A 57671-nucleotide genomic window follows, 5' to 3' on the forward strand; every position below is an offset into this window, starting at 1 on the left:
CTTATAAAAAAGACAATCTAGTTGTATATTATATAAAAGATGGTGGTGCTGGGTTTGATATGCAATATTATGATAAGCTTTTCGGGGTTTTTCAGAGATTACATTCCCAGGAAGAATTTGAGGGCACGGGCATAGGTCTGGCCATCGTACAAAAAATAGTGCATCGGCACAATGGAACAGTTTGGGCCGAATCGGAATTGAACGAAGGGTCCTGCTTTTATTTTAGCTTGCTCAGCGTAAACCATTAAAATCAAAAAAGAAATGAACTACCATAACGTTGAAATTTTATTTGTCGAAGACAGTACTGACGATGCTGCACTCACCATCCGGGCGCTTAAAAAAAGCGGTTTTACCAACAAACTCCATCATGTTATTAATGGGGCGGAAGCACTGGATTTTATTTATTGCAAAGGGACTTATGCTTCAAGGAGCGATAAGGAGTTTCCAAAATTAATTTTGCTGGACTTAAAGATGCCAAAAGTATCGGGCGTACAGGTATTGGAAAAAATAAAATCTGATCCGAATCTTAAGTCCATACCTGTAGTTATGCTCACTTCATCAAATGAGGGGCCGGATATTGAAAAATGCTTCGAGCTTGGTGCAAACAGCTATATCGTAAAACCTGTCGACAGCGATAAATTTTTCAATGCAGTAAAAGAGATTGGATTGTATTGGATGATATTAAGTCAGTCGCCCCATTAACATGCTAAATCTTAAAATACTTATTCTTGAAGACAACGAGAGTGATGCTGATCTGCTTAACCGTGAATTGAAGAAATCCGGGTTAAGTTTTACTACTGAAATTGTTCAGACCCGTACAGAATTTGAGAACGCTCTCGACAGCTTTGATCCTGATCTGATTTTATCAGATTATTCTCTTCCCTCTTTTGATGCAGTTACAGCTTTCCGTATCAAACAAAATAAGCATCCTCACACGCCATTTATTATTGTTTCAGGTATAATTGGAGAGGAGAATGCTGTTGAATTAATTAAGGCAGGGGTGACCGATTACGTCTCTAAGAGTAAGTTGTTTACCTTATCCACAAAAATTAACAGGGCATTAAATGACACGCAGGTTAGGAAAGAAAAGATAGAAATCGATGAAAAACTAAAAGTCATTAACCAGGAGCTTTCAGAATTGAATCAGGAGCTGGAAGTCCGGGTGGTTAACCGCACAAAAGCGCTTGCAGAAAGTGAAAGTCGGTTCCGGAGTATGATGGAAACAATTCCCCAGATCGCCTGGACAAACACAGTTAAAGGTGAAGTAGACTTTTACAACCAGCGATGGTATAATTATACAGGATTGCATGGAAAGCAGACTAAGTTGCTGGAGTTTAGAGAAATCATTCATCCTGATGATGTTAAGATTAGTTTCGATCAATTCAGGTCGATCCTCAAGACCAGTGATGGAGGGGAGTTCCAGATCCGCATAAAGCGTATAGATGGACTTTATATGTGGCACCTGATCCGTTTAATGCCAATCACAGATCAAAATGGCAATTTGCAGCTTTGGGTAGGTACTGCCACCGATATACAGGAACTCAGAGTACTGCAACAACATAAAGACGATTTCATCATTATTGCCAGTCACGAGCTTAAAACACCAGTAACGAGTTTAAAAGCATCGCTTCAGCTTTTGGATAGAATAAAGGATAATCCTCCTTCAACCATGTTATCTAAACTCATTGTGCAAGCTAATAAGAGTTTGGGAAAAGTTAATGCACTTATTGAAGACCTATTGAATTCAAGCATGGCTAATCAAGGGCAACTTCACATCAATCAACAACATTTTGTTTTATCCGAGGCCATTAAAGAGTGTTGCTATGATGTATGTGAGGAGGGAATTTATACGATCAAAATCGAAGGAGACATGCGGGTTGAGGTATATGCGGATACCGTCCGGATCGGACAAATCGTTAGTAACTTCATCAATAACGCAATAAAATATGCGCCAGAATCAAAAGAAATACGCATCTGTATCGAAAAAGTAAACGATATGGTCAAAGTATCGGTCATTGACAATGGACCAGGTATACAGCCGGAAAAGCAACGTTACCTTTTTGATCGCTATTACCGTGCGGAAAATACTGGAAGTCAATATACAGGGCTAGGGCTCGGACTTTACATTTGTGCGGAGATTATTAAAAAACATTGTGGACTGATAGGCGTGGAAAGTGAATTAGATAAGGGTAGTGCTTTTTGGTTTACATTACCCCTGGTTTGTGATTAGCATTTAATTGTCATCCAATGTTTTTAGGAAAGCAATAATGTTTTTTATCTCTTGTTTGGTTAGGTTCAATGGATCAGGAGATAAGGTCTGGTTGTCCAGTTTAATCCCAATTCCGGCACCACCGCCACGATTGTAAAAGTCCAACACTTGCTCTAAGGTCGTGTAAGCTCCGTTGTGCATATATGGGGCAGTCTTAGAAACATTGCGCAGTGTTGTTGTTTTAAAAGCATATTTATATTGAGGGTATGGATTTAATGTGAAGCGCCCCTGGTCTTTATCAATTTCAGCATTTGCAGTATCGGGTTTAGCGGGTACCCCTAATACTTCGGCCTCACTTTTATTAAACAAAGGGGATTGTGTACCGTTAAAAAGTGGGGCAAAATGACAACTTCCACATTTAGCCTTACCCATAAATAAGTTAAAGCCCATTTTCTCTTCCTCATTTAGCTGCCTATGATCTCCCTGCATGTACTTGTCCAGTCTGGATGAGAATGGAGCCAGAGAACGGATGTAACTAGACAATGCATGCTGAATTTTCCATGGGTTTGCGGTGGCATTTTTGCTGCCAAAAGCGCTTATGAATGCATCATTAAAACTCTGTTTTTGGTTTATTCTGGAAGATGCCTGTTCCAAAGAACCATCCATCTCATGCTTGTTGTGTACCACATCAAGGGCTTGATCTTCCAGCGTTCCTGCTTTAAGGTCGTAAAAGAAGCCACGTTGAAAACCTGCATAAGTTAATGTAGGAGTATTTCTAAGTAGCGTAATCGTTTTCCCGGATCCGTCTTTCTGAATGCTGATAGGTGTAACCAGGCCATCTGTAAATGCTTTGCTTTCATGGTGACAGCTGGCACAACTTTTATTTCCTCCATTTGAAAGCATTGTACTGTTAAAAAGCAATTTTCCCAGATTTACCTTTTCTTTTGAAATGTACTCTGTATAATTGCCAACGAATTTATTGATGTTCAAAGCATTTTTCTGAAACAAACTTATGGCATCATCGGTCATGGCCGAGCCGCCGGAAACCATGTCAATAAGCTGATCCTGACGCAACTGGTCTATGCCTTTGCTGATGGGCTGCAGGTGTCTGGTGATAAAATCCAATCTGTTAAAGGAATTGAAATCAGGAGATCGCTGAATGTAGGTTATTGCATCATCCAGCATTTTATCCAGGCGGTCATTACCTTTATAAATCAGTACTATAGTTTTAATGCCTTGTAATGCCGAGGCAGCCTCCGGTAAAGACTGCAATGCAGTCGGGGTGTCAAATCCGGTAATGCCCAGGCTGGTAATCCTCAATATTTCCAGTCTTACAGCGTCAAATACCTGCGCATCAGTAATCTCATATTGAGCATTGTATCTTGCTGTACGTTGTAGGTTCAGTTGCATTTTACGCACTTCATTTAGCAGCGCCTCCCGGTTTTGCTGGTTGAGTATTTCGTAGATCAATTCTTCCATTACTTGAAATCCTGTAGGTTGTTCAACAAGGTTTTCGCCAAGCTCTATTTCATCAATTGGTGCACCATTTACAAGTACAGATGTAGTTGGAAAGAAATACTCCATGTAATATTCAATTTTTTTATATTGTTTACGTGCATCGAGGAAACTTTGTTGGATCTGCGCTTCACGCTTCTTTTCTACTGCTGGTAGAAGCTCCCGGTCTATGATTCCCTGAAGTGTCTCGAGTTCCTTTTCAAAAGCAGTCTTTACCTGCAGGTTTTGTACTGGTTCTTTTGTGCTGCAAAAAATAGAAAGGAGCGTGGTAACGGCAATTAGGATGAAAAAAACAATGATCTTTTTTATTCCGGTCATGGTTAGCTTATTGTACAAAATATCCCTCCCCGGTACTAATCGGGGAGGGACGGTTTTAATAGATAGAGGTAATTATTTTTCGATACCACGAACGATCACGATTTGTCCGCCTTCGCTATTGTTTGTTAAGCGGGTAGTTCCACCATCGGCGTTTTTATATTTAGCATCAGTCCAGGTATGTGGATGCAGGTTTATTACAAAAGTGTTAGGTATACCTGTTAATGAGGATACATCATACATCGCACCGTATTCCCACGAGCTGGTACGCAGATCATTGGAAGGGTTGTATTTAGTATTGAAAGCAGTTTCTGTTCTGCGGTGGTTCATCTGCAACATTGGCTTTAGGGTCTTTTGAGTTATTGAAAACTTCCAGATCGTTCCATCATGGTCGTTATTCTTATAATAAGAGTCGCCGTCCTCCTGGATGTAAACAAAGTTTTCAGTCACACATACATTGTCAGGATTTACTATGCTTTTACCTGGATTGTCATTACCATCAACAGCAACTTCCAGTTTACCTTTTAAAGGATCATTAGCATCTAATACCAATTTGTAAACACGGCCCCACATGGTTTTACCGCTAACTGGAGTCTCTTTATCTGCCTGGCTCACACCAGTTGCTGTAAAGTAAACCTCACGACCGTTAGCCGCACTGCCTTTTCTATAGTCGATATCTTCAACACGTGCCAACATCAATGCTTTTTTGTCGACAGTTTGTTGCTGTAACTGTGTACCGGTAGAGGTTTTTGGGTTGTCAAGTTCTACAAACTCCACATCATAGCTTTGGCCTTTCGACATATTGGTCTCAATCGGATCGTTGTTCGTGCGTCTCATCACATAAAGCTTACCATTGTTAAGATCGCCTTGCGTATTAGATAGATACATGGCCAGCTGACCATCTGTTTCATCCTCACCAATTAGAATTACTGTTTTACCAGCAAATGCACCTTTTGGAAGTGGAACGGCGTTTTCCGCACTCCATCTGCCCAAAGCACTTAATGTACGTTGGTTATTTTTCTTGTCGGGAGCTGCTAATGGGTCGATGGCATGAATCATAGATTCGGAGCCACTTTCTCCGGCAGTAAGGAATGTTGTTTTAGCAAAGCCATGTTCTTCAGGAGTTGCCATAGTAGCAGAACATAAACGTGTCATACCACCATCAGAATCTACAATGTATTCACCCTTTACAGGTTTAAAGTTTTTGTCCAGATATACCCTTGAAACTGATTGAAGGATCTCATGGTTATTGATCATAATAAAACCTTCACCTGCCGGATTTCTTATAATTCCGGCACCATCTGGTTGCGCGCCAAAAATAAAGCCAGGAGATTCAGGAAGCACATCATCACTGCTGATCAGTGTAGTGATCTTAAGACTTTCAAAACCGCTCATTGTTTTTACCAACGATGGGTTTACCGAATAATCTTTAAGTTCAACTGCCGATTCATCGTTTTTTTTGTCCTTCTTACAAGCCGAAATAGCTACTGCAGAGGCTGCAAAAGCTGCAATGGCAAATGCCAGAGTTTTAGTTTTAAGTAGTTTTTTTTTCATTGGTTTGATTCGTTTTATAAAGCAAACCTAACCATCTAATGTTGTGCGAAATTTAACGCTATGTTAAATGAAGCATGCAGGAGCAGCTATCCACTCTTATTCCAACGATTCCCTATCCCATTTCGCTAAATCGGCACCAATACTATAAGTGCTGCGGAGGAATTCAATTAATTTGTCATCTGGCTTCTCTGCGGACTGTACAGCGGAATAAGGCAAAATGAACTCGCCTAATGTTTGGTGGTAATAGGCTTCATCGGGTTTAACTTTTGCGCTTTTGTATCCTTTTGGTTCGGGATATAAATAACAATAGAATGCGGCTTCCATCAAGGCAGCCCCGCCAGTCCAAAAGCCACAGCTGCTTACCTCTTTACAATATGCATCCTCTGCAACCCAATTAGGCATACCCGGTATTCCTCCTGGGTGCTTTGGGGCATTGCGACCGGAAAAAAAGGATAATGCTAAATCAAAACTTCCCCAAAAAAAATGAATAGGGCTGCACTTACCCCTAAATTCACTTCTGAACTTCATAAAGACGTCCTGAATATTAAGCAGAGCCCCATGAAAAGCAATGACATGTTCATCCTCATAGGTAGCATGAACAGTATCTTGTACGAAGGGAATAGGATCAACAAGCTCTACAGGAACCGGTTTGATCGATAAATCGATTTTCAGTTCCTTTAACAGGTTGAAAATTTTTCTGTAAAAATCAGCGACAGCAATCCCATGTAAATCAAATTGTCTAATTTCCCCGTTGCTGGTCGTAATTTTTAACTGATGTGCTATAAAATCAAAATCTATCTGAAAATGTTGATCATTATATCGCATCGATTCTGTGGTCAAGCCGGTGGATGTAATGTGCAGTGCGATATGCCAGGCATGGTTTACCCATGGAAGAGTTGCAAGTTTTATTTTTCCAACAATTTGCGACCATAATTGCAAAGTTTCGTAGGTAGACTTTCCCTTTTCATAAGAAAGTATTGGCCAATTCTGTTCCATAATAAGAATTACAACTACATCGCTACTATTGTTTGACTCCATCCGTCGTATGCAAAACATTTAGTAGGCTTTATTGTTCCTGTTTGTGTCTGAATGAGAATAAAATCGATAATATTTATAAATAGGTTGACTATGTACAAGTTACAGTTTTTGCCTTGTGCTTCTTGCTAGTTTTACTAACTTCGATTGATTTTATTCCATTTATCGAAGGAAAAACTTCATTGCCACAAGGACTCCATGTGTTTTAAAAAATGTGAATAGGGGAAACGAATATGAAAGAAGAGATAAAGTTATACCGCAATTTTAAAAAAACGAGAACATTATTATTATCGTCATTAGGCATCTGCATACTGCTGGCTCTGGTGATATTGTACAGTATAGGCCTGTTTGATGGCGAGATGAAAGTAAAACCAGCGGTTTTTTCTACAGGTGCATTCCTGATCATGCTATTTTTGACTATAAAGTGTCTGCTTAGTTTGAAAGACAAATCTCCATTAATAGAATTTAGTAAGGAGATGTTTATTGGAAAAACAACTCCAATATCAAAAGCTGTTGGTCAGGTAGACTGGATAGACGTAAATGATATCCAATTGCAAAAAATGGGTGGGGATACCCTGGTAGTTGTGACTATTGGCAATACAGATAAATACGAGGGCAGGATTTCCAAAATGTTATGGAATATGGCTTTTGATAAGCCTTCGCAACAATTACAGTTGATGTACTCTTCTTCTGAGGTAGATATAGAACCGAAGCCGCTTTTTGACTTATTTATATCCTTTTGGGAAAGTGCTAATAAAAAGAACTAAACCAGCCTTCCTTTATTTTTTGCATATTTCTTAGGTGGGAATTTCATGCAAAATTACCATATTGTAAATTGGAACAATTGATGTGCCGAGCGCAATGGAGATTTAGTATATGGAAAAGGCATTAAAATAATCGACAAACAAATACATATGTTAGTAATTAATAATTTCGAAGAGTATCAATCGCATTTAGGTAAAGAATTAGGTGTTTCTAATTGGCATACAATAGATCAGGAACAGATTAATAAATTCGCTGATGCAACATTGGATCACCAATGGATACATGTAGATACTGAAAAAGCTAAAAGTGAAGGGCCATTTAAAGCGACTATTGCACATGGTTATTTAACTTTGTCATTAATTCCATATTTATGGAAGCAGATTGCAGATGTTCGCAATATCAAAATGGAAATAAACTATGGTATAGAGAGTTTCAAATTTGGTCAGCCAGTTTTGGTAGATAGTGAGATTCAACTAAAGGCTAAACTTAATTCCATTACAAATTTGAGAGGAACTACCAAAGTCGTAATTGAAGCTACGCTTGTTATTAAAGATCAACCGAAACCGGCTTATACTGGTAATGTAGTATTCTTATATCATTTTATATAACTGAAAATACTGGCAGGTCATCTGGAAGCCGTTTTTCTTTAAGGAAAGCGGCTTTTTTGTCATCTTACAGATTTATAATTGTTTCCGTAACAATTGTTTTAATACGATAACCACAAGCGCTGGGAGTTTCAAAAACGAATAAATTCCTTTCAATTATGTTGAAAAATGGAAGTGAGCCTCACTAGTCAGCCGGAATCTTTGTTACTTTAAAATCACGATGGTCGAATAAATTGGTGACCAAGCAATTAAACCCATGATTATGAAAAAACAGTTTTACCTGTATGTGATGTTTTTTGTTGTTCAATTGGCAGCTTTTACAACAAAAGGTTATGCTCAAATCCAGGCGGATGTGATTTGGAAAGAGGTGGATGGTGTGTCGATGCCCGTACCTCCCAAAGTTCATCCGCGGTTATATCTCCGTGAACAACATATTCCGGATCTAAAAAACAGAATGAATGACCCGGAACTGAAAAAAGTTTGGGCCGATATGGTCAAGATGCAGGAAGACTGGAAACCGGAGGAGATTCCGGAAGTCAAAGACTTTCGTTTTTATTTCAATCAGAAAGGGCTTACTGTCAAGGCTCAATTAAATGCCCTGAACTATCTGATCACCAAAGACCCTAAATTGGGACGGGAAGCCATCACTTCGATTATCGATACCCTTGAAACAGCAACTTTTAAGGAAGCTGGTGATATTTCAAGAGGGATTGGCCTGTTTATGGTGTCGGGGGCCATTGTGTACGACTGGTGTTACGACCAGTTAAAACCTGAAGAGAAAACGCGTTTTGTGAAAGCATTTGTTAGGTTGGCCAAAATGCTCGAATGTGGTTATCCACCGGTAAAAGACAAGTCTATTGTAGGACATGCTTCGGAGTGGATGATCATGCGGGATCTGCTCTCGGTAGGGATCGCCATTTACGATGAGTTTCCCGAGATGTACAACCTGGCTGCCGGTCGTTTTTTCAGCGAACACCTGGTTGCCCGCAACTGGTTTTATCCTGCGCATGCCTATCATCAGGGTATGTCATACCTGAATGTAAGGTTCAGTAATGATCTTTTTGCCCTCTGGATATTAGACCGCATGGGGGCCGGTAATGTATTTCATCCAGGACAGCAGTTTGTTCTTTATGACATGATATACAAACGCCGACCAGATGGTCAGATTTTGGCAGGTGGTGATGTAGATTATTCCAGAAAAAAGACCAAATATTATACATTGCCGGCATTGCTTGCCGGTAGCTATTATAAAGATGAGTACCTGAATTACGAATTCTTGAAAAACACTAAACATGAAGCGCATACCAAATTATTCGAATTTTTATGGCGCGATACCAAACTTGGCAGCCGAAAACCTGATGATTTGCCGCTTTCCCGCTACTCTGGTTCTCCTTTTGGATGGATGATTGCCCGTACCGGCTGGGGCGCGGAAAGTGTGATTGCGGAGATGAAAATCAACGAGTATTCCTTCCTTAACCATCAGCATCATGATGCCGGAGCATTTCAGATTTACTACAAAGGTCCTCTGGCAATTGATGCCGGGTCGTACACGGGTTCTTCGGGTGGCTATAATAGTGCGCACAATAAAAACTTTTTTAAGCGAACTATCGCACACAACAGCTTATTGATTTACGATCCCAAAGAAACTTTCCGCTCGTCGGGCTATGGTGGTAACGATCAGACAGAATTTGCCGCTAACGATGGAGGTCAACGTTTGCCTGGAGAAGGCTGGACCGCACCACGTGAACTTAAAGAAATGTTAGCAGGCGATTTCAAAACAGGCAAAATTCTTGCCCAGGGGTTTGGTCAAGATAGTCAAACTCCTGATTATACTTATCTGAAAGGTGACATCACAGCAGCTTATTCAACAAAAGTGAAGGAAGTAAAGCGTTCATTTCTGTTTCTGAATCTTAAAGATGCCAAAGTTCCTGCAGCTATGATCGTTTTTGACAAGGTGGTTTCGTCTAAGTCCGATTTTAAAAAGTTCTGGTTGTTACACAGTATTGAACAGCCTGAAATAAAAGGAAACCAGGTTACTATAAAGCGCACAAAAAACGGTGATAGCGGCATGTTGGTTAATACTGCTTTGCTGCCGGATGTGGCTAATGCCGACATTAAGTCTGTTGGCGGCAAGGGTAAAGATTTCTGGGTGTTTGGCACCAACTACACCAATGATCCTAAACCAGGTACTGACGAAGCTCTTGAAAGAGGTGAATGGCGCATAGAAATCACACCCAAAAAGGCAGCACTCGAAGATTATTATCTGAATGTGATGCAAATTGCCGACAACAAGCAGCAGAATTTACACAAGGTTAAGCGTATTGATGGTGATAAGGTTGTTGGTGTGCAACTGGCTGATAGGGTAGTTACTTTCAGCAGAACTTCAGAAACGATAGATCGTCCCTTTAACTTTTCCGTTGCTGGGAAAGGCATATTCAAGTTTGTGATTACCGACCTTTTACCCGGTACCTGGCAGGTATTGAAAGACGGAAAAATACTTCATCCTGCGCTTTCTGTCCGAAGTGATGATGGTGCCCTTTATTTCGAAGGAACTGAAGGGACATACCGTTTTCTGAGATAGCAAAAAAAAGCCGTTCTTCTTTATGAAAAACGGCTTTTTTGTTGTGGATATGATGGGCAACTTAACCAATATATCCCGCTATTCTATTGTATATATTTTTGAGTTTGAAGGGTCTGATATTTCCTAATCTCATACGTTTTGCAACATCATATTCCTTAAATCCGTTATTGTGCAAGAAATCTGTAGCTAATGTGTTATCTACAGGAAATATTACCTTTTCATTTGATCTTAAATGCAATTTCAAAAGTTCAAGTCCGGCGGATGAATTATTTGCAACGATTAATCCATCACCTAGAGCAGGTAAATAGAAACCTTCAATTTTATGATTATTAATATATACAAATCCATTTTCAAGAGCATCTTCAAGATGCATCATTCTTTCCTCTCCCGTAGCTATTTGGTCAATAATTGAGATTTCGTCTTTGAAATCCTGGTTATAAGGTATTACCTGATCCGAAATCAGCAATTCCTTATCAAAATTTACATCTTTAAAAAACAGGTATTCAGTATCAGTAATAAAACCCAATTTTTCATATAATGGAACACCGAGCTTAGTAGCGATTAAATAAATAGTCTCACATTTATTTTGCTTTGCAATATCAATCAGTGATTGTGTAACACGTTGTCCAATTCCCTTACCTCTTTGATCAGGATGGACCATAATGTGACCAAGCCAGGCTACATCATTATGAATAATTGTTGCGCCTAATCCAACAATTGTATCGTCAATCACAACTTTAATTGGAAAGCAAAAGGATGATTGTAGATAAAAATCAAAATTCGGTCTGATATCATTCCAGCCTTCAGGTTGTAAGTCTGATATTAAATCTATTTCGTCATATTCTAAAGCTAGTACTTGCATTGATTTTTAGGGTTTTATTTAGAGCTCATTGTGATGGTCGATTCCCATTGTAATTAAAGCGTTCTTTTTCCTATAAACGTACTTTTGCCTAACAAAAAATTAATAGCTCTTTCAATATTTCGATTTCTACTTTCCTCTGTTTTTAAAGAGGAAACGTATCTCACTATCTCTTTTTGCATTGAAGGGCTGAGCGTATCAAATCTAGACTTTGCGTCTAAATTATTTTTCAATGCCTCAATTAACTTTGGATGTGGTTTTATCGTTCTATCCGATGGGTCAAATTCAATAGTCACTTCAATGGTTTCTCCAACACGTTGGGGAGAATTTTTAAGCATTAATGTATTAATATAAAGTCTCCAAAGGCCGCTGTACCTTAGTAAGGTTTGTTGGTATGATAGACTGTTTATGGTCCCAGTAACTGGAATATGTCCTTTGTTTTTACCTGCTTGATTAAAAATTTCGGTCAAAATAATTTCCGGGACCTGGACGTATGGATTAATCCCTATTATTTCTATCGTTGCATGGAAGGAATAACTTTTCATTTTTTAAATATAAAGAAACTAACCAGTGCAAGGAAAACGACCCCAATTCCGCTGAATAAAGTCAACAATTGAAAGCCGCCAGCCAATGCGTTATGTGTAATATCACCAGTTGGGTCTAAAGTTGTAATCCCAGGAATTTTTTCCAGAAGACCAGCAAAATTACCTGCTGAGATTTTTTCGGCCGCTAACTGGAGCTGAAGATTATCAAAAGTTCCCAAAAATGCAATCTTTAAATGAATGTACACACCTTTATTTAACAAAAATCCCATCAAAGCGATATTGATCGCCAGGGTGATCAGTCTTGCGCTCATGTCTATCCCTGAAGCCATACCTGCACGGTCTGGAGTCACAGCGCCTGTGGTGGTATTCGTAACTGTAGTATTAGACAGCCCGAGTCCGATGCCAGACAATAGCATGCCGGGCATTATAGTCCAGGCTCCTAGATGTGCAGCACGGATGCCAAACCACATCAGTATAAATCCCAATCCGATGATAAAAAGCCCTAGTGGGATGACGATACCGGGGCGGTATCTCAGCAGGAGCCGTTCGGCCAGTGGAGGAGCCACTAATGTAGGCAGCGTATAGGCCAGCAGGACCGTGCCGGCCATAAGGCTACTGTATCCTAAGACGCCCTGAAAATAGATAGGAAGGTAAATCATAAAGGGCCAAAAACAAAAGTTCATGCCGATAGAGCCAATGATGGCCCCGGAAAAGTCCCGTATTCTGAATACAGTAAAATCAAACAAGGGGTGGTCACTTGTCTTTTCTGCATATAAGAAGAGCAGAAAACAACCTGCTGATACACCCAGGGTCAGTAGGGAGTAGGCGCTCGTAAAGCCCATTGCGGGTCCCTGGGTAATGTAGTAGATCAGCCCGAAAACAGCAATGGAAAGGCTGACCATACCTAAGGTATCCAGCCGCTGTATCTGAGCTGACCGGGATTCCCGCACCCCGGCCCATGCAAGTCCCAACGTAAGTAAGCTGAGCGGAACGTGTACCAGGAAAACCCATTTCCAGCTTAAAAATGTGAGGATCATACCACCAATTAGAGGTCCGAAACCCAGCCCTATTCCAAATATAATGCCCCAGGCGGCAAAGGCCAGGCTGCGTTCGCGCCCGTCTTGAAACTGATGAGAAAGAATCGCGACCTGGCAGATCAGCATTATCCCTCCGCCAAGCCCCTGCAAAAAACGCCCGGCGATAAGCAGCGTCATTGTTGTGGCAAGCCCGCAAAGCAGGGAGGTTATACCAAAAAGCACCAGCCCTGATATGAAAACAATTTTGCGGCCATAGCGGTCTGCAAGCGTGCCGGAAGCCATCAGTACCGTAGTACAAGCAAGGGTATACGCATTCATGATCCATTGCACATCACTGAAATTGCCGTTTAATAATTTTTCGAGCATAGGCAGCAATACCGGTACACTCGAAATTTCCAATCCAAACATCAGTGAGGAAAGGCAAACGGCGGCCAGGGTTAATGTATTCTTTTTGTCTTTAAACATAGTTTTTATTTTTGAGGTTATTTTTAACAAAAATAGACCGATAGAAGTGTGTTTATTCGGTTCATTTCTATGATAAAAAGGTATGTTTGTATTATGGTCAGACAAAATATGCACCAGCAGGTAGAGCTGGAATACCTCAAAACCGATCAGTGTCCGCTAGGAGACAGGCAGTATAGCTTCTTTGAAATGGTATACCTTATTTCTGGTAAAGGCACCGTCTGTATCAATGGTAACCGAATGGCCTATCGTGATGGGAACTTGTTACTGCTCACGCCCAACGACCGCCATATTTTCGAGATAACCGAAGTAACAGAGTTCCTGCTGATTCGTTTTAGCGACAGTTACATTCGCAGTTACCCCTGGAAAAGTATTCACCACCTGGAATGTCTGCTCTTCTATGCCACCCATCTGTCGGGTTGCGTAATGCGCTGCAAGGACGACAGCCGTTTGGTTGAAATGATCGTCGATTCGCTGCTGTTTGGAATGAAGCTTGGAGGTGTTTACCAGCAGGATCTGGACATGAATCTGGTGAACGCGCTGATTGTTATTGCAGCAAGGAACATTTCAAAGGTAAGACCCGAAAACGTCCGTACCAATACAGATAAGCGCATCCTACAGATCATCAACCACATTGAGCGCCATATTTTTGTGCCAGATCAACTGACTGCGGCTGCAATAAGTCAGGCTTTTGGCATTTCTCAGGCTTACCTGGGTGTTTATTTCAAGAAGCAGTGCGGAGAAACAATCCAGCAGTTCATTGCCAGCTATAGGATCCGGCTGATCGAATGGCGGTTAAAGTTCAGCGACCTAAGAATCAATGAGCTGGCTGATGAATTCGGCTTTGCCGATGGCAGTCACCTGAATAAGTTCTTTAAGAAGCAGAAAGGCATGAGTTTGACTGGATACCGGCAGCGTTTACTCTAAATAATCAGATTACTATATGTAACTATAACCCTACTATGAAGTCTATATCATATGAATTTAATTGGCAATATTATCTGGGTTATCTTTGGTGGAATATTTATCTTCTTTGAATATATAATTGGTGGCTTAATCTTATGTTTAACCATCATAGGTATTCCATTCGGTATACAATGCTTCAAATTTGCGATAGTTGGCCTAGCCCCATTTGGGGTTAGAATTAAAGATACCTCTCTCAATACCGGATGCTTGTCTACCATTATGAACATCATCTGGTTTATATTCGGTGGTTTCTGGATTGTGTTAACCCATCTGCTTTTCGGTTTACTCTTTTGTATTACTATTGTTGGCATTCCATTCGGAAAGCAACATTTTAAGCTAATGAACCTTGCATTTTCACCTTTTGGAAAATCAATTGGATAATATTAGACTAATTTCATAAATCAAAAAAGCTGTTCTTCTTATCGAAAAACGGCTTTTTTCGTTGTGGAGCGGATTGGGCGCTTATTGAACCATTTCCTATCTGATTTACGCCGAATAGCTTATTTATAATCTTAAATGATTTGGTATGCATTATTTTTCAAAATCTGACTACCCTTTGATTGTTGCTGTATGTTCCACATATTTCACACCAAACCCTGGCAACGAATTCGGGGAAATTGTAACTGGACGATTTAGCGAGCTATATCACTATTTTTAATTCCCACTCTGTTTTTATTGATACGGTCCTTTAACCCTCCGAAATTATAATTTAAGTTAAAATTGAAGGACCTGAAATAATTGCGGCTTTCAAATACCTGACTGAATTGCGGACCGAAAGTGGTGTTTACCCTGTTGCGGTATTTGGTAAATGGATTTTTAATACCGCCTCCTATACTGAATTTATCTTTAATGATCTCCTTATTGAAATTAAACGCGTTGTAAAAAAAGCCATTGGTATAACCCTGCAGGCCTGTTGGATTACGGCTGTTTAAACCTACGTCGGCATTTAAAGCCCAGCCATGACTGAGACGAACAACGTTTGATAGGATGACCGCATACAGCAACAAGTCATTTTTTACGGGTTGGCCGTTATCCTGCCCGCTGAGCCAAAGGTACATCGCATTCCCGTTCAGGCTCGCATTGTAGCAGCTGGATACAGGGTAGCTCAGGTTAAAATTACCTCCGGAACTGCTCGATTTGCCTGTATTGGCATACGTTACCCGGCTGATCTGTGTAGCTGGATTAAAATTAACCACCTGCAAATCCAGGTTGTTCATAAATGAATAATCGAGCCCGATATTAATCGATAGCTTTTTGTTGCTGCCGTATCCAAACTGGAGATTATTTAACAAAACCGGCCTCAGGTCGGGATTACCTGTAACTTCATAATTTGGGTTTGAACGATCCACATATGGATTTAATCTGTTGATGCCCGGTCTCCTGATTCTTTGCGAAAAACCAAAGTTGATACTGGTGCCATTCTTAAAACCTTTACCTATGGCTACAGAGGGAAGAATATTGAAATAATTTTGTTCAGCAAGGGAAGTTGTACCAGAGAAATCGGCACTTATCACCGTTTCTTCGAATCTTATACCTGCGCTAATATTCCAGCTATTTAAAATCAGCCGATAGGAGTTATAAGCGCTGAATACATTTTGTGTATTACTGAACGAATTGGAGAGTAACGGAGTTCTTTCGTACTGGCCCATTGCGGTGTTCAATAAGCTGTAATCAAAATCGCTGGTATTTTTCCTCAGTATTCCCTTTATCCCGGCTTCAATATTCAGTTTTTTAACCGGTGTAACAAAATCAACCTGGAAAGTATGTTCTTTAAACTGATGATGATCTGTTTGCAGAAAATCCGGCGTGGTAAAATTCACTCGGTGATCAAACATGATACCACCATTTTTATCATTCAGGCTAGAGCCAAACAGGTAGGAGAATGTAAGCAACCTATTTTTCATCGCTTTAAAACCCATTTCGTAATTGAAACCAGCATCTATGCCATAGCTGCTTGCCTTGTTCTCATTTTCAAACCCATATTGCTGTAAAAAACCGTTTAATCCCCTCAATTCTGAGGCCTGTGCAGAATGATCATTTACACGGCTGAGATTGTAATTTAATTGAGCCGTTAATAAGTTTAAGGTATCTACCAAGTAACTCAATTCTATTCCGAAATATGCGGTCTTATTAGTGGAGCGCTGATTACCTTCCTGCTCAAGTGTTATACCGATGGCATCAACCCGTTTATTGGTATTAAAAGTTTTTGGCGAATGATAAATACTCCCACCCCCAGAAGCTGCTACTCCGAACCTGCCACTTTTAGCCGTAAATACCCCTCCGATACCAGGGCCTCCAATCGGGAAGCTTTCATTAACGTTTACCGAGCCATTGAATCCATCATTGATTTTTTTACTAGTGATGATGTTAATGATGCCGGCTAATCCTTCCGCATCATACTTAGACGGTGGAGTGGTAATGACCTCTATACTTTCCAAGGTAGATGCCGGAATACTTTTCAATACCGCTTTAAGGTTGCCTTCCAGGCTACCTGATGGTTTGCCGTTAATTAGCACTTTAAAACTTGAATTACCTTTCATCAGCAAATTATCATCGCCATCTACTGACAGATAGGGTATTTTACGCATCATTGTAAGTACGTTATTAATTTTGCTTTCCGGATCGGCTTTCAGGTCGTAAATTATCCTGTCGGCCTTTCGCCTTATGACAGGCCTGTCGCCAGTTATAGCTACTTCTTTTAAACCCACCATACTGTCGCCCAGGTAAATGGACTGCAGGTCGATTGTTTTCGACCTGAATCTTATCAAATCAACAGAGATTGTTTTGAATCCATAACCAATGGCTTCAACAGAAAGTGTGTACAATGCAGGAATTACGGCCGAAAATTTAAAAGATCCATCCCCTTGGGTAACCATGATTTGAACGGTTTCATTATTTGCCTTTTTGAGTCTTACCGTTACCATCGGCAATGGATGTTTTGTTGCTGAATCGGCTACGATACCGTTGATATGGTGGTCTGTTGAAGTTTGGCCGAAGACTGTGATATTTTTGGTAAATAATGCGGTGCTGATGATGATCAGCCGTATGATAGCGTGTTTAAATTTCATGATTGAATGGATTATAAGGCGTATTTATTAGGCATGACAATCCTGCAGGAGTATTTGTCCTTTAATATTTGGTAGAAAAAGAATGATTATTAGTGCTGCTCAGACAGGAAAGCTATAGCTATCTATTCTTTTGCTTCTTTAAAAACAGGTAATAAATTAGAAATCCAGCGGCGATAAAGATCATTTCGATGCCGTATGGTGCCGGCGAATCCTCAGCACTGTAGGGTACAAACTCCAGGACTACTAACCCGATACCAGTCGATAGTAAAAGCAAGCTCCATTTTACGGCTTCATTTCCAGAGCCTGATAATTGGGCCAGAAACTTAAGGCCTGTTTCATCTAAAGGACCAGCGTCAATTATTCGTTTCTTCAACCTGTAGTTATACAGGGCAAGGATGAATATGGCGATAATTATAAAAAATACGATGACGATTATAAATGGCATTAATTGTTTCATGGTGTTTTTGATTATGTTATTTGCTACAGTAGTCAGCACAGCAGCAGACTCGGTTGCAATTATTTAATAAATATTTTATTTCTCTATTTTGCAACCACGAATGTACATATCTTGACTACTGTTATATGTTTGATGAGAACGAAATTGTAAACAGGATATTAAAGAAAGATTTAAGGGCTTTTGAGTTATTGGTTAAACAATATGAAAAGCTTGTTTTCTTTGTAATCCACCGGTTGGTTCAAGACAAACAAAACAAGGAGGACATCTGTCAGGAAGTCTTCATCAAAATACATCATAGCCTGACCTCGTTTCGGTTTCAATCCAAGTTATCTACATGGATCGCACGTATAGCTTATTTAACTGCTGTAAATCACATTAAAAAAAACAAAAATGGGTCGCCGTACGAATACCCGAAAAACATTGACAATTATCATTTTACAGATGAAAATCCCGAGCAGGAGCTGATAAAAAAGAATACCTCGGTTTACGTTAACTACCTTATTGAACAAATGCCCCTTCAGTATAAAACTGTATTAACCTTATATCACCTCAACGAGTTTTCACTATCAGAAATAAAGGAAATAACAGGAATACCGGAAGGTACAGTGAAAAGTTATCTTTTCAGGGCACGTAAATTATTGAAAGAGAAAATTGAAAAAGATCTTAAACAGGAAAACACATGGAAGAGTTAAATGACGATGAACTGCAAGAGTTACTGAGCAGCGGCCCAATCTCCGGCGACAAGACCCTTGGCAAAAAAGAGGCCGGCGACCTCTTAGCATACAAGGATTTATTTAAAGCACTTGATACGGAGCCTGGCCAGGGGCTGCCTTTTAGCTTTGCATCAGATGTAAGAAGGAAACTTCAGGAGCGTTTTAACAGAAAAAGTGATATCCTGTTCAATATACTAGCCGTAACCATTTTTATGCTGAGCATGTTGCTGGGCTATGGATTATTACAACTCATCAGTCAAACCACCGCTGACCTGGTGCTTCATGTAGTCTTAAAATTCAAATGGGTGCTATTGTTGGTAGTCTGCTTATTCTTTTGCATTTTAGGAATTGACCAGCGGTTGGCAAAAAGGGAATACTGAGAGTATCTCTTCGGCAACAGCAAGCTGAGACCTTAAATCCGCAAAATCATTAAAATTCTACGAGTTAGAAACTTTGTAAATCATTTATTTGTGATTGTTCCAACTGGATCTTATTAGATACGGTGGGATACTATTTCCTAAAGAAACGCTCGGCATTTTGATAATATATATTGTCTTTTTGCTCTTTAGATAAAAAGTTAAGTCGCTCAATTCTAGTAATAACCTTCTTTATGTTTCCATTGTCTGTTCCAAACATGAGCCGATCTATCAATCCTGCCTCAAGAAAACTTTTCATTATCATTATAAATTGCGCCGTTGGTACAATATCAGGGTTAGAAATCACTGAGATATCTGCATATACTTGATTATGTATTGTCATTATGGCAATTGCTTCTTTAAAATACTGGTCGCCGCTGTGCATGATCCAAACTTTTAATTTCGGAAATTTTAGAAATAGCGGTTCCATTAAATGGGGATCTCCTAATTCCATTTTAAAATTAGGACTGCCATGATTTGGACCTGCGCCACCTGTATGTATTCCAACGGGAAGATTATATTTTTCGGCTAGAGCATAATAAGGAAACAATAAAGAATCGGCTGAAGATATGCCATAGTACTGACTTAAAATCTCACCAAAGTAATCTATTTTTCTGTCTTTAATTTGTTGTTCTACCCAAGCGAGTGGAGGCCATTCTTTTTTATTTTCAAAACAGGGTTGAAGGCTATAAGGTACACTACCATTTGGACAGGGAAACATCAAACCATATAATAAGCCTATTTGCCTATGTGCTCTGTAGCTGTTTTGTAAGTTCCATGAACTACTAAGGGCCGCTTTATAAACACCCGCTTCCTTTAATTCCTTTAGTTGTGATACGATGTCATTGCTTCCATGGATATGAACATCAAATATTTTTTGTGCAAGTCCTTTAGAGGCGGGAAAAAATAAACTTAAAAATAGAATTAAGAAAATTAATGTTTTCATAGTGTATTTATAATGTTTATCGAATATAGTTTCGTCATCAGACAACGTTTTCATCTCATAATAGTTTTAATGGTTATTAGGGGCGGGTCATTCATCTACTATTTAGCTTTATATTTGTTTATGCATAAGCGTTTTCTGCCAGGCCTATCCCTAAGCTTATTGACACCAAGAAGCACTATGCTTCTCTTTATTCCAGAGCTGAATTGATAGAATTTATTGGAGCAGTTGTTGATTGAAAATAATCGACCAGACTATTATAAACAGTATTCAATGTTCTGGTGCTACTCGTTTTTGAAGTAGCTTTTTATTTTAATAAAGACTCTTTGCTGAAAAAATGTACTCGCATAAAATAGTAGTTTGGTGCGCATAGTTACGTAACACTCCCAATTGAGGGATGAAGACGTTCGCTTTGCTAATTTTTGCATTGCAGAAGGAAGCGCTACTTGCCCATAGTTTAGCTTATAGGAATACCAAAGTATTCAAAGAGGCGCACCTAGAGTTGTACTTTCTCCTTTCATTGATCTAGACAAGTCGTATAATATTGAGGTCGGAACGTCCTTTACAGATTTTGAAGAGATTATTTAGACATAAAAAAAGAGTTTCATTTTATTTTCATATTCCGGGTTTAGCTTTGATGTAATAAAACATAGAATATGAAAAAAATACTAACGATGGCCCTCTCGGTAATGATTTTTACCGGAGCTATGGCCCAACAGAAAGCTAAGGAAGTTTCTCTGCAAGCAAAGACAAAAGAAGAGGTTAAATTGAACAAACAAAATGCTGAAAGTTCTCAATCTGCTAATGCCGAGATAATTTTAAACTCACAAGATTTAAAATCTAAGGCAAAAGAGAAAAAGAATGCAGCAAAGCAAAAAGTGGAGGCAACAAAAGAAGCTATAGATAAAAAAGCTGCTAATGCTGAGGCTTCAACAACGAGTAAATTGGGAATCGGTGGGGCCGTTAGTGGTAGTACCCATGGAGTAGACGTAAGTACTGCAGCACAATCAGATGTAACTGCCGGAACAAAGGGTGCTATTGTTAGTAAAGTAGCCTCGGTAAACGGTCAAGGTAACACTGCCGTGAAAAATGCTGGTAATTTGAGCGGCCGCCTTAATTCCAGTGTTAAATCAGTTCCAGCAAATGTAACAGCAGATGTAAAAACAGATGTAAAAGTTAAAACTGATGTAAATGTTAAACCAAAGTCAATCAATACCAAAGTAAAAGCCGCTACAGGAATTAAACTTTAACCAACTTAAAATATAAATTTGGGGATTCAAAAGAATCCTCAAATTTACTGATTATGAGATATCATCTTTACATTCTTTTCACGATGCTTATCATTGGTTGTGTCAATGGTGCATATGCTGCTAAAACAAGAAATCTTTCGACAGCATTGCATATATTACAACAGGATACATTGGGTACCGCCAGGAGACAGGAAAAGGGTGCCGTGGAAAAAGATAAAAAAGAAACCTTAGCTCAAACTGAAAAAGCCTTAAAGAAAGTACCTAAAGCTAAGAATAAAGTCATTCCAAGGACTATCGGTCCAACATCAATAAATGTAAAGTCACCACGTATTAACCAAGTTAAAGTGAAAGTCAATACCCAGGTAAAGATTAAATTATAAATCCATGCGAAATTCATTAATTGTCCTTGTATCCTTATTTATAACCGCTCCTTTATTGGTGTTGGGGCAATCCGATACATTGTCCCGGGAAAAAAGAAATACATTAACCTTATCTTCAATGGTCAGCTCAAATGCCAGCTATTATGGCCAGACTGCAGCTGAAACCCTTCCTTTTGCTTATGTAGATTTAAAATTCAAGACATCCTGGGGATGGTACATTTCCGGAGGTGGGTACCATTTGCTCAAGGAGAACAATTTTCCTTCAGAAATGCACCTGAAGTCAGGATTTGAATTCGATCTCGGACCCAAAGCAGATTTCGAAGTAGGATATACACGATCATTCTACTCAAAAGCATCACCTTTGCTTCAGGCTTCAAATCCAAACAGCTTGAGCTCCACCATTGGCATTGACCATCTGTTCCGGACTGAACTGATGGCAGATTATAACTTTGGGCAATCAGAGGATATTTTTATATCACTTGATAATTCAAAAAATATTCTCCTGGGGCAGTTGGGAGAAAAAAATACGTTTTACTTAAAGCCGGGGATCAGTATTGTAGCCGGAACACAACGCTTTTACACCACGTATATCGAGGAGAGAAAACAGTGGATGGGCGGCCTGAATAACATACTCACGCTCCCTGTTCAAGAGAACAACGAAAAGCAAGCAACAGAAACTACAACAGTATCTACCGATTTTAGTTTGTTGTCGTACAACTTTAATCTGCCCCTGATTTATTACCGCGGCAAAGGAGCAGTTATGTTATCCTATCAGCTTTCGGTATTGAGCGATAAAAGTGTCCAGGGCAACCGCTCAAATTCATTTTTTTCTTTAGGTTATTTTTATCAGCTATAAATAAACCCGATTTCAACGGAATATGAAAGTATTATTAGTAGAAGATGAACATGCCTTGGCAGATGAAATCGTAAGCTTCCTGACCCAGCTTCAATATGAATGCGAGACTGCCAGCACTGTAAAAGCTGCCACAGCTATATTAACTGACCGGTACTTTGATATTATCTTATTGGATTTAGGCTTGCCTGACGGGGATGGTTTGGATATCCTGAAAACCATAAAAATGGACCAGGCAGACTCGATAATTGTCATATTATCTGCCAAAGGTGATATCAAAGACCGTATTGAAGGGTTAGAGCTCGGGGCTGATGATTATCTACCCAAACCATTCTCTCTTGCAGAACTTCATGCACGTATCCAGGCCATCATCAGAAGAAAGTTTGCAACCAATGGAAATGTTTTTCAGATAGGAGATTTCAGTGTAGATATGTCCACGCGTATAGTATACTTTAAAGGCCAGCAGATTTTGCTCTACAAAAAGGAATTCGATATTTTGAGCTATCTTATTCTTAATAGAAACCGACCTTTGAGCAGAAGTCAGCTATATGAACATGTATGGGGAGACCTCAGCATCTCTAATGGTGATTCCAATTACATTGACGTTCATATTAAGAATATTCGTAAAAAACTAGTCGTCTATGCTTCGGTAGACTGGTTGGAATCTGTTAGGGGAATAGGTTATAAAATAAATTTATCCAAGTGAAACTAAACCATAAGCTAAATTTATACTTTGCTTTATCTAAACTGATCATCATCGGTCTTTTTATACTGCTCCTTCCTGCGATATTCAATTGGTATTCTGTCTATACTATTGACAAATTTTTGAAATTACAGCGAAATGAAGCCTTTCAGAACATTAAGGTGAACGGCCTGGATTTTTACCTTGAAGGATCAGATGCGTATGGTAGTTATACCATGCTCAGAGATGATTATATTGCCATTCAGCAGGCAGATCCGGACTCATTGATAGGGCTAAAGGAAATCGATGATCAGATACGAGTTATTGATAGAGATACAGCAGAATACCGGATATTGAAAAATGTTTTTACACATAATAAAAAACACTATATTCTTGAAATAGGTCGTTCCCGTGAGACCATTGAGCTATACAGCAGTTTATTTCAGCATGTGGGGCTGGCATTACTACTCATCCTGTTCTCTATCACCATTATTCTGGATTTTTACTTTTCAAGACAGGCGTTAAGGCCGTTCTGGTTGATAATAGACAAGAGGCTAGTAAAGCAGAAATTTCCCTTTGACCTGAATTTCTCACCAATTAAAACAACCACCAGTGATTTTATTTTTTTGGATGCTTCTTTAAAAGCTTTAATGGAAAGTACTACAAAGGCTTTTAATCGGGAGCGGGAGTTTACCGCAAATGCTTCCCATGAACTATTAACCCCTATTAGCATCCTGCGTAGTAAAATCGAAAATATGATGATCGATAAAGATTTGAGTGAAATACAAGCGCTTAAATTATCCGAAATGGACAACACATTGGATCGGTTGGGACGAATAGCCAAATCTTTGCTTCTTCTGGCAAGAATAGATAGCGGACAATACAAAAAAACAGATAAAATTAGTCTACATGAGGTCCTATCTGATATTATTTCTGAGTTGAGGCCAATGCTGGAAGATCGAAATATCAACGTTCACCTAGATATTAAAGAAGACTTCCAATTAGTCGGCCTGAATCAGGAACTGATCTTTCACCTATTCTACAACCTCATCAACAATGCCATACGCTACAATAAATCAGGAGGAAGCATTGAAATAAAGGACGAATATTTGGGGAATACCTATCAAATTTTTATAGCTGATACCGGGCAAGGTATCCGTATAGAAGACCTCGACACAATATTTGACCGCTTTTCGCATCATGAAGGTAGTGGGCGACATGGATTGGGGATGTCGATAGTAAAAAGTATCGCTGATTATTTTGACATTAGAATTAAGGTAAAATCAAAATTACACAAAGGCACTACAATAAGTCTGTCTCTGAAATATCCTTAGATAATGTAAGTCTTATTAAAGTCTGAATTATCAGACTTGCCCACTTGGATGGACCCAACTGGGTGCTTCTCGAACCATTTCCTATTTGATTTAGGTTTAATCGCTGATTTAGTGAAAGAAAGCACGAGCTTCTTAAAAAGGTAAAGATTTTTTTACACCAATAAGGGCAGAATATAACCAAACGGTGCGCAAAACTGTAGCCCGAAGAATTGAAAGGAACTGAAATAGGAATTTACCAAATTTGTCGCGCACAAGATTCCACTATATAAGTGATCGGATTTTTATATATTCACAATTTAAAAAAGGCTATGAAACTATCATCCATTATACAATCTGAGGAATTGGTTATACTAAGTGAAAACGATTTCATCCTTTTTGATGTAAGTGCAGGATCGAAACCAAGATATGATGAACAACACTTAAATGGCGCCTTTTATTTGGATTTAAATACTGACCTGGCTGATATTAAAGATTTCGCTATTGGTGGTAGGCATCCGCTACCACCTTTTGGGCATTTTGCTCAGCTTTTAGGGAAATACGGAGTTACAAAAGATAAACATGTAATTGTTTATGACGATAAAAACGGATCTAATGCTGCAGCAAGATTCTGGTGGATGTTAAAGTCAATAGGTCATGAAAAAGTTCAGGTTTTGAATGGTGGCTATACTGCTGCAATTAAAGCCGGCTTTGCTGTAAATGCTGAGGTTCCGTCAGCGAAACCAGCAGAGCCAGATCAATTCACAGAATGGCAGTTGCCATTGGCAGAAATAGATGAAGTGGAGGTTGCTGGCAACAGTGATAATCATTTAATTATTGACGTTCGTGATGCGAATCGCTTTGCAGGTTTAACCGAACCTATAGATTTAATCGCTGGCCATATACCTAACGCTATAAATATTCCTTTTACTGAGAATTTGGATGCTAATGGGGCCTTTTTAACTCCTGAAATTCTAAATGAAAAATATTCAAAAGTGTTAGCTGATTATAAAATTGAAAATGTGATTGTACATTGTGGTTCTGGTGTAACCGCTTGTCATACGCTCTTAGCGATAGACTATGCAGGTTTAGAGATACCAAAATTGTATGTGGGTAGTTGGAGCGAGTGGAGCAGGAATAACAAGAAAATGATTTTGGCTTAGGTTTGCTGTTACTGTAGTATATTTCAGTTCCCACTGGTGTATATGCCGGGATTTAGGTGTAAACGAAAAAAGCCGTTTTTCTTATCGAAAAACGGCTTTCTTGTTTGTGGACCCAACTGGGCGCTTCTCGAACCATTTCCTGTCTGATTTGTGTGTAATCGCAGATTTAGCTAATATAAATGAAATATTAAAAATGGAATAAATATGGTTCCACAATTGTATTATCAACGTCTGTTTTGCGTAACGATATTTAATTGGGCTAGGATTTTAGACAATATGATATCGACATCAAAAGGTTTCGCAAGAAAATCATCAGGTACTCATATTTAATACTGTTCTACTCTTTTATTGATCAACACAATAGCGAACAATATTAACAAAATCCCTCCCCATTGGATCATCTCAACCGATTCATTTAGTATGATAACAGCAGAAAGGATGGATACAGGAATCTCAAGGCTTGCAAAAATATTACCTAGTGAAATGCCTACTTCAGGAATCCCTTTCGTAAAAAGAAGTGGCGGTAAAATAGTTCCAAAAATAGCGATCGCAATTCCCCAATATAAACTGCTCACACTCATTTGTTGAATAATATGGATGTTCCAAAATAAGATAATCAATATTAGACCTCCAAAAACTAAATATTTGCTTCGTATATGACTAGGCACATCCAAGGCGATTGAACTTGATGCAAATAAAGATAAGGCATAGGAAGCACCCGCTCCTAACCCTAAAAGAAGTCCCTCTATACTGATATCGTACTGCGTATCAAAGATATTGGTTGCGAGCAATGTTCCAATCAAAACGATTATTACACCGACTATCTTAGCTGTATTTGGTCGTTTTTTATGAATAACAATCTCCAGCCCAAGGCTTATCCAAATGGATTGCATCAGAAGTATTATTCCCACAGAAACGGGAACATACTGAATTGAAATATAGTATAAGGTGGTCGTAAGTCCAAGTGATGTTCCCCAAAGGATCAGCTTTGACTTTGATTTAAAAGATACCTTCTGAATCTCCTGACCGGATCTTTTTCTCCAGATTAAATCTAAGACTAACAAAAAAACAAACCCGATAAAAAATTGCCAAAAGGTAAGTGCACTAGTTCCTATACCCAAATGATTGGCATATTTGACAATAGTAGCCAATAATCCATAACTAACTGCTCCCAGAAGCACATATACCACTGCTTTAAAATTTTTCATGATAAAAATAGTTTTCGAATAAGGCTAACTGGTTAGAAAGTGACCTGCTCCAATACGAGGCATTATGTGCTCCCTTTGACTCTTGGTAGATATGATCCACTTTTGAATCCATTAACTGATAATGAAAATCTCGGTTCATGTCAATCATCTGCTCATCTTCGATACCGCAGTCCAGGATATAAAACTGATTTGCTGTTTTCATATTTCCGATCTTACTGGAGGTAAAATAGGGTTTAGTTAACTGTTGAAATCCACCCAGCACTTGATCCACTTGATACAAATGATAGCTTTCGCCAAATCGATTAAAATCTAATGCTCCACATGAACTACCAACTAGAGAGAAGACAGTTGAAAAGGTAACACCAATGTTTATAGCTCCATATCCTCCCATACTCCAACCTAAAATTCCTCTTCTTTTTCTATCGGCAACTGTCGGATAATGGGAATCAATATATCCCACCAGCTCATCCCCTATGAAAGTTTGATATTGGGAGCCTTTGTCAATCGGACTATCGACATACCAACTGTTAAAATTGCCATCTGGCAAAATATAAATAGTTTGGAAAAGTTGGGATTTTGCAGCGAGATCTGGGATATCTTGCTGATAAGTTCTTTCCGGATTTCCGCTGTAACCATGGAGTATATAAACAGTTTTATACCTTTTACCTGTCTCAAAATTTGGCGTGATAATCACCGCTGGAACTTTCTTTTTCATTTTCTCACTGTACACTTGCTCATGAACAATTTGCTGTCCAAAACTAGGAAGTACAGCAGCAAGAATGATGCATATTGCTGTTATTTTCTTCATCTTCTTTTTTTTAATCCGAGACAAAGGTCATGGATCAAAAGATGAAAAACGTTTACATATGTTGAGGCATCAAAAATTTAATTCTTTGCGTATCCTACTTAATTGAGTCGGTGTAACACCAAGATATGAGGCGATATGATGCTGTTTCAATCGCAGATACAACTTCTTATTTTCGTAAAGTCTGATGTACCGTATTTTAGCTGTATCCCATTTCAAATTGATTTCTAAAGGTTCTTTTTTTACAACCCAATTTTTCTCTAAGTAATGAATATGAAACAGGGCTAAATCATGATATTTTACTAACATTTCGCGGAAAGTTTGAGCAGAATACACCAGTAATTCACAATCCTCCAAAGCGACAATATGGAATATACTGGGTTTATATTCGACTATAGCAGCGGTGGAAGCTACAAAGCTATTCTCCTCGAAAAACAATTTAAAAATCGTATTACCACTTTCATCAACAGTATAATAGCCTAGCAAGCCCGTGCGAACGAAATAGTAATAACGTGCCATATCGCCTGCCCTTAAAATAACGTCATTCTTTTTAAAAGACTTTATTTTACAAATAGCTATCAAAGCATCTGTGGTTTCCTCGGAAAGTGGGTAATAGGAATTTATCTGGTTCAAAAAATCTATCATATCTAAACTTAACAAGATCCGGTAAAATATGTAATGAAAAATAAAATATTTCCTATGTTTCTCTTCGTATGCATACGTAATTCCTAACAATAAGTGCTTTAGCGTATTTAGACTGATAAGTAATTTGGTGTAAATAAAACTGGAACTCAGTCTACTCAAATGTAGCAACTCCTAAGGTGTTAGATACATAACTAACTAGATTTTTCACCAAATCTAGCTTGGTGGGCCCAGACAGGCTAAGGTCGAAACAATTTAAGGACAAAAGAACCTGTGGCCTACTTTATTTTCACTACTACTTTTCCCTTAGCACGTCCAGTCTCTACATATTCCAGAGCCTCATTAATCTGATCAAAAGGAAACACCTTATCCACAACAGGTCTGATCACATTCTGTTTAATCAGTTTGGAAATTTCCTGTAATTGTTTACCATCTGCCCTCATAAACAGAAATGAATAGTCCACATCTATTTTTTTAGCCCTCTTGCGGATTCCATAGCTAAGAAATGATAAGATCATCTTTACAAACCAAGAGGCTCCAATTGCTTTGGCAAACTCTGGTGTGGGTGGCCCCGAAATAGAGATGGCCTTTCCTCCCGGTTTTAAAATTCGTAATGATTTTTCAAGTGTCTGGGTATCCTGGCTGTTCAAGACTACATCATAATCTTTCAGGATAACTTCAAAATCTTCCTTTTTATAATCAATCAAAACATCTGCTCCGAGTTCCTTTAACATTTCAAAACTTTTTTCACTTGCAGTCGAAGCAACCGTTGCACCAAGGTGTTTCGCCAGTTGAATGGCAATTGTGCCCACTCCTCCTGAACCAGCCTGAATAAATATTTTCTGGCCTTTTTTCAGATTCGCCTTTTCTACTAACGACTGCCATGCAGTTAATGCCACTAACGGAACGGAAGCCGCCTCTTCCATGGTGATATTATTAGGTTTGAATGCTACATCGTCCTCTTTAATGGCTATATATTCGGCAAAAGTACCGATGTTAAAATCGGCAACACGAGAATAAATTTCATCACCCACCTTGAACTGTATCACCTTTGTTCCTACTTGGGTAATTATACCCGCTACGTCATGTCCCAAAATGAGTGGCAACTTATAAGGTAATATTAACTTAAATTCACCAGACTTTATTTTAGCATCAAGGAGGTTTAGACCTGCAGCATGAATCTCGACCAGCACTTCATCTTCTTTTATGATTGGAACAGAAATATCGGTAAGCTTTAAAACTCCTTTTTTATCATATTTTTGTACTATGAATGCTTTCATATTATGGTTTTTTGGCAAGTGTATAAGTTACAATTTTAATTTTGCATTTATTTTCTTCGGATTGATCAATCCAAATGTAAACTTTGGAAAAAAGCGGTTGAGTATATAGACCATTTTAGAATCGCCCACCCGAATGGTATATCGGTCTTTACCCAGTCCGTTTATCAGTTCTTTGACTAGTTGTTCAGGGCTTATCTTCTTATCATCCCTATCTGCCACCATATCTGTATCAACCAAAGGTGGCAACAGTTCAAAAACCTTCACATTGGCATTTAAAATTTTTAAATGTTCCCTTAAGGATTTGGTATAAAAAGCGAGTGCAGCTTTGGATGCCGAATAGGTAGCCTCAACCATTGAGGGTACAAGGCTCAGAATTGAAGTAGTATTGATGATTGCACTTTCCTCTCTTGATTTGAGCATCTCCATGAAAAGGTTATTTAGACGGACCACCCCCAGGTAATTAACCTCCATCTCGTATGTAGCTCCCTTGAAATGGCTATCATTTGCAATACCTAAATTTTTGGGTGGAACACCAACACCTGCATTGTTGTATAGAATATCAATGCCGCCGAGTTCTTTAACCTTGTCGAAAAGCGCATTAGCATCGTCCTCATTTCCCGCATCGCTCTGTATCGCAGTCAGCGCCGGATATGCTTTTCTAGCCGCATCCAGTTTACCCTGACTTCTACCGGTAATGATGACCTTTGCTCCGGTTTTCAAAAACTGTTTCGCGGCTTCCAATCCAATGCCCGATCCGCCACCTGTGATGAGTATTGTTTTTCCGTTTAATTTCATAATGTGGCCGTAGCATGCTCTACCAGCGCATGTATTTTTTTAGTATCACCAACCGGAACTTCGAACTGATCTTTCGCCAAAGCAGCAAACAGCTCATCAGCCACTTCTGATGGAGGAATGCCATTCGCTCCACCAATTTCTGCCGAAAATTCGGTATTTACCAATGGTGGATAAAGTTCATACACATTCAAACTTTCATTTTCGGAAAATGTATCTCTCAATCCTTGTGTATAGCTATGCAGTGCTGCTTTGCTGGCAGAGTAGGTCGGCAGATATTTGTTTGACCTGAATACAGCTATAGAGGAAACATTTACAATTGCTGCCTCTTTTTGTTGCAAAAGTAGTGGTAAAGTTAAGGCAGTAAAATCAATAACGCTGATGTAGTTGGTGTTGATTTCCTGGTAGGCCTTTTCTGCCGAATTGTTATTGTTGTCACTTAAATCATTAATAAAAGCAGCACCAGCATTATTTATGATGATGTTTACATCGGGATGGTTGCTTTTTAATTGTTTCGCAATGCTTATCCTGTCTGCCTGTAAGGATAAATCTCCCTGAATGGCAATAGCATTGTCTAACACTTTCAAAGCATTTTGAAGACGCGCTTCATCACGTCCATTGATGATGATCTTGTTGCCGGCTGCGTTAAATTTCTTAGCAATGGCTAAGCCAATTCCGGCACTTCCACCGCTGATAAATATTGTATTTCCTGTTGTTTTCATTGTATCTATAATTTAATTTCGTAAATTTGCTTGCGTTTTGCAAGTGCAAATATACAAACAACTTTCATTTTGCAAGTTGTTTTACAGGATTATTTTATATGGATATAAAAATGAGATCTAGTTGCCCTATTAGCAGCTCACTAGATATTTGGGGAGATAAGTGGTCATTGCTTATCGTTAGGGATCTAATGTTTTCAAAACAATGTACCTATGGTGACTTCCTGAAATCAGATGAGAAAATAGCCACCAACATTTTAGCTTCCCGGTTACAAATGTTAGAAACGAATGGCATAATTATCAAACAAGACCATCCCCAAAGCAAAGCAAAAGTATTATACAAGCTTACTCAGAAAGGGATTGACTTGCTTCCTGTGATGATAGAGATAAATTTATGGGCCGATAAATATTTTACGCTGCCTGCGGAAAGAAAAGAAATCCTTGCGGAAGTAAAAAAGGACAAAGACGCATTTATAAAAGAAAAAACAAAAGAATTGATGAGGGATTGAAAACGGCTTTTTAAATTTGTGGCCCCAGCTGGGTGCTTCTCGAACCATTTCTTGTCTGATTTATGTTTAATCAGCGATTTGGTTAAATAAATCATCTAGGGATAGGAAATTGTATCCAAATAGTAAAGTATATGAGAATAATTATCGGTTTACTTCCTTATTTGAGTAATAATGAGCCTATGTTCTTATTAAAAACACTCCCTTGGTCACAATTTGTAAAAAATACATATCCATTTCGATTGCTTTTATTAATCTTAAATCCCGACTGAAAGTCACCGTTATTCCCTCCATGCTCATATACAACACCGAAACTTGTTGGTTTAATAGCAATTCCTAATCCCCAGCCAGTATCTCCATTGAACATATAGTGTGGAGTGTTTTTATCAAGCTGCACTTGCTCTTTGAACATTTCGTCGTTCAAAGATTTTGATAGTCCCTCTCCATTCATCAGGCCAATAAGAAAATTAGAAAACCCAATAGCTTCAGCATGTAGTCCACCAGCAGCATCAAACCATGTTGAATCTTGCTCCGGGAAAGCTATTGGCCATGCTTTAGACACAACTTCACCTTTAACATGGCCTTTTACCTTATGCTTTGTTATATAATTTGCCCAACTAAACCATGCCTTTTTCATATGAAGAGGTTCAGCAACTTCCTTCTGGAACAAAGGATCCAGCGTTTGGATAGTTAAATTACTCAAGTGAGCAATGACTTTAGTCAAGTAGACATAGCCTTCACCGGAATAGGCGAATTGTGTCCCTGGAGTGAATTTAAGATACAATTCACCATACTTGTACCTGCTTTCATCACGTTTATCAGAATAACGCCAGTTTGGAAAACCAGTCGTATGTGATAATACCATTCGAGCCGTTATCAATTTATATCGTTCATCTTTTGCAATGTCCTGATAAGGCAAATAACGATATAATGGTGTGTCCAGATTCAAAATTTTCTTGTCGACTAATCTTAATACAAAATATGCGAAGACAGTTTTTGACAGTGATGCAGCTTCAAAAATGGAATTGGCATCAACCTTCACTTTTGTCTCTATATTTGAAACGCCTAGGGAACGATGATAAACAACCTTACCATTGTTAATCAAAGCAAAGGATAAACCAGGTAAGCTTAGAGAATCCTTTTGTTTTATCATCATTTTATCTAAATCTTCAACATTTATTCTACTTCCACTTAGCGTTTGTAATTGCGAATACCCCTTAAAACTTAATAGGGATACCGTAATTAATAAGCTGATGAAAAAACTATTCTTATTCATATATAGAGTCTTTAGTTTTGAGATCGACTATCTCATAACCAATTTAAGACACCCTATTGTTATATAATGTTACAGTCGTATGATCTAAGGTTTTAAATATTTAATTAACTGAAACTTATGCTGAAACAAAAAAAAGCCGTTCTTCTTATCGAAAAACGGCTTTCTTGTTTGTGTGGACCCAACTGGGCGCTTCTCGAACCATTTCCTGTCTGATTTAGGTTTAATCATAGATTTAGCTGAAGAAATCACAAACATTTCCCTTCCCTAAAAGAATATAAATCACAATACCAAACAAAGAAATACTTTGAATATTAAAACCCTACATCAATGCGCCTCAACCATTAATAACATTATCTTATTTACTTAAAATTGGTTGCATCACATCTAGTAAATTACTTGATGTTAATTTTGAAGTGGGTTATCGTTTAGGTTTTTCAAACCTTAGCCATTTTACAAGATTGTTTGAAGCACATATCGGTGTAAAGCTAAAGAAGTATTCTGCAAGTAGTTGATCGAACTTATGATAGCTATGCTCTAGCGTCCAAACGGTTCAGATCGGCTTGTACTATTTGGCTTTTGAAAATGCCATTTTTATTGCAAGTCCAGTCAAAACACTTGCCATAAACCATTTTTGCACCTTTATCCAAGAAGGTTTTTTGGCAAAAAATAGTGCCACTTTTGAAGCTGTCAATACAATAATAAAGTTAATCGTAAAACTAACCAAAACCTGAACAACCCCAAGCTGTAAACTCTGCTTCAGAATAGAACCATATTCAGTCTTTATGAACTGTGGAAAAAAGGATAAATAAAATACCGCAACCTTCGGATTGAGTACGTTTGTTAAAAAACCAGTACTGAATAGTTTGCTGGGTTTATCGTCAGGTAAGTCTTTTTTTGTTTCAAAAATATTTTTACTATTTGGTTTTATTGCCTCATACGCTAAGTACAAAAGATAAACAACGCCTAGTGATTTCAATAATGTATAAGCAAATGGTATTGCAAAAAGTACAGCGGTAAGTCCAAAGGAAACCATAACTATATGAAATAGGAAGCCAAAAATTACTCCCGCTAGTGAAATTAGTCCAGCTTTTCTACCTTGGGTTATAGAACGGGAAATCAGGTAAATCATATTAGGTCCCGGGCTGATAACAAGTACCAAAGCAGATAATGCAAAAATTAAAATATCATTTAATGGTATCATATTTTTTTTAGTTTTTATTGTGTTGGCGGCTGGCAGTTTTTTTTCAAATATAAAGCATTTTGATAGTTGAGGTACTCTTAAAAACATAATATCATTTGGGGCCACACTGACTGATCTGTTTTAAAAAAGCCGCGAATTCCCTGTCATTCGCATTCCTTTGACCACAAGGCTCCCGGTCAGGGCAAACTACTTTTCCAGTTGCATGGTTCAGCCATCTGAGGCGTTTGATGCGGAAATAAACATGGTGTCCACGGATAAGATCGATGTGTAATATACCCCAATTATCTGCGTGATTTCCAATTGATTAGAAGGCAAAAAAAAGTGGGCAAACGACGTTGAAACGTGTTTGCCCGCTTTGGTGGACCTAACTGGGTGCTTCTCGAACCATTTCCTGGCTGATTTAGGTTTAATCAGTGATTTGGTAAAATTGAGGTAGCTGTCCATATTTATCTTCATTTTTTGCCTTTACTGTGATTCTTCGTTGAGAAATACGAATCCAATTATATGCTTTCCACGGACTCATCGATATAAAATGTCGCAGCTCTGCGAATAAAATATTACCTATATTTAACAAAGTAAAGCGTTATTTTAATCTCTGAAAAACTGGTTTCTATGAAATTTTGGAATGGTTTTAGTATATTTCGGATCATTTATTTGTTGTTTTTTGCGATTGGACTGCCACTCATTCTCCATTACGCAGGAAATCATCATCAAAGCGATTATCAGATGATTAATACATCTGCCAGCGAAGCATTCGTTTTGCTTGGCGTTGGCACAGCACTTTGGTTCATCGTATTTATTTATTACATCAAGGAATTTTTGATTAATCTTCTTTTGAAAAAAAATGGCACTATTCGATTGTTGGAACATGGGGGAAAAAGAAAAGGAACGGTTTCGGAAGAGTTTGATTTTGCGGACTTAAAGTCATATCAACGCCGCTTTGAAGAGGGCAATACCATTAGGATTATGCTGGACAGAGAATTTAAATCTACAGACATTGGAATAGACAGGCAGGTGGTGAAATCGAATATCAAAACCATAGTGCTAACTGTGATTGGGCTGCTACTATTGATTGGTTTGGCAGCAGGAATATTGGTTTATACCTATATAAATGAAAGCCGTGGCTATGGTTGGCGGTATCTGTATTTTTGGCATCCATACATCATTATTCCCGGCTCTTTTATTCTTTATTCATTTTTTTTATTTGACATTACCAATAGTGTTTTTTCAAAATATTTGGGCACATCCGTAAAACCATAAAGTGCAAGAAATGATTATCATTTAAAATTTGATATAAACGGCAATTTTGTTGAAATGAAAAAATGACAAGTAGACAAAAGAAAATAGATGAAAGAACAATGCCATCGCGAAACGGCTCTATTGGGAGTTCTTTCAACGATTATATCTGTAGATGAATTGCCAGAAAGTTTGAGTTTCACTCTTGAGTGTCTTAAATGCACTTATAAGTACATAATACCTAGTTCAGTTTTATCCTCTGATTAATTAATCATGAAGCCTTCTGTTAGCTTTCTTCAAAAACGTAAAAAGCCGTTTATCTTATCGAAAAACGGCTTTTTACTTTGTGGGCCATGATGGGCTCGAACCATCGACCAAAAGATTATGAGTCTTCTACTCTAACCAACTGAGCTAATGGCCCTCAAGTTGTTTCTGCCTTAGCAGGGCGCAATATTAACGCTTTTTCCTGATATCACAAAATTTCTTCAACATATATTTACCTCCTTTATTCTTTTCCTTTGATATACTGTGTGTTGAATTTGTTATTTTTTCTTAGCGATTAGATTTAACATCAGGTTTACATTGCAGTTTTAATTTTGGACATGCTTCAAAACATGAATTATGGCGTGGAACTAATGGTAAGACTGAAGAGGGGAGATGCTGCAGCTTATGATGTGTTATATGAGCTTTTCTGGGACAAACTTTATAGCCATACGCTTATTCGCATCCGCAATACAGAAGCAGCAAAGGATATCGTCCAGAATGTTTTTATCAATTTATGGGAGCGTAGGGAAACCATTGAAATAAATACTACACTTGAACAGTTTCTTTTCGGAGCCGTAAAACTTCAGGTACTCAATTTCTTCAGGTCCGAGAAAGCTGATGAGAAGGTGCTCGACTATACACTCAAAAAAATGGAAGGAGCTTTAGCCCCCTTTAACGAGTTGTCTGAATACCTCGAAATGGAAAGACTGATCGATGCAGAGTTAAAAAAACTCCCAGATAATATGCGCCATGCCTATTTGTTAAAAAACGAGCGCCATACCACCAAAGAGATCGCTGCAAAACTTAACCTTGCCGAACAAACGGTCTCTAATCATATCTCCGAAGCCATGAGGAGGATCAGAACCAGCGTACGCAATGAATTTATTGAACGGTCTGTTTAATTAACAAAAGCTTAACAATTTCTAAAAGTAGATTCGAGCTTCCTACGGTACTTCATATTAAACGAAGTACAATTGAAAGCAGATCAGTTTAAAGAATTACTTGATAAGTACCTGACAGGAACAGCTACCGAAGAAGAAAGAAAAATTATCGATTTATGGTACTCCTCCTATGGGGATGATGATTGCAAGGATTTGCCATTGGCCGCTGCTGCCGAAAATGAACCCCAGATAAAGCGATTAAATCTAAAACCATATTATAAGTACGCGGCCATTATTGCCATGCTTATTCCGGCTTTATTCTTTACACGTTCTATTTTCAAAAAAAGTGAAAAGACGAACATCATTGCCGAAATCTACGATACCTATAGCACTACGTCGGAATCAAAAAGAATAACATTATCTGATCGCTCCATTATACACTTAAGCCCAAATTCTGTATTGAAGGTAGCTTCATCGTTCGGGAAATCTCAGCAAAGGGAAGTTTATTTAGATGGCGGCGAAGCTTTTTTCGAGGTGACGAAAGATCCTGAGCATCCCTTTATCGTACATGCAGGTCAAATCAATACCAAAGTTCTGGGGACAAAATTCGCAATAACCACAAGCGCAAAAGGTTTAACTGAAGTTAGCGTGAGCGAAGGTAAAGTCGCAGTTGGAGATAGTAAAAATACATTCGATGTGTTGCTGCCGGGTAAAAAACTGAGTTACCGCCCGGCAAATAACAAATGGAAGGTGGAAGATTTCGCAACACGCGACCATAATTTATGGGCCGGACAAACCATTAACCTGAACCACGCAAGCTTCAGGGAGTTGAAAAATCACATTAAAACCATTTATGGAGTAAGGATCTTTTCACGAAATCCTAAGACTGCGGCCTATACCTATAACATGAGGATTCGCAGTTCCAGATCATTGGATAAAACACTAAAAATTATATGCTCCATTCATGATAACAAATACAGGAGGACAAGCAATGGAATAGAAATCTACTAAATAAAAAAACCGGATCTGAAGCAGACCCGGCAATACTTTCAACAGAAGCAGCTTGAGACCCTCTACTGTTGGATTATAAATAAATCTTGTTTATCAATAATATCAAATATATGAAATGTTTTTTACTGCTATTGCAGAAAATTATGAGTTACACATTGCTTATTTCCACCATTATGATCGCGGGCTCGCAAATGCTTTTTGCCGGCAATTCTAATGGACAGATACTCAATAAAAAGGTAAGTATTTCTTTTGAGAATGAGAATCTAATGAATGCTATCGAAAAGTTGGAAGACAAAAGTGGGATCGACTTTGCCTATGATCCGGCAGCGCTAAAACTTAAAAAATTCAATACCGAAACCAGACACTTCAGTGATGAGAAGATTGAAGTTATCCTGAAGAACATCCTGGCGCAAACCAATGTTTCATTCAAAGAAGATGTTCAGGGAATTATTACACTGGTGAAAAATCAGGAACCTGGCAAAATCAGCGGAAAAATTGTTGATGAAAAGGGTGTAGGCCTTCCCGGGGCAAGCATTAAAATTATAGAACTGAATAGAGGAGCGCAGAGTAACGATGATGGTACTTATAGCATCAGCGCTCCCGCAGGCGTTTATACCTTGAGCATCAGTTATATTTCCTTCAACAGCGCCACTCAAACAAAGGTTGTGGTTAAGGCCGGACAAACCACCCCACTTAATGTGTCGCTTACTGCCCAGTCTGGTACACTAAATGAAGTACTGGTAGTTGGTTATGGAAGTCAGAAAAGAGAAAACCTGACAGGTGCAGTCGACCAGGTTACCGCTAAAGTTTTCGAGAACCGCTCAGTTCCCAATCTGGCACAAGGACTACAAGGGCTTATTCCCAATTTGAACTTAAGTATGGGCGATGGTAAGCCCATCCAATCTCCTGGTTTTAATGTTAGAGGAACCACTTCAATCGGTCAGGGTGGTAATGCACTTGTATTAATTGATGGAGTAGAAGGCGACCCTTCCAGAATAAATCCTAACGATGTGGCTAGTGTTACCGTTTTAAAGGATGCAGCATCTGCATCTATCTATGGTGCCAGGGGTGCTTTTGGTGTTGTCCTGATTACAACTAAAAACCCGGTTAAGGAAAGGACTTCAATCAATTATAGTATTGCCAGATCTCTTAAAAAGCCAACCGCAGTTCCAGATTACGTAACTGATGGCTATACCTTTGCTAAGATGTTCAATGAGGCCTGGTCTGCATGGAATGATTATTCTCAGACACCACAGAACGTAAACAAAACTGTGAAATTCTCCCCAGCTTACCTGGAGGAATTTAAACGCAGGTCTGAAAACCCGGGTTTGCCAAGAGTAGAAGTAAATGCTGCCGGCGAATATGTTTATTACGATAGCACAGATTGGTACAAAGAACTGTATAAAGATCATAATGATGCTACCGAGCAAAACGTTTCCCTATCAGGGGGGAGTGGTAAGACTGATTTTTATGTTTCAGCAAGGTCTTTCGCCCAGTCTGGATTGTTCCGCTACAACTCTGATGACTTCCAATCTTATAACATCAGAGCAAAAGGATCTATCGAATTGTATCCCTGGTTAAAGGTTTACAATAATGCAGATTATTCGACTTCCAAATACCATAACCCATTGAACGTAGGTGAAGGTGGCGGAATCTGGAGAAATATTGCCGATGAAGGGCACAATATGGCTCCAATGTTTAATCCGGATGGAACCCTGAGTTATTCAGCAGCCTATACCGTTGGTGATTTTGTATATGGAAAGAACGGTATTGATATGTACAAAAAGGTTTTCCGCAACACAACCGGATTTAGTTCAAACTTTTTCGGCGATAAGTTCAGAGTAAAGGGAGATCTTACTTTTCAAAATACCAATAATGATGAAAGCCGAATCCGTGTTCCCGTTCCTTACAGCAGAAAGCCCGGAGTGATTGAGTATGTCGGCACTAATTATAACGATATCCAGCAACTGGAACGAACTACGCAGTATTTAGCGACTAATATTTACGCTGAATATGAACCCCGTTTAAGTAAAAACCATTTCCTGAAAGTGTTAGCAGGTTACAACTATGAGGAAAGTAATTATAAACGTATCGAAGCTGTGCGAAACGGATTGATTTCTGAAGATGCAAAGGATATTAATCTGGCCCTGGGCCAATCTATTACTACCAGTGGTGGTTACGATAAATGGGCTATTTTAGGTGGTTTCTATCGTTTGAACTACGCTTATAAAGACCGTTACCTGGCGGAGTTTAACGGCCGTTACGATGGTTCTTCTAAATTTCCTGCTGATCAGCGCTATGCTTTCTTCCCTTCAGTTTCTGCAGGTTGGAGAGTGAGTAAAGAACCTTTCTGGAACATCAGCCCCAATGCAATCACAGACCTGAAAATCAGAGGATCTTATGGCTCACTGGGAAATGGAAATATTTCCTCTTATGCTTTCTTCGAGAAAATGGGTTTTTCGCAATCAGACCGTATCCTGAATGGCGTTCGTCCACAGGAGACAAGTCAGCCGGGAGTTTTACCTGACGGCTTAACCTGGGAAACTTCAACTACCCAGAATCTAGGTTTGGATATTGCCTTCCTGAATAACAGACTGAATTTTAGTGGAGATGCTTATATCCGTAAAACCACTGATATGTTTACCGTAGGAATGACCCTTCCTGCAGTTTTTGGTACCGGAGTTCCTAAAGGTAATTACGCAGATCTGAAAACTCAAGGTTGGGAAGCTACACTTTCCTGGAATGACAAAGTAGATGTGGCTGCGAAACCTTTAAGCTATAATGTGCGCTTAACCCTGGCCGATTATACCGCAAAGATCCTTAAATTCAATAACCCTGAGCAGAAACTTAGTGATTATTATGCCGGACAAACTGTAGGTGAAATCTGGGGTTTTGTAACCGATGGTTATTATACCTCAATGGCAGATATTGCAAATTCACCGAAACAGACGCTTTATAAATCATCTAATACGGGTAAAAGCTTACCAGGAGATATCAAATTCAAAGATCTTAATGGCGATGGAGAAATCACCAATGGAAACAATATGGTAGGGTCTCCTGGCGATAGAAAAGTTATTGGTAATTCTACACCACGCTATACTTATGGAGTACAATTAGGTGCTGAATGGAATGGCTTTTACTTTAGTACTTATTTTCAGGGTGTAGGTAAGATGGATTGGTATCCCGGTTCAGAGAATGGAACTTTCTGGGGACAATATAACCGACCGTACGGTAAAGTGCCAAAATCACAATTAGGAAATATCTGGTCTGAAGAAAATCCAAATGCTTATTTCCCAAGATATAGAGGGTATTCTGCACAAAACGGATCAGCAACCTTAACTCAGGTTCAAACTAAATACCTTCAGAATGTAGCTTATATCAGATTGAAGAACCTTCAGATAGGATATAATCTTCCGCAGACCTTCATAAAGAAAATAGGATTGAGTAATATGAGAATTTTTGGTACAGGTGAAAACCTGTGGTCATGGTCGCCACTTTATAAGGTTACCAAAGATCTTGATATCGAAAGTATTGGTGGCTCAGACCGTGTGTTAACCGATGGCGGAAATGGTAATGGTAACAATTATCCAATATTAAAAAGTTTCACTTTAGGCTTATCAGCTACATTTTAATGATCCAGAAAAATGAAACGTATTTTATTTAAAACAGACATGAAGAAAATCTTAATATGGGCTATTCCTGCAGCAATAATTTTTGCAGGCTGTAAAAAACTAGACCAGGCACCTCAGGATACAGGAACTAAAGAAGCCGTTTTTGGTAACGAGAAAGGACTTGAACATTATGCAAATTCTTTTTACAAATTGTTACCTAATGCGAGCGATGCACATAAAGGTGATGCAATGTCAGACTATGCAGCAAGAAGTCAGGCACCGGATTTCTTAATTGAAGGAGCCTTTGGTCCGCGTCAAAGCAATGGCTGGGACTGGAATGGTTTAAGGAATATCAATTACTTCCTCGAGAACAATAACAATCCTAAAGTGCCGGCAGGAGTAAGGCTACAATATACCGCCCTGGCCAGATTCTTTCGCGCTTACTTTTATTATAACAAGGTAAAACGCTTTGGTGATGTGCCTTGGATCAATAAAACCTATAAAGTTGATGATCCTGATCTTTATAAAGGCCGAGACAAAAGAAGTTTAGTAATGGATTCGGTACTGGCTGACTTGAATTTTGCTTGTACTTACATCACTAAAACTACTGATAACTCCCGTTCATTAATTACTAAATATGTGGCTTTAGGTTTCAAATCAAGAGTATGTTTGTATGAAGGTACTTACAGGAAGTACCATGATGAAGCCGGATTAGCGGCATCTTCTGCACAATGGTTACAGGAAGCAGTCAGCGCTGCGGATAAAGTGATGAAAGAAGGTGGATTTGCACTGAATACTGCTGGTGGAGATCTGGCTTACAGAAACCTGTTTATCAGCACTGGGCCCGTGGCTACAGAAGTGATGTTAGCCTCAGTAGTGGATGCCAACCTTGCCGTTTATAACGATGCAAACTGGTGGTGGACAAGTGCTACCTATGGATCAAGAATCAGTTTTACAAGAACCTTCGTGAACACCTACCTGAATATCGATGGAACTCCATTTACCAGCACAGCCGGTTATCAGACGATGCCATTTAAGGATGAGGTTAAAAACAGAGATAAACGGTTACAACAGACCATCAGAATGGGTGATTACAAAAGGATAAATGGTGGTACACCAGAAGCTGCTCCTCCAATATTCTCTTATACCTACACCGGTTATCAGCCAATAAAATGGGTTTTAGATGATACCCGCTATGATGGAGGTGGACAGAATATCAATTCCATTTCTCTGATGCGCTATGCTGAAGTTTTATTGAATTATGCTGAAGCAAAAGCTGAACTTGGATCTTTTACAGATACCGACTGGGCTAAAACGATTGGCGAGCTGCGCAGAAGAGCTGGCATTACAGGTGGCTTAACCAGCAAACCTGTAGTAGCAGATGCTTATATGCAGAGCAACTATTTTCCGGAGATTGCTGATGCCTCCTTATTGGAAATCAGAAGAGAACGCGGTATTGAACTTGCTTTAGAAGGCCTACGTTTTGATGATGTCGTAAGGTGGAAAAAAGGAGAGCTGATGACCAAAGTCTGGAATGGATTCTATGTACCCGCACTAGATGTACTGATGGATTTAAATGAAGATAATAAACCGGATGTTTGCTTCTATCAGGTGATGCCTGCAAACCCGGTTAAAGGCGTAACTTATATCAATGTGGCACCAACCTTAAACGGCGGACCAAATCCTCAGCGCCTTTCTAATGGTACTTCAGGAGAATTGACCTGGCTTACTGGTACAACGAGGGTATTTAAGGATAAAAACTATCTTTACCCTATACCTGAAACAGACAGATTGCTGAATCCTAAATTGGGACAAAACCCTGGATGGTAACATTAACAAAATTTAAACATACAAACACCCAATATAAAATGAAAATTAAACACCTATTTTTTGCAGTGCTACTCATGGCAGGAAGCCTTAGCACGTTTGCTCAAAATTACACCGTAGGATCTTTTAATGTACGCTATGATAACGATGGGGATGTAGGTAACCGTTGGGAACAACGAGCCCCGGTAAGTGCCAACCTGATCCGCTTTCATCAGTTCGATGTTTTTGGAATACAGGAAGGATTAAAAAATCAGGTAGATGATCTTAACCGCTTGCTTCCTGAATTTGAAAACTATGGCGTTGGTCGTAATGATGGCAGGATTAGTGGCGAGCATTCAAGTGTTTTTTATCGTAAGGACAAATTTAAACTGTTGAATAAAGGGGATTTCTGGCTTTCCGAAACTCCTGAGAAACCAGGATTAGGTTGGGATGCTACCTGCTGTAACAGAATTTGCAGCTGGGTTCAATTGCAGGATGTTAAAACTGGTAAGAAGTTCTACTTCTTCAATGCGCATTTCGATCATCAAGGGAAAATTGCTCGTTTAGAGAGTGGAAAACTGATTGCAAAAAAGATCAGGGAAATTGCGGGTAAAACGCCGGCAGTGTTCACGGGAGACTTAAATGGTGGACAAAAAAGTGATTGTTACCTGACCCTGGCAAACTCAGGATTATTAACAGATACCTATACGCAGGTAAAATATCCTTATGCAAATAACTCTTCCTTTAATGCCTGGGGGAAAGATGTAAAAGGCTATGAAATCATCGATCACGTTTTCGTAACCAAAGGTTTTGAAGCTAAAAGATGGGGGATCTTAACTGATACCTATCATGGTAAATTTGTTTCTGATCACTTCCCTATATTGGTTGATGTAGAATTGAAATAGGATACCATTTGAAATTATACAAGAAAAGCCTCTTTTGGAGGCTTTTCTTGTATAATTTTCTTTTAAAAGTACTTCTTCAAAAGCTCTTCCAGCTCCTTCAGGATAAGTGGCTTTTTTAACAACTTAATCACATGTAAACTGGCTTCAGCTCTCTTAATATCTCCAAAATCAAGCGTAGAAGAAAGCATAGCAATTAAGCAATGATCCGTTAAACGATTTGGTAAATTCTTATATAAATCCAAAAATTCAAAGCCGTCCATATCCGGCATTTGTATATCAAGCAAAATAAAATCCGGTAATTTACCTCCATCATTCAGGGTCTTTTTTAAATAGGCAAGTGCCTCTTCACCCGATAGACAGGTAATGATCTCATCAAACAGGTTTGATATTTTTATGATTTTTGAGTTAATCTTCAGATCAACAATATTATCATCAATTAATAAAACTGTTCTGTTGTTATTTGACATTTGGGATGATTATTTTAAATGTAGTACCCTCAATCTGATCAGAACTGACGGTGATTTTTCCATTAATCTTATTTAATGCCTCTTTGACGATAAATAAACCTAATCCGCTACCCTGGTTTACTTTGCTTTTGAAGAATTGGGCGAATATCTTTTCTAAATGCTCATTCAAAATACCCATGCCGTTGTCGTTAATGGTAATTTCTACAGCCTCTCTTCTAACCACAGCGTTTACATTAACCCGCTTATTGGTCTCCGTTTCCTTCTGATATTTTATCGCATTCGAAATCAGATTGCCCAGAATTACTTCTATTCTGAAAGCATCACCATAGAATGGTTCCTTTTGATCAACATTAACCGTAAAAGTAGTTTCCTTATCAGAATAGGTATGTAAATCGATGAGATCAGCGATCAGCGAATGGAAATCCACAGCGGTATTCTCGGAAACTATTTTATTGTTCTTGTAATACTGTAAGGTCTTCTGTATATAGTAATCCAATTTGTTGGAACAGGTTTCAATCAACCCCCAGTATTCTCCGCTGGAGTTGTAAAGACCTTCCATTTTTACCAGATTTACAATACCCATCGCCGATACAAGGGGAGCCCTCAACTCATGCGAAATGCTATAAATAAAGCGGTTTAGTTCATCGTTGGTCTTTTCCAGTTCGATTACCTTGTTCCTGAGGTCAATCTTCGCTTTATATGCATCGTAAGCATTTTTGATGGAATTGTGCAACTCCAGATCATTCCATGGTTTAGTAATGTACCTGTAAATATCACCATGGTTAATCGCGTCAGCAAGTGCCTCAATGTCTGTATAACCGGTTAATAATATCCTAACAGGATCAGGATAAGTATCGGTAATACTTTTAAAAAATTCAACACCCGTTGTCCCTGGCATTTTTTGATCGGCCAGAATAACCTGTATAGGAATATTTTGTAATACTTTTAAACCTTCAGCAGCTGATATGGCCGTATATATTTCATACTGTCGCCTGAAACTGGCTTTAAAAGCTTGTAGATTATTCTCTTCGTCATCAATATATAGAACTCTTACATTGGGTGCACTCATAATATGCTTTCTTATTGTGTATTAATTGGTAATGTAATGATGAATTCTGTTCCTTGATCAACTTCGGACAGTACATTTATATGCCCTTTATGTTTCTCAATTATACTAAAAACAATTGACAAACCTAAACCTGTTCCTTCACCTACCTCTTTTGTTGTAAAGAAAGGCTCAAATATCTTGTGTTTAACCTGCTCAGTCATACCCGTACCCGAATCTTTAACGCTGATTTTAACACCGCTGCTTTCCTCATACCAGGTACTGATGGTTAAGAGTTCCTCTTCTCTGTCTTTACCGTTCGATTTAATGGCTTGAATAGCGTTCGATATCAGGTTCATGAAAACCTGGTTTATTTTGCCCGGTAAGCACTCTATTTTAGGTAAGTTTCCAAAGTCTTTAACTACCTTCAGGTTATCAGGCATGGTGTTTTTTACCAAAACGAGGGTAGAATGTAAACCCTCATTGATATCAATTGGCTTCAGGTCATCCTCATCCAGACGGCTGAAATTTCTTAAACTTCTGATGATCTCTGCAGTCCGCTTCGCACCGTCCGAAATACCGGTCAGCAGCCCTTCTATTTCATTATTGATGAATTCCAGATCGATCTGTTTTTTGAAGGCATCTATTTCTTTAAGCTGTTCCTCAACATTGCCGTTAGAAAAATCGATATTCTCATATCTCGAAATGATCTCTTTTAAATCGTCAATATCTAATTGTAAAGGCTTAATGTTCGAGGTTACAAAGTTGATCGGGTTATTGATCTCATGGGCGATACCTGCAGTCAATTGACCTAATGCAGCCATCTTTTCTGCGTCAACTAATTGTGATTGAGTAGATTTCAAATTGCTTAAAGCCGCATTCAGTTCACTGTTTGTCTCCTGAAGGGCCTCAGTCCGCTCATTTACCTTTTTCTCTAATTCTACGTTTTGTTGCAATATCAGTTGTTCGTTTTCTTTTGAAATCAATAAGGCACGTTTTTGTGCAAGCTCATTTTCTTTTTTAAAGAAGTTAATCCTGTCTGCAAGGGCAAATGACAGTAACAGTACTTCCGCAACTGAGGCAAATTGAGCTGAGTATGTGGTAAATAGTGAATAGCCGATGATCTCATAATCCTTTAGTATAAAGATGGCCATGCCAATAAACAGGAAAGTCCAGGAAATCAGGTAATATCCAGCAGGTTTAAACTTCTTTTTAAAAAAGATATTAAAGGCGGCTACGAAAGCAATTACTGCACTTGCCATGATGGAAAGCTGCATTCCTATGAACGCTGCACCCATGAAACCAAAGAATAGCGAAATGGTTCCCAATGCGGTAACAAGGCAAATCACATTGAGTAAACGATTGCTCACCGGAGAATTCTCTTTGGTGTTTAGAAAAGACTTCGTGAACCAAATAGAAGCAACCAGGCCCAGGTTAGAAAAAAGGATGACCGATATTTCATTAAAAAAAACGGAATTTATATGAAAGTATTTATTCCCATATCCTTGTAAAGTAATCTGTGTAAGCCAGGTGAAAAGGATACAGAATATATAATTTAAATAACTGGTATCTTTAATACTTAGATACAAGAACATGTTATACGCAAACATAATGAGCATGATGCCCGTATAAATACCAAAGAAAACATCCCTTATCGAAAATGTAGATTGGATAGCTTTCTTTGTTCCTATGAAAATTGGGGTCATTACTACATCAGGCGTATTCAGCTTAAAATAAATTGCAGAATTCCCTCCTCCAAAATTAGCAGGTAAAATAAAGGTGTTTAGATTGCCAACCTGATTCGGCGAAGATATAATCCCATAATTTGTATACCTGACCTGGCTGATTACATTTTTGTCCCTGACAAAAAATACTTCAGTTTCTTTTATTCGGGTTTGATCAATTAAAATCTCTGTGAATCTTTCGAGGTTAATACCAGCAGGTAATGTTGTTCTGATCCATACACCGTGCTTATAGTTTGCCAGGTTAATTAGTCCTGCTCCTAATTTTTTGAAATTATGATGGGTGTTAATTAAACTATTGATGGTGACTGATTCATCAACAGGTATATGTATGTAAGAGTCATGAAGGATGTTGATAAAAGTATCCTCATTATTTTGGTTTTGAGCAGGCTTGGCAATAAAAGGTATAAAGAATACCAGTGTCAGCAGGTATATTCCTCCTAAGATTTTTTTCATTTAAAGGTTATGTCAATAAAAATTTCTATAAAACCATCATTAGTTTTATTTGGAATCTGAAAGGATTGCTTAGGATTTTCTCTGAATGAACGAACGTGTTCTCTAACTTCGTCCAGCGCCGTAGGTAATGTTTCCAACTCATCTGTAATAACAGCGGTAGCAGTAAGGTCTTCTTTAGGATAGTAGAACTTACCATCGATACCGATTTCTCTGATTACTCTGAAACCACCTCTCACTGCATTTCTATAAGTCGCAGGCGCTGTAAGACCAAATAATGAGGTAAGTCCGATATTACTTGATACGGCCAGGCTTACCTGACTTAAAAAATAACTTCCAATTCCCAAACCGGCAACTTCCCAGGAGTTCCATACCCCACACATTTCTCCGGTTCCGGCTGGAGTTCTTTCTTTAACCATATCATAAATCCTTGCATCCATATAGCCCACGGCTTCTTCAATAGGAAGCGGGGTTATTCCGTCTGCCTGTTGGACTCTTGAACCTCCCATCGCTTTTCCATCTGCTTCAGTAGTTACCAGCACAACATAGACATTTGGGTTATACATCCACTCAACTTTTGCAGAAGAAATTTGAGTGATACCATAAATTTCAAGCACGTGCCTGTGTCCATCAATGAATTTTAAGCAAGATTCAGGATCATCTATAGCTTTAAAAGCTTTAAAATAGAGTTTATCAATATTTGTTTTTTGCTCTTCCAATGGATAAAGTTTTATTTATAGGTTTTCTAATTGTACGTACTGGTGATGATTCGGCTTTAAATATTCTAAACATGAATACCTCTGCAATATTATCAGTTATTTTAAACAAATGCTTGAATTTTTGATGTAAATTGAAAATTTGCGCTCTATACTTCTCTGGCAGGTCATTTAATTTCTGAAAATTATTCTTGTAAAAGAAGATTAAAGGGACATTAACAGGGTGAATTTGATAGCCTAATGCTGTAGCTGCCAGCCACAGTTTTTCGAATGCCATGCCCCCTTTTAAAAAACTTAGCGGACTGTTTTCTGTTGAAGTCATCAAGCCAATTGCCGGCGATGATTGGAATTGCTTAAGCGCAAGTGTTTTAAGTGCACTGCCACCTTTTATTTCTTTCAGGAACTGAACAGCTTTCTCGTCTTTCATCAATCTCAAGCCGATCTGGTCATTGTTGCTCAAATCCAGGGTGTTAATGCCAATCCCGTCTTCTGTCGTGATAACTTCTTCCTGGTTCCAGCGCATTTCTTTTTTTATAAAATCTTCATGTGCTGCCGGAATAAACATACGCAACAGATCTGCTTGTCCCGATAGGTCGCCCAGTTCTTTTTTAGCTTCGGTATCTGTAATCCAAAGCAGATCCAGCTCATCAGAACTTATTAAATCTTTAAGCTCTTGCATGTCAGTTGCGCTGATTTCCTCCGATATCCCGAATTTTCTATTGGTATGTCTGTTTGCAATCTGCGCTGCAAGTTTCTGCTCTAAAGCATCAGGTATATGTTTTCCGTTAAAATTGAAAACTGCAATATGATCAGGGAAAAAATCGGGTGTAAACTTCCAATCTATTTTTAGCTCATTAACGGCAGCTTCAAGCAGGAGATTTTCTATTGAAGCCCCTAAAGAAATGTAAGATGAAAGATAATCAGGATCAAGGTAAGCGCCTGAAACGTATTTGTTTAAAAACAAATGCAAACTTCCATTTTCATAATGCCAATGCCATGGTTGATTGTTTCCTCCAGATGGAGCTTTATTCGCTGAACTAATCAGTTTATTTATCAGTTCTTCAGAAAGAACCTCACCTTTTTTATAATCAGTTATCGGGTAAATTGAAAAGTAGTTGGTGATTTCCGCGTTACTTAGTTGTTTGATCCCGACCTCTTCAATTTTTTCTGTTGCAGCAGTTTGGTCAGTAATCAGTTCATCAATGTCAATGAAGAAGCGACCAGATACGTTTAAATTTCCTAATAGTATTTTTCTGGATAAATCTGCTGTTATGCCACCTCCATAGGTCACAGCACTTGCAAGCTGAGGCCATGTGGAAATGCTGGTCATCATTTCAATAACTGAAGCTTTCATTCGTGGAGAAAGCGTTTCTACACCTGTTACAGGTGCAATATATGGAATTTTTTCATCCATACTTTTTAGCGTTTTAAAAACGTCCATGTCCATGTGTTCCACATAGCCATGTAAAACCGGTCTTTCAGGCTCCAGATCAAAACGCTCAATATCAATTGTGCACCTGTCGCTACCTTCCATTAAAACCGGGATACCTAAAGCTTTGGCTTTTTGCCTTGCAGAGATTTTCACATCAAAACTGTCGCACTCATCAATCAAAAGATCAAGCGTTCCGTTTTCCGTTAAAAAAGCGTCAATGTTCTCTTCGGTAATCCCTTCATGAAAGCAAACTACTTTTAAAAAGGGGTCGATCTCCGCAATTTCACGGGCAACAATAACCGTTTTTTGCAAATGTATATTGAATATACCTGTTCTGATACGGTTTAAATTCGAGAGGTCAAGCACATCAAAATCGGCAATACGTAACTCTCCAAATCCTCTTTCAATGGCAAGGGTCAGGGAAACGGATTGTCCAACGGACAGCCCCATTACACCTATTTTTTTTTGCGAAAGCAGCGTTTGCTCTTGCGCTGTAATTTTATGCTTATTTCTGTTGGTTCTTACAATAACAAATTCTTCCTCGTCAAGAAGATGGACTAATTTTTCCGACCATGGGTAATATACCCATATACCATACTCCTCTAAAGGGCTCGAGCCAATATGCTTTTCAACTGCTATTTTTAGGTCTGCCGGAGGAATACCCGGTTTTAAGCATTTAATCAATTCTTCAATCTGAGATTCGATGCAATCAAAAATCTGAAGATGAGGTTTATTAGTAATAAGATCTGCAAAATTATGCATTTCGGTACTATTTTTGGTGTTAAAAAATACAGGCCTGTAGATAGTGTTTAATCGTTTCGTATGGTTAATTAGTGCTTCAATATTTAATTTAGAATAAGCTTGAGACTGCATTTTTTTAATGTAAGTATCTGATAAAAATAAAAAAAATCGGTAAATTATTGAAAGAACTAAAAATAAGCTTTTAAGAGTAATAATAAAAAAGTATTTTTAACTTTTATTTCCAGACAAATGAACGTGAATATCCTTTATGTCGACGACGAACCCCACAATTTAAGTGCGTTTAAAGCCACTTACAGAAGGTTGTACAATATTTTTACCGCAGAATCTGCCGACGAAGGCAGAGTTATTTTAGATAAGGAAGAAATTCATGTAATCATTACTGACCAGCGTATGCCAAAAACTACGGGAGTAGAGTTTCTGGCATCTATATTAGAAAAGCATCCAGATCCAATAAGGATGATTCTGACCGGATATACGGACATTGATGCAGTAATTGATGCCATTAATAAAGGACAGGTATATCGCTACATTCAAAAACCATGGATGGAAGCCGATTTAAAGATCAATATCGAAAAAGCCTACGAGATTTATATGCTTAGGAAAGAGAATAGAGATCTGACAGCGAAATTATTATTAGCAAATCAGCAACTGGAATTTTTATTAAGACAAAATCTGCTATCTTAGATATCCTAACCGGGATATTTAAGAAGTATGTACAGATGGGTTTTTATCATATGGGCTTTCCTGTTCTTCCCATTTGTCAATGCGGAAGCCCAGAATACCTCCAATAAAGGAAAAGAATTTTGGATAGCTTACACCGGTCATATCGACGGGGCAACCTCCAAAATGTATTTGTACATCACTTCAGATGTCAACACAACAGCAGATGTTAGAATTGGTGGACTACCAGTTAGCGGTTCACCATTTCTCATTACAGCAAACCAGGTGCAGGGTGTGTCAATTGACCCTGCAGCTTACATAGGCAGTTCGGATGTTAAAGAAATTGGTAAAGCCATACAGGTAATTGCAGAGAAGCCTGTTGTTGTTTATTCACATATTTTTAAAGCTGCCCGATCTGCAGCTACATTAGTGCTCCCTACAAAAGTACTGGGTAGAGAGTATTATACCACTAATTACATACAGAACAAACAAGGAGGTAACAATCCGGGCCCCGCTTATTCGCAATTTACGATTGTTGCAGTCGAAGACAATACACTTGTCGAGATTACCCCAAAAGCAAATGAACGTAATGGCCGTCATAACGCCGGGCAAACCTTTCAGGTGCCGCTCAATAAAGGGGAGATTTATCAATATCAGTCAGACACCGACTTATCTGCTTCACACATTATTTCTATAGCCAGTGCAAGTGGCTTATGTAAACCTATTGCCGTCTTTTCAGGGAGTAGCTGGGTTGGCTTTTGCAACGATCTCACTCCTTCGGGCAACGGTGGTGATAACCTCTATCAGCAACTGTATCCTATAACTGCATGGGGAAAGGAGTTTATTACCGCACCCTTTATTCATAAACCATATGATATATTTAGGATTTACTTTAGCAAGGACAATACGTCGCTAACCATAAATGGGGTAGCAACAAACCCGGCTACATTTAATAAGGGGACATTTTATGAGTTTACAGCGGCACAAGCTAATAGTATTGTAGCTTCCGAACCCATCAGTGTTGTACAGTATCAAATTAGTCAGACCTGTGATCCTGATAATGTCGGTATACCTAATAATACACCAGTACCACATCCCGGGGATCCGGAAATGACGGTGCTTAATCCTGTAGAACAAACCTTAAACAAGATTACCGTCTATTCTGCACTCAGGAGTCAAACTGTTCCTCCTACAAATATTACTCAGCATTATATCAATATCATTATTAAAGATGAGTTTAAAGCGTCCTTTACTGTTAACGGATTAGCACCGGAAGGGACATTTGTTCCTATTGGTAGCAGCGGTTATTCTTATCTGCAAGAGGATGTGACCGCGAGGTCGACCATTAGTGCAACGCATACCCTTATGGCGGATGGAGGCTTTTCTGCTATTGCTTATGGGTATGGAAATGTAGAATCCTATGGTTACCTCGCCGGCGCAGACGCGAAGAACTTATATCAGAACCTGCAGATTTTTAATGCTACAACCCGCGTGGAAAGGACCGATGTGTGTGCGGGAGAAACGGCAGCCTTTACGCTGGTATTGCCTTATCAGCCAACCAGCATAACCTGGACTATTGACGGGATTGTGGAAGCACCGATACTGAATCCGACATTTAACAGCTCTGAGGTTATCAATGGTACCACTGTGTATAAGTACAATTACAGACAGGATATTCCCTTTGTCCAGCCAAGTGCACATGAGGTTAAGGTTACTATGGTAAATCCGACTCCTTCCGGCTGTGATCCTAACGAAGAGATCATTGTCGATTTTGAGGTCTTTGATCTGCCTACCGCAAAATTTTCTTCCAGTAATGGGCAAACCTGCGCGGGCGTTCCGATAACACTTACCGACGAAAGTATCCCTAACGGGAAGAACATAGCAAGATGGTTTTGGGATTTTGGTGATGGCAAGCCGCTTGTAGAGCGAAGGAACGCCGCTCCATTTGAATATATCTACACCAGTAGCGGAGATTACAATATTACCATGTGGGTAGAAAGTGAATCCGGCTGCGCATCAATACCAACCACACCTATAGCTATCCATGTAAATAAACTGCCGCAAGCCAATTTCAGATTTACGACACCATCCTGCGAAACCAGAAATATTACCTTTACGGATCAGTCGGTAGCCAACGAAGGTGTCATCACAAAATGGTACTGGAAATTTGGTGATGTAAACGCTACTGTCGCTAACCCGAATGAATCTACAGCGCAGTATCCTGTACATGTTTTCTCTCAACCGGGTACTTATACCATTTCTTTGATTGTTGAAACGGATAAAGGTTGTAGTAGTATAGCTGTGGAGCAGCAGTTAGTTATTAATCGACTGCCTGTAGTGGATTTCGATACACCCGATGCTTGTGTGAGTGATGTTGCAGTAATGTTTAACAATAAATCCACCAATGCAGATGGAACCACTGCGGGATTAACCTATCTGTGGAACTTTGGTGATTCGCCCGGTCCGCTAAATACTTCAACCAACGCAAATGGAACACATAAATACAATGCTTTTGGTGATTATACCGTAACACTTACTATAACTTCAGCAGAGGGATGTAGTGTTACACTAGCTAAACCATTCAGGGTAAACGGCGCAACACCTTCGGCAGCTTTTCAGGTGCTGAATGAGAATAACCTATGTAGCAACAGGGATTTGGTTGTAAATGATGAATCGGCTGTCTTGGGCTTTGGTAACCTTACTAAACTGGAATGGTATATAGATGGTGAGAAGGTTAGTGAGAAAAGAAACCCGCTAAGTAATGATACCTATGCTTTAAACTATCCGGCCTTTACCTCTCCATTAACCAAGATAGTAGAATTAAAATTAATAGCCTATTCCGGTGATGTGCAAGGGCCATGCTATAACATAGCAACTAAAACCATTACGCTACATGCAGCTCCGGTTGTAAAGTTTGATGCCTTAGCTCCTGTATGCGTTAACGTAGGGAAGATTCAGATAATAGCAGAAGAGACAGGTAACATACCTGGTCAGGGTGTGTTTACAGGTCAGGGCGTAAGTCCTGCGGGCCTTTTTGATCCGGCACGCGTAGGGGTGGGCACCTGGGATATCACCTATACCTTTACCGGGGATAATCAATGTGCAGACCAAAGAACCCAATCTATTGTAGTGAAGCCTATACCAAAAGTTAATATCGCCAGTGATTTGTATGCTTTTATTGATGGTACTATACAGGTAAATGCTTCCGTAACAGAATCGGATTTAAGGTTCAAATGGTCGCCATCTAAAGGCTTAAACAGAGATGATATATTGAATCCTGTAATTACTGCCGACGATGATAGGGTGTATACTTTAACGGTAACTTCCTCTTTAAATTGCGACGAAACGGTAAGGGTTAACCTTCATGTATTGCGGACTGTTGTACCACCAAATGCTTTTAGTCCGAATGGCGATGGTGTAAATGATGTCTGGATATTAAATCATCTGGAATCTTATCCAAACGCTACCGTAGATATTTTTAACCGATACGGAGAAAAAGTTTTTTTAAGTCAGGGATATTCGATACCTTTTGATGGTAATTATAAAGGGAAACCTTTACCTGTAGGTACATATTATTATATGATTAATCCAAAAAATGGGAGGAAATCTGTAACGGGTTCATTAACTTTAGTCAGATGATATGAAACGCGCCATATACTTAATTCTGATACAGCTGGTATGGACTGTTTGTTGTTTTGCGCAACAGCGGCCACAGTATACACAGTATGTTTTTAACAACTATCTGTTAAACCCAGCAATTAGCGGCATAGAGAACTATGCCGATGTAAAAGTGGGCTACAGGAAACAATGGGCGGGCATTGATAACGCACCACAAACCTCCTTTATAACGGCTCACTGGAACCTGGGGAGTGATTACCTGTGGAGGAATGCGCTGTCTTTACCCGATAAAGGTGATGATCCCATGAGCAGGAATTACATGCAAAATTATACCTCTTCACCTGCACATCATGGGATGGGTATTACAGCGGTTTATGATGAAGTTGGTCCACTTTCAAGACTTGATGCAAATTTAACCTACGCCTACCACCTTCAGCTGAATAATACGTACAACCTATCTGTAGGTGTAGCGGCAGGAGTAAGTAGGATAGGGCTGGATGTTAACGCGCTAACATTTGAGGATCAGAGCCGTATTGACCCTTCCATTTCAAACGGTATAGCCAGTCAGCTTAAACCCGATCTGGGCCTCGGCGCATGGTTATACGGCGGACGTCTTTTTGTTGGTGTATCTGTGCAACAGATTCTGCAGCAGAAACTTTCATTTACCGGTGATCGAAACAATACTATGGGGAAAGAAGTACCGCATTTTTTCGTTACCGCAGGCTATAAACTATTTATTGATAATGAAATCTCTGCAACGCCTTCTATAATGGTTAAACAGGTAAGTCCGGTGCCGGCTTCTATTGATGTAAACTTAAAGGTATCGTTCAAAGACAGGTTCTGGCTTGGTGGCAGTTATCGTAAAGATGATTCCTATGCGGCTATGGCGGGGATAAACATCAGCAAGCTGATTAACCTTACCTACGCCTATGATTTTACCACTTCAGCACTTAATCAGGTCAGCAACGGCAGTCATGAAATCGTATTAGGCCTGCAGCTTAATAATGTTTATGAAGTATTCAGTACCACAAGAATGTGGTAACTCTTGTGAATTAAAGTTCTTTTCTTAGCCTGGCAACCGGGATGTTCATTTGCTCTCTGTATTTCGCTACAGTTCTTCGCGCAATGTTGTAACCTCTGTCTTTCAGGATTTCGGTAAGTTTCTCATCTGCCAAAGGCTTGCGTTTGTCTTCGTTTCCGATGCAATCTTCCAGAATTTTCTTCACCTCTTTGTTGGATACTTCTTCGCCACTTTCTGTTTGTATGGCTTCAGAGAAGAAGGATTTTAAAAGGAATGTACCAAATTCAGTTTGCACATATTTAGAGTTGGCAACACGAGATACCGTTGAGATATCCATATCTATTTTATCTGCAATATCCTTCAGGATCATCGGGCGCATTTTACGCTCATCACCTGTAAGTAAGTATTCGTATTGATATTGCATGATGGCATTCATGGTTTTAAGCAAGGTTTGTTGCCTTTGCTTAATGGCATCAATAAACCATTTTGCTGAATCCAGTTTTTGCTTTACAAATTGTACAGCCTCTTTCAGTTTTTTATCTTTTTGGGCAGCCTTATCGTAATGTTCAAACATATCGATATAAGATCTGCTTACTCTTAATTCAGGGGCGTTTTTCGAGTTTAAAGTAAGAATCAGAACCCCATCATTGTTGGAAACATGAAAATCAGGGATAATCTGAAGTTGTTTGGTAGTCACCTGATTAGAGTCGCCCGGCTTCGGGTTTAATCTCAAAATCTCTGCAATGATTTCTTTTAAATCTTCACTGTTCAGGTTTAGTGCTTTTTCCAGTTTATCGTAGTGTTTTCTGGTAAACTCGTCCAGATAATTTTCAACAATAAGTATGGCTTTGATTATGATAGGATTACTAAGATCCTTACGTTTCAACTGTAAAGTAAGACATTCCTGCAGATCTCTTGCAGCGATGCCCGGAGGATCGAAATTTTGGATTACCTTAAGCATTTCCAGTACATCCTCTTCTTCAACCATTACGTTTTGAGAAAAGGCAAGATCATCAATCATGGAAGTGATTGGCCTTCTTAAATAACCGTCATCATCCAGACTACCTATGATTTGTTTTCCGATAATAAAATCCTGATCGGAGAGTGGAACAAGGTCAAGTTGCTCTTGTAAGCTTTCAAAAAAGGTACTTTCAATGGCTATTGGCGTCTCTTTTTTTTCTTCATCATCGTCGTTGTTATTGTAAGATGTGCTGTAGTCATTTACATCATCGTCCTGCAGATAATCATCAACATTAAACTCATCTGTATTTTCTTCCTTTGCGCCGGCATCAAAATCCTCAGGGGTGTCATTCAGATCGTCGTACTCACTTTTAGGCTCTTCTGCTATCATTAAGCTCGGATCCTCAAGCGCCGGATTTTCTTCCAGCTCTTCTTTTATGCGGGTATCTAGTGCCACAGTTGGTACCTGCAGCAGCTTTATAAACTGAATTTGCTGCGGCGATAATTTCTGAAGTAATTTTTGTTGTAGATGTTGTTTTAGCATAAAAGGATGAGCAGGTATTTATGTACCCGCTTCAAAAATACACATTTCGTACAGATAAAAGTAATTAGACAAATTATATTAAAGGAAGCGGCTGATTAACAGGAATGAATTTCTTAAATAATTTAATCCAGGTCTATCCTGGCTACATAAATACTATCCCCAACCAGTTTACCATTGGCCGAAGCAAAGCTCATATAACAATGTAGCGGGCCTTTGAAATATTTCTTTGGAATATTAATGTTATGCTCACCAGTGTATCTATCTGATGCAGCAATGAATTTGAATGCCCTTTGTTTTGTCTGATCATATATTAAAAAAGTGGCCAGATCAGTGTATTGGCAACTGGCGTTTTGTGTCTGCGGCAGCCAGCTGAAAATAAGATGGGTTTCAGTAATTTTAACCTGCGGTTCTTCTGGTGTAGCGAT

Annotated in this window: 50 protein-coding genes and 1 tRNA gene (2 of these 51 running past the window's edge); 26 read left to right on the forward strand and 25 right to left on the reverse strand. The window is 38.9% G+C overall.

The features are described from left to right. The 3 genes in view from B9A18_RS03995 to B9A18_RS04005 are tightly spaced (at most 13 nt apart) and all read left to right on the forward strand, a layout consistent with a single transcriptional unit that may run on beyond the window. A protein-coding gene (locus tag B9A18_RS03995; RefSeq protein ID WP_084287354.1) for a sensor histidine kinase crosses the window boundary here: on the forward strand, positions 1-248 show its 3' portion. 940 nt of this gene lie to the left of the window's left edge; only the last 248 of its 1188 coding nucleotides appear in the window; its start codon lies off the left edge, out of view; its stop codon occupies positions 246-248. A gap of 13 nt (positions 249-261) precedes the next feature. After that, the gene (locus B9A18_RS04000) at positions 262-702 is read left to right on the forward strand and encodes a response regulator (RefSeq protein WP_084287355.1); all 441 of its coding nucleotides are present in this window, start codon (positions 262-264) and stop codon (positions 700-702) included. Between the two features lies 1 nt (position 703). Beyond that, positions 704-2230 carry a hybrid sensor histidine kinase/response regulator gene (locus tag B9A18_RS04005; RefSeq protein ID WP_084287356.1) on the forward strand — a complete coding sequence of 509 codons (1527 nt, stop codon included), beginning with the start codon at positions 704-706 and terminating at the stop codon, positions 2228-2230. Between the two features lie 3 nt (positions 2231-2233). Here the strand turns inward: B9A18_RS04005 and B9A18_RS04010 are convergent, their stop codons facing one another. The 3 genes from B9A18_RS04010 to B9A18_RS04020 all read right to left on the reverse strand — a co-directional run bounded on the left by B9A18_RS04010 (position 2234) and on the right by B9A18_RS04020 (position 6589). Next, on the reverse strand, positions 2234-4042 hold the full coding sequence (locus B9A18_RS04010; protein WP_084287357.1) for a cytochrome-c peroxidase: 1809 nt from the start codon (positions 4040-4042) through the stop codon (positions 2234-2236). Between the two features lie 72 nt (positions 4043-4114). Continuing rightward, positions 4115-5593, reverse strand: a complete 1479-nt coding sequence (locus B9A18_RS04015) for a PhoX family protein (RefSeq protein WP_084287358.1) — start codon at positions 5591-5593, stop codon at positions 4115-4117. A 96-nt stretch (positions 5594-5689) separates the two neighbouring features. After that, positions 5690-6589: a DUF5996 family protein gene (locus B9A18_RS04020; protein WP_084287448.1), complete on the reverse strand. Its 900-nt coding sequence runs from the start codon at positions 6587-6589 to the stop codon at positions 5690-5692. 272 nt (positions 6590-6861) lie between these two features. Between B9A18_RS04020 and B9A18_RS04025 the strand changes: the two genes are divergently transcribed. The 3 genes from B9A18_RS04025 to hepB all read left to right on the forward strand — a co-directional run bounded on the left by B9A18_RS04025 (position 6862) and on the right by hepB (position 10579). Then, positions 6862-7395 (forward strand): hypothetical protein, encoded by a 534-nt coding sequence (locus tag B9A18_RS04025; RefSeq protein WP_084287359.1) that lies wholly within the window; start codon positions 6862-6864, stop codon positions 7393-7395. Between the two features lie 147 nt (positions 7396-7542). After that, entirely contained in the window at positions 7543-8001 is a 459-nt protein-coding gene (locus tag B9A18_RS04030) for a MaoC family dehydratase (protein ID WP_084287360.1), read from the forward strand. Positions 8002-8260: 259 nt separating this feature from the next. Next, positions 8261-10579 carry a heparin/heparin-sulfate lyase HepB gene (hepB, locus tag B9A18_RS04035; RefSeq protein WP_084287361.1) on the forward strand — a complete coding sequence of 773 codons (2319 nt, stop codon included), beginning with the start codon at positions 8261-8263 and terminating at the stop codon, positions 10577-10579. A 61-nt stretch (positions 10580-10640) separates the two neighbouring features. Here hepB and B9A18_RS04040 read toward each other — a convergent pair whose 3' ends face one another. The 3 genes from B9A18_RS04040 to B9A18_RS04050 are packed head-to-tail and all read right to left on the reverse strand — an operon-like array spanning position 10641 to position 13485. Next, entirely contained in the window at positions 10641-11441 is an 801-nt protein-coding gene (locus B9A18_RS04040; protein WP_084287362.1) for a GNAT family N-acetyltransferase, read from the reverse strand. A gap of 53 nt (positions 11442-11494) precedes the next feature. Beyond that, positions 11495-11983, reverse strand: coding sequence for a YdeI/OmpD-associated family protein (locus B9A18_RS04045; protein WP_084287363.1), 489 nt, complete (start codon positions 11981-11983; stop codon positions 11495-11497). Beyond that, positions 11980-13485, reverse strand: coding sequence for an MFS transporter (locus tag B9A18_RS04050; RefSeq protein ID WP_084287364.1), 1506 nt, complete (start codon positions 13483-13485; stop codon positions 11980-11982). The genes B9A18_RS04045 and B9A18_RS04050 overlap by 4 nt, the downstream gene beginning before the upstream one ends. Positions 13486-13533: 48 nt before the next feature. Here B9A18_RS04050 and B9A18_RS04055 point away from each other — a divergent pair, with 48 nt between their 5' ends. Both B9A18_RS04055 and B9A18_RS04060 read left to right on the forward strand, forming a co-directional pair. Beyond that, the gene (locus B9A18_RS04055; protein ID WP_235005226.1) at positions 13534-14409 is read left to right on the forward strand and encodes an AraC family transcriptional regulator; all 876 of its coding nucleotides are present in this window, start codon (positions 13534-13536) and stop codon (positions 14407-14409) included. A gap of 51 nt (positions 14410-14460) precedes the next feature. After that, positions 14461-14829, forward strand: coding sequence for a YccF domain-containing protein (locus B9A18_RS04060; RefSeq protein ID WP_084287366.1), 369 nt, complete (start codon positions 14461-14463; stop codon positions 14827-14829). A gap of 251 nt (positions 14830-15080) precedes the next feature. Here B9A18_RS04060 and B9A18_RS04065 read toward each other — a convergent pair whose 3' ends face one another. Then, positions 15081-17516: an outer membrane beta-barrel family protein gene (locus B9A18_RS04065; protein ID WP_084287367.1), complete on the reverse strand. Its 2436-nt coding sequence runs from the start codon at positions 17514-17516 to the stop codon at positions 15081-15083. Positions 17517-17634: 118 nt separating this feature from the next. Further along, positions 17635-17973 (reverse strand): hypothetical protein, encoded by a 339-nt coding sequence (locus B9A18_RS04070; protein WP_144009389.1) that lies wholly within the window; start codon positions 17971-17973, stop codon positions 17635-17637. Positions 17974-18098: 125 nt separating this feature from the next. Between B9A18_RS04070 and B9A18_RS04075 the strand changes: the two genes are divergently transcribed. Both B9A18_RS04075 and B9A18_RS04080 read left to right on the forward strand, forming a co-directional pair. Next, positions 18099-18665, forward strand: a complete 567-nt coding sequence (locus B9A18_RS04075) for an RNA polymerase sigma factor (RefSeq protein WP_084287369.1) — start codon at positions 18099-18101, stop codon at positions 18663-18665. After that, complete coding sequence (locus tag B9A18_RS04080) at positions 18653-19066, forward strand: hypothetical protein (protein ID WP_084287370.1); 414 nt, start codon at positions 18653-18655, stop codon at positions 19064-19066. The genes B9A18_RS04075 and B9A18_RS04080 overlap by 13 nt, the downstream gene beginning before the upstream one ends. A 130-nt stretch (positions 19067-19196) precedes the next feature. Here the strand turns inward: B9A18_RS04080 and B9A18_RS04085 are convergent, their stop codons facing one another. Then, positions 19197-20102, reverse strand: coding sequence for an amidohydrolase family protein (locus tag B9A18_RS04085; RefSeq protein ID WP_235005227.1), 906 nt, complete (start codon positions 20100-20102; stop codon positions 19197-19199). 599 nt (positions 20103-20701) lie between these two features. On the opposite strand from B9A18_RS04085, the gene B9A18_RS04090 reads away from it, so the two are divergent. From B9A18_RS04090 to B9A18_RS04115, 6 genes are all read left to right on the forward strand, one after another. Continuing rightward, positions 20702-21295 carry a hypothetical protein gene (locus B9A18_RS04090; protein ID WP_084287371.1) on the forward strand — a complete coding sequence of 198 codons (594 nt, stop codon included), beginning with the start codon at positions 20702-20704 and terminating at the stop codon, positions 21293-21295. 53 nt (positions 21296-21348) lie between these two features. After that, on the forward strand, positions 21349-21675 hold the full coding sequence (locus B9A18_RS04095; RefSeq protein WP_144009390.1) for a hypothetical protein: 327 nt from the start codon (positions 21349-21351) through the stop codon (positions 21673-21675). Between the two features lie 4 nt (positions 21676-21679). Continuing rightward, positions 21680-22531: a hypothetical protein gene (locus tag B9A18_RS04100; RefSeq protein ID WP_084287373.1), complete on the forward strand. Its 852-nt coding sequence runs from the start codon at positions 21680-21682 to the stop codon at positions 22529-22531. 22 nt (positions 22532-22553) lie between these two features. Then, entirely contained in the window at positions 22554-23234 is a 681-nt protein-coding gene (locus tag B9A18_RS04105) for a response regulator transcription factor (protein ID WP_084287374.1), read from the forward strand. Then, a complete protein-coding gene (locus B9A18_RS04110) occupies positions 23231-24544 on the forward strand; it encodes a sensor histidine kinase (protein WP_084287375.1) in 1314 nt (437 codons plus the stop codon). Before B9A18_RS04105 ends, B9A18_RS04110 begins: the two co-directional genes overlap by 4 nt. Before the next feature lie 308 nt (positions 24545-24852). Next, a complete protein-coding gene (locus B9A18_RS04115; protein ID WP_084287376.1) occupies positions 24853-25683 on the forward strand; it encodes a sulfurtransferase in 831 nt (276 codons plus the stop codon). A 326-nt stretch (positions 25684-26009) separates the two neighbouring features. On the opposite strand, the gene B9A18_RS04120 is transcribed toward B9A18_RS04115, so the two are convergent. The 6 genes from B9A18_RS04120 to B9A18_RS04145 form a co-directional block, all read right to left on the reverse strand. Beyond that, a complete protein-coding gene (locus tag B9A18_RS04120) occupies positions 26010-26891 on the reverse strand; it encodes a DMT family transporter (protein WP_084287377.1) in 882 nt (293 codons plus the stop codon). Next, positions 26878-27699 (reverse strand): alpha/beta hydrolase, encoded by an 822-nt coding sequence (locus B9A18_RS04125; RefSeq protein ID WP_084287378.1) that lies wholly within the window; start codon positions 27697-27699, stop codon positions 26878-26880. Before B9A18_RS04125 ends, B9A18_RS04120 begins: the two co-directional genes overlap by 14 nt. A 69-nt stretch (positions 27700-27768) precedes the next feature. After that, positions 27769-28341, reverse strand: a complete 573-nt coding sequence (locus tag B9A18_RS04130) for a Crp/Fnr family transcriptional regulator (protein WP_084287379.1) — start codon at positions 28339-28341, stop codon at positions 27769-27771. 275 nt (positions 28342-28616) lie between these two features. After that, positions 28617-29618: an NADP-dependent oxidoreductase gene (locus tag B9A18_RS04135; RefSeq protein WP_084287380.1), complete on the reverse strand. Its 1002-nt coding sequence runs from the start codon at positions 29616-29618 to the stop codon at positions 28617-28619. A 27-nt stretch (positions 29619-29645) separates the two neighbouring features. Continuing rightward, positions 29646-30413 carry an SDR family oxidoreductase gene (locus B9A18_RS04140; RefSeq protein ID WP_084287381.1) on the reverse strand — a complete coding sequence of 256 codons (768 nt, stop codon included), beginning with the start codon at positions 30411-30413 and terminating at the stop codon, positions 29646-29648. Then, complete coding sequence (locus tag B9A18_RS04145; RefSeq protein ID WP_084287382.1) at positions 30410-31132, reverse strand: SDR family oxidoreductase; 723 nt, start codon at positions 31130-31132, stop codon at positions 30410-30412. Before B9A18_RS04145 ends, B9A18_RS04140 begins: the two co-directional genes overlap by 4 nt. Before the next feature lie 98 nt (positions 31133-31230). Between B9A18_RS04145 and B9A18_RS04150 the strand changes: the two genes are divergently transcribed. Continuing rightward, positions 31231-31638, forward strand: a complete 408-nt coding sequence (locus B9A18_RS04150) for a winged helix-turn-helix transcriptional regulator (RefSeq protein ID WP_084287383.1) — start codon at positions 31231-31233, stop codon at positions 31636-31638. 157 nt (positions 31639-31795) lie between these two features. Here the strand turns inward: B9A18_RS04150 and B9A18_RS04155 are convergent, their stop codons facing one another. Then, complete coding sequence (locus B9A18_RS04155; protein WP_084287384.1) at positions 31796-32911, reverse strand: serine hydrolase domain-containing protein; 1116 nt, start codon at positions 32909-32911, stop codon at positions 31796-31798. Positions 32912-33476: 565 nt separating this feature from the next. Then, complete coding sequence (locus B9A18_RS04160; protein WP_235005228.1) at positions 33477-34199, reverse strand: LysE family translocator; 723 nt, start codon at positions 34197-34199, stop codon at positions 33477-33479. A gap of 525 nt (positions 34200-34724) precedes the next feature. Here B9A18_RS04160 and B9A18_RS04170 point away from each other — a divergent pair. Further along, positions 34725-35372 (forward strand): hypothetical protein, encoded by a 648-nt coding sequence (locus tag B9A18_RS04170; protein WP_084287386.1) that lies wholly within the window; start codon positions 34725-34727, stop codon positions 35370-35372. A 323-nt stretch (positions 35373-35695) separates the two neighbouring features. Here the strand turns inward: B9A18_RS04170 and B9A18_RS04175 are convergent. Continuing rightward, positions 35696-35769: transfer RNA gene (locus B9A18_RS04175), tRNA-Ile, on the reverse strand. Between the two features lie 181 nt (positions 35770-35950). On the opposite strand from B9A18_RS04175, the gene B9A18_RS04180 reads away from it, so the two are divergent. The 5 genes from B9A18_RS04180 (at position 35951) to B9A18_RS04200 (ending at position 43826) form a co-directional block, all read left to right on the forward strand. Then, complete coding sequence (locus B9A18_RS04180) at positions 35951-36514, forward strand: RNA polymerase sigma factor (RefSeq protein ID WP_084287387.1); 564 nt, start codon at positions 35951-35953, stop codon at positions 36512-36514. Positions 36515-36586: 72 nt separating this feature from the next. Continuing rightward, positions 36587-37504 carry a FecR family protein gene (locus B9A18_RS04185; RefSeq protein ID WP_084287388.1) on the forward strand — a complete coding sequence of 306 codons (918 nt, stop codon included), beginning with the start codon at positions 36587-36589 and terminating at the stop codon, positions 37502-37504. Positions 37505-37647: 143 nt separating this feature from the next. Next, a complete protein-coding gene (locus B9A18_RS04190; RefSeq protein WP_235005229.1) occupies positions 37648-41136 on the forward strand; it encodes a SusC/RagA family TonB-linked outer membrane protein in 3489 nt (1162 codons plus the stop codon). 39 nt (positions 41137-41175) lie between these two features. Beyond that, on the forward strand, positions 41176-42945 hold the full coding sequence (locus B9A18_RS04195) for a RagB/SusD family nutrient uptake outer membrane protein (RefSeq protein WP_084287451.1): 1770 nt from the start codon (positions 41176-41178) through the stop codon (positions 42943-42945). Positions 42946-42983: 38 nt separating this feature from the next. Beyond that, entirely contained in the window at positions 42984-43826 is an 843-nt protein-coding gene (locus tag B9A18_RS04200; RefSeq protein WP_084287452.1) for an endonuclease/exonuclease/phosphatase family protein, read from the forward strand. A 62-nt stretch (positions 43827-43888) separates the two neighbouring features. Here B9A18_RS04200 and B9A18_RS04205 read toward each other — a convergent pair whose 3' ends face one another. The 5 genes from B9A18_RS04205 to B9A18_RS04225 are packed head-to-tail and all read right to left on the reverse strand — an operon-like array spanning position 43889 to position 50554. Then, a complete protein-coding gene (locus tag B9A18_RS04205; RefSeq protein ID WP_084287390.1) occupies positions 43889-44293 on the reverse strand; it encodes a response regulator in 405 nt (134 codons plus the stop codon). Beyond that, complete coding sequence (locus B9A18_RS04210; RefSeq protein WP_084287391.1) at positions 44283-45362, reverse strand: hybrid sensor histidine kinase/response regulator; 1080 nt, start codon at positions 45360-45362, stop codon at positions 44283-44285. Before B9A18_RS04210 ends, B9A18_RS04205 begins: the two co-directional genes overlap by 11 nt. 11 nt (positions 45363-45373) lie before the next feature. Further along, positions 45374-47536 carry a 7TM diverse intracellular signaling domain-containing protein gene (locus B9A18_RS04215; protein ID WP_084287392.1) on the reverse strand — a complete coding sequence of 721 codons (2163 nt, stop codon included), beginning with the start codon at positions 47534-47536 and terminating at the stop codon, positions 45374-45376. Next, entirely contained in the window at positions 47533-48252 is a 720-nt protein-coding gene (locus B9A18_RS04220) for a hypothetical protein (protein WP_084287393.1), read from the reverse strand. The genes B9A18_RS04215 and B9A18_RS04220 overlap by 4 nt, the downstream gene beginning before the upstream one ends. Further along, a complete protein-coding gene (locus tag B9A18_RS04225; protein ID WP_084287394.1) occupies positions 48227-50554 on the reverse strand; it encodes an Rv1355c family protein in 2328 nt (775 codons plus the stop codon). The genes B9A18_RS04220 and B9A18_RS04225 overlap by 26 nt, the downstream gene beginning before the upstream one ends. A gap of 117 nt (positions 50555-50671) precedes the next feature. Between B9A18_RS04225 and B9A18_RS04230 the strand changes: the two genes are divergently transcribed. Genes B9A18_RS04230 through B9A18_RS04240 form a run of 3 tightly spaced genes read left to right on the forward strand, consistent with a single transcriptional unit; the run spans position 50672 to position 55763 of the window. Next, complete coding sequence (locus tag B9A18_RS04230; protein ID WP_169472257.1) at positions 50672-51127, forward strand: response regulator; 456 nt, start codon at positions 50672-50674, stop codon at positions 51125-51127. Between the two features lie 27 nt (positions 51128-51154). After that, positions 51155-54742 carry a PKD domain-containing protein gene (locus tag B9A18_RS04235; protein ID WP_084287396.1) on the forward strand — a complete coding sequence of 1196 codons (3588 nt, stop codon included), beginning with the start codon at positions 51155-51157 and terminating at the stop codon, positions 54740-54742. A 1-nt stretch (position 54743) separates the two neighbouring features. Beyond that, positions 54744-55763 (forward strand): PorP/SprF family type IX secretion system membrane protein, encoded by a 1020-nt coding sequence (locus B9A18_RS04240; RefSeq protein ID WP_084287397.1) that lies wholly within the window; start codon positions 54744-54746, stop codon positions 55761-55763. 10 nt (positions 55764-55773) lie between these two features. Here the strand turns inward: B9A18_RS04240 and rpoN are convergent, their stop codons facing one another. Both rpoN and B9A18_RS04250 read right to left on the reverse strand, forming a co-directional pair. Next, a complete protein-coding gene (gene rpoN, locus B9A18_RS04245) occupies positions 55774-57246 on the reverse strand; it encodes an RNA polymerase factor sigma-54 (RefSeq protein WP_084287398.1) in 1473 nt (490 codons plus the stop codon). A gap of 122 nt (positions 57247-57368) precedes the next feature. After that, a protein-coding gene (locus B9A18_RS04250) for a DUF6266 family protein (RefSeq protein WP_084287399.1) crosses the window boundary here: on the reverse strand, positions 57369-57671 show its 3' portion. It continues 336 nt past the right edge of the window; only the last 303 of its 639 coding nucleotides appear in the window; its start codon lies off the right edge, out of view — the gene reads right to left on this strand; the stop codon is at positions 57369-57371.

Origin of the sequence: Pedobacter nyackensis (genome assembly GCF_900176505.1) — a bacterium.
Taxonomy (GTDB): Bacteria; Bacteroidota; Bacteroidia; order Sphingobacteriales; family Sphingobacteriaceae; genus Pedobacter; species Pedobacter nyackensis.

Excerpts from the sequence above, each read along its gene's own strand:
- B9A18_RS04000 (WP_084287355.1), top strand. The coding sequence starts at position 262 with ATGAACTACCATAACGTTGAAATTTTATTTGTCGAAGACAGTACTGAC.
- B9A18_RS04005 (WP_084287356.1), top strand. The coding sequence starts at position 704 with ATGCTAAATCTTAAAATACTTATTCTTGAAGACAACGAGAGTGATGCT.
- B9A18_RS04010 (WP_084287357.1), bottom strand. The coding sequence starts at position 4,042 with ATGACCGGAATAAAAAAGATCATTGTTTTTTTCATCCTAATTGCCGTT.
- B9A18_RS04015 (WP_084287358.1), bottom strand. The coding sequence starts at position 5,593 with ATGAAAAAAAAACTACTTAAAACTAAAACTCTGGCATTTGCCATTGCA.
- B9A18_RS04020 (WP_084287448.1), bottom strand. The coding sequence starts at position 6,589 with ATGGAACAGAATTGGCCAATACTTTCTTATGAAAAGGGAAAGTCTACC.
- B9A18_RS04025 (WP_084287359.1), top strand. The coding sequence starts at position 6,862 with ATGAAAGAAGAGATAAAGTTATACCGCAATTTTAAAAAAACGAGAACA.
- B9A18_RS04030 (WP_084287360.1), top strand. The coding sequence starts at position 7,543 with ATGTTAGTAATTAATAATTTCGAAGAGTATCAATCGCATTTAGGTAAA.
- hepB (WP_084287361.1), top strand. The coding sequence starts at position 8,261 with ATGAAAAAACAGTTTTACCTGTATGTGATGTTTTTTGTTGTTCAATTG.
- B9A18_RS04040 (WP_084287362.1), bottom strand. The coding sequence starts at position 11,441 with ATGCAAGTACTAGCTTTAGAATATGACGAAATAGATTTAATATCAGAC.
- B9A18_RS04045 (WP_084287363.1), bottom strand. The coding sequence starts at position 11,983 with ATGAAAAGTTATTCCTTCCATGCAACGATAGAAATAATAGGGATTAAT.
- B9A18_RS04050 (WP_084287364.1), bottom strand. The coding sequence starts at position 13,485 with ATGTTTAAAGACAAAAAGAATACATTAACCCTGGCCGCCGTTTGCCTT.
- B9A18_RS04060 (WP_084287366.1), top strand. The coding sequence starts at position 14,461 with ATGAATTTAATTGGCAATATTATCTGGGTTATCTTTGGTGGAATATTT.
- B9A18_RS04065 (WP_084287367.1), bottom strand. The coding sequence starts at position 17,516 with ATGAAATTTAAACACGCTATCATACGGCTGATCATCATCAGCACCGCA.
- B9A18_RS04070 (WP_144009389.1), bottom strand. The coding sequence starts at position 17,973 with ATGAAACAATTAATGCCATTTATAATCGTCATCGTATTTTTTATAATT.
- B9A18_RS04075 (WP_084287369.1), top strand. The coding sequence starts at position 18,099 with ATGTTTGATGAGAACGAAATTGTAAACAGGATATTAAAGAAAGATTTA.
- B9A18_RS04080 (WP_084287370.1), top strand. The coding sequence starts at position 18,653 with ATGGAAGAGTTAAATGACGATGAACTGCAAGAGTTACTGAGCAGCGGC.
- B9A18_RS04085 (WP_235005227.1), bottom strand. The coding sequence starts at position 20,102 with ATGAAAACGTTGTCTGATGACGAAACTATATTCGATAAACATTATAAA.
- B9A18_RS04090 (WP_084287371.1), top strand. The coding sequence starts at position 20,702 with ATGAAAAAAATACTAACGATGGCCCTCTCGGTAATGATTTTTACCGGA.
- B9A18_RS04095 (WP_144009390.1), top strand. The coding sequence starts at position 21,349 with ATGAGATATCATCTTTACATTCTTTTCACGATGCTTATCATTGGTTGT.
- B9A18_RS04100 (WP_084287373.1), top strand. The coding sequence starts at position 21,680 with ATGCGAAATTCATTAATTGTCCTTGTATCCTTATTTATAACCGCTCCT.
- B9A18_RS04105 (WP_084287374.1), top strand. The coding sequence starts at position 22,554 with ATGAAAGTATTATTAGTAGAAGATGAACATGCCTTGGCAGATGAAATC.
- B9A18_RS04115 (WP_084287376.1), top strand. The coding sequence starts at position 24,853 with ATGAAACTATCATCCATTATACAATCTGAGGAATTGGTTATACTAAGT.
- B9A18_RS04120 (WP_084287377.1), bottom strand. The coding sequence starts at position 26,891 with ATGAAAAATTTTAAAGCAGTGGTATATGTGCTTCTGGGAGCAGTTAGT.
- B9A18_RS04125 (WP_084287378.1), bottom strand. The coding sequence starts at position 27,699 with ATGAAGAAAATAACAGCAATATGCATCATTCTTGCTGCTGTACTTCCT.
- B9A18_RS04130 (WP_084287379.1), bottom strand. The coding sequence starts at position 28,341 with ATGATAGATTTTTTGAACCAGATAAATTCCTATTACCCACTTTCCGAG.
- B9A18_RS04135 (WP_084287380.1), bottom strand. The coding sequence starts at position 29,618 with ATGAAAGCATTCATAGTACAAAAATATGATAAAAAAGGAGTTTTAAAG.
- B9A18_RS04140 (WP_084287381.1), bottom strand. The coding sequence starts at position 30,413 with ATGAAATTAAACGGAAAAACAATACTCATCACAGGTGGCGGATCGGGC.
- B9A18_RS04145 (WP_084287382.1), bottom strand. The coding sequence starts at position 31,132 with ATGAAAACAACAGGAAATACAATATTTATCAGCGGTGGAAGTGCCGGA.
- B9A18_RS04150 (WP_084287383.1), top strand. The coding sequence starts at position 31,231 with ATGGATATAAAAATGAGATCTAGTTGCCCTATTAGCAGCTCACTAGAT.
- B9A18_RS04155 (WP_084287384.1), bottom strand. The coding sequence starts at position 32,911 with ATGAATAAGAATAGTTTTTTCATCAGCTTATTAATTACGGTATCCCTA.
- B9A18_RS04160 (WP_235005228.1), bottom strand. The coding sequence starts at position 34,199 with ATGTTTTTAAGAGTACCTCAACTATCAAAATGCTTTATATTTGAAAAA.
- B9A18_RS04170 (WP_084287386.1), top strand. The coding sequence starts at position 34,725 with ATGAAATTTTGGAATGGTTTTAGTATATTTCGGATCATTTATTTGTTG.
- B9A18_RS04180 (WP_084287387.1), top strand. The coding sequence starts at position 35,951 with ATGCTTCAAAACATGAATTATGGCGTGGAACTAATGGTAAGACTGAAG.
- B9A18_RS04190 (WP_235005229.1), top strand. The coding sequence starts at position 37,648 with ATGAGTTACACATTGCTTATTTCCACCATTATGATCGCGGGCTCGCAA.
- B9A18_RS04195 (WP_084287451.1), top strand. The coding sequence starts at position 41,176 with ATGAAGAAAATCTTAATATGGGCTATTCCTGCAGCAATAATTTTTGCA.
- B9A18_RS04200 (WP_084287452.1), top strand. The coding sequence starts at position 42,984 with ATGAAAATTAAACACCTATTTTTTGCAGTGCTACTCATGGCAGGAAGC.
- B9A18_RS04205 (WP_084287390.1), bottom strand. The coding sequence starts at position 44,293 with ATGTCAAATAACAACAGAACAGTTTTATTAATTGATGATAATATTGTT.
- B9A18_RS04210 (WP_084287391.1), bottom strand. The coding sequence starts at position 45,362 with ATGAGTGCACCCAATGTAAGAGTTCTATATATTGATGACGAAGAGAAT.
- B9A18_RS04215 (WP_084287392.1), bottom strand. The coding sequence starts at position 47,536 with ATGAAAAAAATCTTAGGAGGAATATACCTGCTGACACTGGTATTCTTT.
- B9A18_RS04225 (WP_084287394.1), bottom strand. The coding sequence starts at position 50,554 with ATGCAGTCTCAAGCTTATTCTAAATTAAATATTGAAGCACTAATTAAC.
- B9A18_RS04230 (WP_169472257.1), top strand. The coding sequence starts at position 50,672 with ATGAACGTGAATATCCTTTATGTCGACGACGAACCCCACAATTTAAGT.
- B9A18_RS04235 (WP_084287396.1), top strand. The coding sequence starts at position 51,155 with ATGTACAGATGGGTTTTTATCATATGGGCTTTCCTGTTCTTCCCATTT.
- B9A18_RS04240 (WP_084287397.1), top strand. The coding sequence starts at position 54,744 with ATGAAACGCGCCATATACTTAATTCTGATACAGCTGGTATGGACTGTT.
- rpoN (WP_084287398.1), bottom strand. The coding sequence starts at position 57,246 with ATGCTAAAACAACATCTACAACAAAAATTACTTCAGAAATTATCGCCG.